Annotated in this window: 57 protein-coding genes and 2 pseudogenes (2 of these 59 only partly in view); 31 read left to right on the top strand and 28 right to left on the bottom strand. The window is 67.7% G+C overall.

All coding sequences use genetic code 11. The features are described from left to right. A protein-coding gene (locus AB0L70_RS29530; RefSeq protein WP_363689844.1) for an MAPEG family protein crosses the window boundary here: on the top strand, positions 1-92 show its final stretch. The gene continues 301 nt to the left of window position 1, outside the view; 92 of the gene's 393 nt are visible here — the last part of the coding sequence; its start codon lies off the left edge, out of view; the stop codon is at positions 90-92. A gap of 6 nt (positions 93-98) precedes the next feature. On the opposite strand, the gene AB0L70_RS29525 is transcribed toward AB0L70_RS29530, so the two are convergent. The 3 genes from AB0L70_RS29525 to AB0L70_RS29515 are packed head-to-tail and all read right to left on the bottom strand — an operon-like array spanning position 99 to position 2,525. Next, the gene (locus AB0L70_RS29525) at positions 99-1,313 is read right to left on the bottom strand and encodes a GNAT family N-acetyltransferase (RefSeq protein ID WP_363689842.1); all 1,215 of its coding nucleotides are present in this window, start codon (positions 1,311-1,313) and stop codon (positions 99-101) included. A 56-nt stretch (positions 1,314-1,369) separates the two neighbouring features. Next, positions 1,370-1,933, bottom strand: coding sequence for a hypothetical protein (locus AB0L70_RS29520; protein WP_363689840.1), 564 nt, complete (start codon positions 1,931-1,933; stop codon positions 1,370-1,372). 13 nt (positions 1,934-1,946) lie between these two features. Further along, the gene (locus AB0L70_RS29515) at positions 1,947-2,525 is read right to left on the bottom strand and encodes a GtrA family protein (RefSeq protein ID WP_363689838.1); all 579 of its coding nucleotides are present in this window, start codon (positions 2,523-2,525) and stop codon (positions 1,947-1,949) included. 198 nt (positions 2,526-2,723) lie between these two features. Between AB0L70_RS29515 and AB0L70_RS29510 the strand changes: the two genes are divergently transcribed. From AB0L70_RS29510 to AB0L70_RS29500, 3 genes are all read left to right on the top strand, one after another. Continuing rightward, on the top strand, positions 2,724-3,896 hold the full coding sequence (locus AB0L70_RS29510; protein WP_363689836.1) for a 5-(carboxyamino)imidazole ribonucleotide synthase: 1,173 nt from the start codon (positions 2,724-2,726) through the stop codon (positions 3,894-3,896). A 23-nt stretch (positions 3,897-3,919) separates the two neighbouring features. Continuing rightward, positions 3,920-4,405, top strand: coding sequence for a 5-(carboxyamino)imidazole ribonucleotide mutase (gene purE, locus AB0L70_RS29505; protein ID WP_363689875.1), 486 nt, complete (start codon positions 3,920-3,922; stop codon positions 4,403-4,405). A 75-nt stretch (positions 4,406-4,480) separates the two neighbouring features. Then, positions 4,481-5,701 carry an MFS transporter gene (locus AB0L70_RS29500; protein ID WP_363689834.1) on the top strand — a complete coding sequence of 407 codons (1,221 nt, stop codon included), beginning with the start codon at positions 4,481-4,483 and terminating at the stop codon, positions 5,699-5,701. Between the two features lie 14 nt (positions 5,702-5,715). Here AB0L70_RS29500 and AB0L70_RS29495 read toward each other — a convergent pair whose 3' ends face one another. Then, positions 5,716-7,053 carry a UDP-glucose/GDP-mannose dehydrogenase family protein gene (locus AB0L70_RS29495; RefSeq protein ID WP_363689832.1) on the bottom strand — a complete coding sequence of 446 codons (1,338 nt, stop codon included), beginning with the start codon at positions 7,051-7,053 and terminating at the stop codon, positions 5,716-5,718. A gap of 135 nt (positions 7,054-7,188) precedes the next feature. On the opposite strand from AB0L70_RS29495, the gene AB0L70_RS29490 reads away from it, so the two are divergent. Next, positions 7,189-8,352, top strand: a complete 1,164-nt coding sequence (locus tag AB0L70_RS29490; RefSeq protein WP_363689830.1) for an acyl-CoA dehydrogenase family protein — start codon at positions 7,189-7,191, stop codon at positions 8,350-8,352. A gap of 147 nt (positions 8,353-8,499) precedes the next feature. Here AB0L70_RS29490 and AB0L70_RS29485 read toward each other — a convergent pair whose 3' ends face one another. Further along, positions 8,500-9,168, bottom strand: a complete 669-nt coding sequence (locus AB0L70_RS29485; RefSeq protein WP_363689828.1) for a helix-turn-helix domain-containing protein — start codon at positions 9,166-9,168, stop codon at positions 8,500-8,502. A 79-nt stretch (positions 9,169-9,247) separates the two neighbouring features. Between AB0L70_RS29485 and AB0L70_RS29480 the strand changes: the two genes are divergently transcribed. After that, positions 9,248-10,003 carry a DUF899 family protein gene (locus tag AB0L70_RS29480; protein WP_363689826.1) on the top strand — a complete coding sequence of 252 codons (756 nt, stop codon included), beginning with the start codon at positions 9,248-9,250 and terminating at the stop codon, positions 10,001-10,003. 12 nt (positions 10,004-10,015) lie between these two features. On the opposite strand, the gene AB0L70_RS29475 is transcribed toward AB0L70_RS29480, so the two are convergent. Continuing rightward, on the bottom strand, positions 10,016-10,906 hold the full coding sequence (locus AB0L70_RS29475; protein WP_363689824.1) for a hypothetical protein: 891 nt from the start codon (positions 10,904-10,906) through the stop codon (positions 10,016-10,018). A gap of 84 nt (positions 10,907-10,990) precedes the next feature. Here AB0L70_RS29475 and AB0L70_RS29470 point away from each other — a divergent pair, with 84 nt between their 5' ends. Then, entirely contained in the window at positions 10,991-11,620 is a 630-nt protein-coding gene (locus tag AB0L70_RS29470) for a Type 1 glutamine amidotransferase-like domain-containing protein (protein WP_363689822.1), read from the top strand. A 13-nt stretch (positions 11,621-11,633) separates the two neighbouring features. Here the strand turns inward: AB0L70_RS29470 and AB0L70_RS29465 are convergent, their stop codons facing one another. From AB0L70_RS29465 to AB0L70_RS29455, 3 genes are all read right to left on the bottom strand, one after another. Next, entirely contained in the window at positions 11,634-12,101 is a 468-nt protein-coding gene (locus tag AB0L70_RS29465) for a hypothetical protein (RefSeq protein WP_363689820.1), read from the bottom strand. Continuing rightward, positions 12,101-12,664, bottom strand: coding sequence for a TetR family transcriptional regulator (locus tag AB0L70_RS29460; protein ID WP_363689818.1), 564 nt, complete (start codon positions 12,662-12,664; stop codon positions 12,101-12,103). The genes AB0L70_RS29465 and AB0L70_RS29460 overlap by 1 nt, the downstream gene beginning before the upstream one ends. A 94-nt stretch (positions 12,665-12,758) precedes the next feature. Continuing rightward, on the bottom strand, positions 12,759-13,598 hold the full coding sequence (locus AB0L70_RS29455) for a deoxyribonuclease IV (protein ID WP_363689816.1): 840 nt from the start codon (positions 13,596-13,598) through the stop codon (positions 12,759-12,761). 63 nt (positions 13,599-13,661) lie between these two features. Between AB0L70_RS29455 and AB0L70_RS29450 the strand changes: the two genes are divergently transcribed. Both AB0L70_RS29450 and AB0L70_RS29445 read left to right on the top strand, forming a co-directional pair. Continuing rightward, entirely contained in the window at positions 13,662-14,237 is a 576-nt protein-coding gene (locus AB0L70_RS29450) for a TetR/AcrR family transcriptional regulator (RefSeq protein ID WP_363689814.1), read from the top strand. A 48-nt stretch (positions 14,238-14,285) separates the two neighbouring features. Next, entirely contained in the window at positions 14,286-17,768 is a 3,483-nt protein-coding gene (locus tag AB0L70_RS29445; RefSeq protein ID WP_363689812.1) for a multifunctional oxoglutarate decarboxylase/oxoglutarate dehydrogenase thiamine pyrophosphate-binding subunit/dihydrolipoyllysine-residue succinyltransferase subunit, read from the top strand. Between the two features lie 133 nt (positions 17,769-17,901). On the opposite strand, the gene AB0L70_RS29440 is transcribed toward AB0L70_RS29445, so the two are convergent. Then, positions 17,902-19,110 carry an MFS transporter gene (locus AB0L70_RS29440; RefSeq protein ID WP_363689810.1) on the bottom strand — a complete coding sequence of 403 codons (1,209 nt, stop codon included), beginning with the start codon at positions 19,108-19,110 and terminating at the stop codon, positions 17,902-17,904. 148 nt (positions 19,111-19,258) lie between these two features. Here AB0L70_RS29440 and AB0L70_RS29435 point away from each other — a divergent pair, with 148 nt between their 5' ends. Then, complete coding sequence (locus AB0L70_RS29435; protein ID WP_363689808.1) at positions 19,259-19,831, top strand: TetR/AcrR family transcriptional regulator; 573 nt, start codon at positions 19,259-19,261, stop codon at positions 19,829-19,831. On the opposite strand, the gene AB0L70_RS29430 is transcribed toward AB0L70_RS29435, so the two are convergent. Genes AB0L70_RS29430 through AB0L70_RS29420 form a run of 3 tightly spaced genes read right to left on the bottom strand, consistent with a single transcriptional unit; the run spans position 19,803 to position 21,892 of the window. Continuing rightward, positions 19,803-20,729, bottom strand: a complete 927-nt coding sequence (locus tag AB0L70_RS29430) for an aldo/keto reductase (RefSeq protein ID WP_363689806.1) — start codon at positions 20,727-20,729, stop codon at positions 19,803-19,805. The genes AB0L70_RS29435 and AB0L70_RS29430 overlap by 29 nt on opposite strands. Positions 20,730-20,765: 36 nt before the next feature. After that, on the bottom strand, positions 20,766-21,398 hold the full coding sequence (locus tag AB0L70_RS29425) for a hypothetical protein (RefSeq protein ID WP_363689804.1): 633 nt from the start codon (positions 21,396-21,398) through the stop codon (positions 20,766-20,768). Beyond that, entirely contained in the window at positions 21,395-21,892 is a 498-nt protein-coding gene (locus AB0L70_RS29420) for a SigE family RNA polymerase sigma factor (protein WP_363689802.1), read from the bottom strand. The genes AB0L70_RS29425 and AB0L70_RS29420 overlap by 4 nt, the downstream gene beginning before the upstream one ends. Before the next feature lie 147 nt (positions 21,893-22,039). On the opposite strand from AB0L70_RS29420, the gene AB0L70_RS29415 reads away from it, so the two are divergent. Continuing rightward, on the top strand, positions 22,040-22,948 hold the full coding sequence (locus AB0L70_RS29415) for a hypothetical protein (RefSeq protein ID WP_363689877.1): 909 nt from the start codon (positions 22,040-22,042) through the stop codon (positions 22,946-22,948). Between the two features lie 96 nt (positions 22,949-23,044). Here AB0L70_RS29415 and AB0L70_RS29410 read toward each other — a convergent pair. The 5 genes and pseudogenes from AB0L70_RS29410 to AB0L70_RS29390 form a co-directional block, all read right to left on the bottom strand. Continuing rightward, positions 23,045-23,638, bottom strand: a pseudogene (locus AB0L70_RS29410) (MBL fold metallo-hydrolase); the annotation flags it as partial. A 22-nt stretch (positions 23,639-23,660) separates the two neighbouring features. Further along, complete coding sequence (locus tag AB0L70_RS29405; protein ID WP_363689800.1) at positions 23,661-24,326, bottom strand: DsbA family protein; 666 nt, start codon at positions 24,324-24,326, stop codon at positions 23,661-23,663. Beyond that, positions 24,323-24,802 (bottom strand): pyridoxamine 5'-phosphate oxidase, encoded by a 480-nt coding sequence (locus AB0L70_RS29400; protein WP_363689797.1) that lies wholly within the window; start codon positions 24,800-24,802, stop codon positions 24,323-24,325. The genes AB0L70_RS29405 and AB0L70_RS29400 overlap by 4 nt, the downstream gene beginning before the upstream one ends. A 42-nt stretch (positions 24,803-24,844) precedes the next feature. Further along, entirely contained in the window at positions 24,845-26,701 is a 1,857-nt protein-coding gene (locus AB0L70_RS29395; RefSeq protein WP_363689795.1) for a hypothetical protein, read from the bottom strand. A 39-nt stretch (positions 26,702-26,740) separates the two neighbouring features. Beyond that, complete coding sequence (locus AB0L70_RS29390) at positions 26,741-27,529, bottom strand: phytanoyl-CoA dioxygenase family protein (RefSeq protein ID WP_363689793.1); 789 nt, start codon at positions 27,527-27,529, stop codon at positions 26,741-26,743. Positions 27,530-27,599: 70 nt separating this feature from the next. Between AB0L70_RS29390 and AB0L70_RS29385 the strand changes: the two genes are divergently transcribed. Continuing rightward, complete coding sequence (locus AB0L70_RS29385) at positions 27,600-28,463, top strand: AraC family transcriptional regulator (protein ID WP_363689791.1); 864 nt, start codon at positions 27,600-27,602, stop codon at positions 28,461-28,463. 153 nt (positions 28,464-28,616) lie between these two features. Here AB0L70_RS29385 and AB0L70_RS29380 read toward each other — a convergent pair whose 3' ends face one another. Beyond that, positions 28,617-29,201, bottom strand: coding sequence for a helix-turn-helix domain-containing protein (locus AB0L70_RS29380; RefSeq protein ID WP_363689789.1), 585 nt, complete (start codon positions 29,199-29,201; stop codon positions 28,617-28,619). A 58-nt stretch (positions 29,202-29,259) separates the two neighbouring features. Here AB0L70_RS29380 and AB0L70_RS29375 point away from each other — a divergent pair, with 58 nt between their 5' ends. Next, positions 29,260-29,835 carry a dienelactone hydrolase family protein gene (locus AB0L70_RS29375; protein ID WP_363689787.1) on the top strand — a complete coding sequence of 192 codons (576 nt, stop codon included), beginning with the start codon at positions 29,260-29,262 and terminating at the stop codon, positions 29,833-29,835. A gap of 41 nt (positions 29,836-29,876) precedes the next feature. Here AB0L70_RS29375 and AB0L70_RS29370 read toward each other — a convergent pair whose 3' ends face one another. Beyond that, positions 29,877-30,104, bottom strand: a complete 228-nt coding sequence (locus AB0L70_RS29370; protein WP_363689785.1) for a hypothetical protein — start codon at positions 30,102-30,104, stop codon at positions 29,877-29,879. Between the two features lie 108 nt (positions 30,105-30,212). Here AB0L70_RS29370 and AB0L70_RS29365 point away from each other — a divergent pair, with 108 nt between their 5' ends. Beyond that, the gene (locus AB0L70_RS29365; RefSeq protein ID WP_363689783.1) at positions 30,213-31,022 is read left to right on the top strand and encodes a glycoside hydrolase family 16 protein; all 810 of its coding nucleotides are present in this window, start codon (positions 30,213-30,215) and stop codon (positions 31,020-31,022) included. On the opposite strand, the gene AB0L70_RS29360 is transcribed toward AB0L70_RS29365, so the two are convergent. Further along, on the bottom strand, positions 31,019-32,464 hold the full coding sequence (locus AB0L70_RS29360; protein ID WP_363689780.1) for an MFS transporter: 1,446 nt from the start codon (positions 32,462-32,464) through the stop codon (positions 31,019-31,021). The genes AB0L70_RS29365 and AB0L70_RS29360 overlap by 4 nt on opposite strands. A 96-nt stretch (positions 32,465-32,560) precedes the next feature. Here AB0L70_RS29360 and AB0L70_RS29355 point away from each other — a divergent pair, with 96 nt between their 5' ends. Further along, entirely contained in the window at positions 32,561-33,205 is a 645-nt protein-coding gene (locus AB0L70_RS29355) for a helix-turn-helix domain-containing protein (protein ID WP_363689778.1), read from the top strand. Position 33,206: 1 nt separating this feature from the next. Here the strand turns inward: AB0L70_RS29355 and AB0L70_RS29350 are convergent, their stop codons facing one another. After that, entirely contained in the window at positions 33,207-33,989 is a 783-nt protein-coding gene (locus AB0L70_RS29350) for an NAD(P)H-binding protein (protein WP_363689776.1), read from the bottom strand. A gap of 89 nt (positions 33,990-34,078) precedes the next feature. Here AB0L70_RS29350 and AB0L70_RS29345 point away from each other — a divergent pair, with 89 nt between their 5' ends. Continuing rightward, on the top strand, positions 34,079-34,426 hold the full coding sequence (locus tag AB0L70_RS29345) for a VOC family protein (protein ID WP_363689774.1): 348 nt from the start codon (positions 34,079-34,081) through the stop codon (positions 34,424-34,426). Next, positions 34,416-35,537 carry an epoxide hydrolase family protein gene (locus tag AB0L70_RS29340; protein WP_363689772.1) on the top strand — a complete coding sequence of 374 codons (1,122 nt, stop codon included), beginning with the start codon at positions 34,416-34,418 and terminating at the stop codon, positions 35,535-35,537. The genes AB0L70_RS29345 and AB0L70_RS29340 overlap by 11 nt, the downstream gene beginning before the upstream one ends. Positions 35,538-35,618: 81 nt before the next feature. Here the strand turns inward: AB0L70_RS29340 and AB0L70_RS29335 are convergent. Beyond that, positions 35,619-35,939, bottom strand: a pseudogene (locus AB0L70_RS29335) (GNAT family N-acetyltransferase); the annotation flags it as partial. A gap of 127 nt (positions 35,940-36,066) precedes the next feature. Here AB0L70_RS29335 and AB0L70_RS29330 point away from each other — a divergent pair. Next, positions 36,067-36,558 (top strand): helix-turn-helix domain-containing protein, encoded by a 492-nt coding sequence (locus AB0L70_RS29330; RefSeq protein ID WP_363689769.1) that lies wholly within the window; start codon positions 36,067-36,069, stop codon positions 36,556-36,558. A 17-nt stretch (positions 36,559-36,575) separates the two neighbouring features. On the opposite strand, the gene AB0L70_RS29325 is transcribed toward AB0L70_RS29330, so the two are convergent. Beyond that, positions 36,576-37,472 (bottom strand): helix-turn-helix transcriptional regulator, encoded by an 897-nt coding sequence (locus AB0L70_RS29325; protein ID WP_363689767.1) that lies wholly within the window; start codon positions 37,470-37,472, stop codon positions 36,576-36,578. A gap of 161 nt (positions 37,473-37,633) precedes the next feature. Here AB0L70_RS29325 and AB0L70_RS29320 point away from each other — a divergent pair, with 161 nt between their 5' ends. Beyond that, complete coding sequence (locus AB0L70_RS29320) at positions 37,634-38,464, top strand: SAM-dependent methyltransferase (RefSeq protein WP_363689765.1); 831 nt, start codon at positions 37,634-37,636, stop codon at positions 38,462-38,464. A gap of 54 nt (positions 38,465-38,518) precedes the next feature. Here the strand turns inward: AB0L70_RS29320 and AB0L70_RS29315 are convergent, their stop codons facing one another. Beyond that, a complete protein-coding gene (locus tag AB0L70_RS29315) occupies positions 38,519-39,073 on the bottom strand; it encodes a helix-turn-helix domain-containing protein (RefSeq protein WP_363689762.1) in 555 nt (184 codons plus the stop codon). Between the two features lie 69 nt (positions 39,074-39,142). On the opposite strand from AB0L70_RS29315, the gene AB0L70_RS29310 reads away from it, so the two are divergent. From AB0L70_RS29310 to AB0L70_RS29285, 6 genes are read left to right on the top strand one after another with little or no spacing between them, the layout of a single operon-like run. After that, positions 39,143-39,829: an AzlC family ABC transporter permease gene (locus tag AB0L70_RS29310; RefSeq protein WP_363689760.1), complete on the top strand. Its 687-nt coding sequence runs from the start codon at positions 39,143-39,145 to the stop codon at positions 39,827-39,829. Next, positions 39,826-40,146, top strand: a complete 321-nt coding sequence (locus tag AB0L70_RS29305; RefSeq protein WP_363689758.1) for an AzlD domain-containing protein — start codon at positions 39,826-39,828, stop codon at positions 40,144-40,146. Before AB0L70_RS29310 ends, AB0L70_RS29305 begins: the two co-directional genes overlap by 4 nt. A gap of 22 nt (positions 40,147-40,168) precedes the next feature. Then, a complete protein-coding gene (locus tag AB0L70_RS29300) occupies positions 40,169-40,828 on the top strand; it encodes a hypothetical protein (RefSeq protein WP_363689756.1) in 660 nt (219 codons plus the stop codon). A gap of 24 nt (positions 40,829-40,852) precedes the next feature. Continuing rightward, positions 40,853-41,554: a tyrosine-protein phosphatase gene (locus tag AB0L70_RS29295; RefSeq protein ID WP_363689753.1), complete on the top strand. Its 702-nt coding sequence runs from the start codon at positions 40,853-40,855 to the stop codon at positions 41,552-41,554. Positions 41,555-41,607: 53 nt separating this feature from the next. After that, entirely contained in the window at positions 41,608-42,507 is a 900-nt protein-coding gene (locus AB0L70_RS29290) for an ABC transporter permease (protein WP_363689751.1), read from the top strand. After that, positions 42,494-43,252 carry an ABC transporter ATP-binding protein gene (locus AB0L70_RS29285; protein ID WP_363689749.1) on the top strand — a complete coding sequence of 253 codons (759 nt, stop codon included), beginning with the start codon at positions 42,494-42,496 and terminating at the stop codon, positions 43,250-43,252. Before AB0L70_RS29290 ends, AB0L70_RS29285 begins: the two co-directional genes overlap by 14 nt. Here the strand turns inward: AB0L70_RS29285 and AB0L70_RS29280 are convergent. Both AB0L70_RS29280 and AB0L70_RS29275 read right to left on the bottom strand, forming a co-directional pair. Then, positions 43,249-44,247, bottom strand: coding sequence for a glycosyltransferase family 2 protein (locus AB0L70_RS29280; protein WP_363689873.1), 999 nt, complete (start codon positions 44,245-44,247; stop codon positions 43,249-43,251). The two genes, AB0L70_RS29285 and AB0L70_RS29280, sit on opposite strands and share 4 nt — an antisense overlap. A 12-nt stretch (positions 44,248-44,259) precedes the next feature. Then, positions 44,260-45,738 (bottom strand): LCP family protein, encoded by a 1,479-nt coding sequence (locus AB0L70_RS29275; protein ID WP_363689747.1) that lies wholly within the window; start codon positions 45,736-45,738, stop codon positions 44,260-44,262. Positions 45,739-46,002: 264 nt separating this feature from the next. Here AB0L70_RS29275 and AB0L70_RS29270 point away from each other — a divergent pair, with 264 nt between their 5' ends. From AB0L70_RS29270 to AB0L70_RS29245, 6 genes are all read left to right on the top strand, one after another. Continuing rightward, the gene (locus AB0L70_RS29270; RefSeq protein ID WP_363689745.1) at positions 46,003-46,854 is read left to right on the top strand and encodes a serine protease; all 852 of its coding nucleotides are present in this window, start codon (positions 46,003-46,005) and stop codon (positions 46,852-46,854) included. A gap of 63 nt (positions 46,855-46,917) precedes the next feature. Beyond that, positions 46,918-49,008, top strand: a complete 2,091-nt coding sequence (locus AB0L70_RS29265) for a spermidine synthase (RefSeq protein WP_363689742.1) — start codon at positions 46,918-46,920, stop codon at positions 49,006-49,008. Between the two features lie 61 nt (positions 49,009-49,069). Next, positions 49,070-50,023 (top strand): UDP-glucose 4-epimerase GalE, encoded by a 954-nt coding sequence (gene galE, locus AB0L70_RS29260; RefSeq protein ID WP_363689740.1) that lies wholly within the window; start codon positions 49,070-49,072, stop codon positions 50,021-50,023. A gap of 90 nt (positions 50,024-50,113) precedes the next feature. Next, positions 50,114-50,533, top strand: a complete 420-nt coding sequence (locus tag AB0L70_RS29255) for a cyclic nucleotide-binding domain-containing protein (RefSeq protein ID WP_363689738.1) — start codon at positions 50,114-50,116, stop codon at positions 50,531-50,533. 30 nt (positions 50,534-50,563) lie between these two features. Next, a complete protein-coding gene (locus AB0L70_RS29250) occupies positions 50,564-53,761 on the top strand; it encodes an AAA family ATPase (RefSeq protein ID WP_363689736.1) in 3,198 nt (1,065 codons plus the stop codon). Between the two features lie 2 nt (positions 53,762-53,763). Beyond that, positions 53,764-54,060, top strand: a complete 297-nt coding sequence (locus AB0L70_RS29245) for a hypothetical protein (RefSeq protein WP_363689734.1) — start codon at positions 53,764-53,766, stop codon at positions 54,058-54,060. On the opposite strand, the gene AB0L70_RS29240 is transcribed toward AB0L70_RS29245, so the two are convergent. After that, positions 54,057-54,418, bottom strand: the 3' end of a protein-coding gene (locus tag AB0L70_RS29240) for an SDR family NAD(P)-dependent oxidoreductase (RefSeq protein ID WP_363689732.1). 424 nt of this gene lie beyond the right edge of the window; the window shows 362 of its 786 coding nt (coding positions 425-786); the start codon falls outside the window, past its right edge; it ends in the stop codon at positions 54,057-54,059. The genes AB0L70_RS29245 and AB0L70_RS29240 overlap by 4 nt on opposite strands.

The raw sequence follows: 54,418 nt of genomic DNA, 5'->3' as shown, positions 1-54,418 counted from the left end.
TTGCGGCACACGGGCCACTCCGCGATGTCGGTGCCCTCGGCACCTATCTCACCGGCATAGCCCTGGGTATCACTGCGATCGTGACGATCTGAGCAGCGTCAGAACACCTCGAGGCTGACGGGGGCGATCGGCCAGGCGAACGCCGAGGAGGCTGCGTTGAGGGCGCCCTCGGTGTGTTCGGTGACGCGGCCCGCGGCGGCGAACTCGGCGAAGGTCCGGCCGCCGAGGTAGGCGGCGCCGAGCTCGCGGATGGAGAGGGTCAGGTCGGCCGGGTCGTCGGTGGGTTCGCAGCTGACCGAGGCGCCGTCGGTGGTCAGCCGGAACCGCCCGGCGTTGGACGGAATGATGTCGTCGGCAACCTCGAAGACGAGATCCACGGCGACGGCGTACTGGCGTTGTCCGAGGGCCCGCGCGACATCCGTGATCCGGACCCAGAGCGACTCGCTCACCCGGCGGTTCAGCGCGGTCGGCGTGGTGACGAGTTGCTGCAGCGGCTCGTCCAGTGCGGCGTACCCGTACCCAAGAGTCGCGGCGAGGTCCAGGGTCAGGACGTACTGCCACAACGCCGTGTACGCCGCCGGGCTGAGCGCGACCAGCTCCTCGACCAGCACCTCGTTGGCCGGGCCGGTCGCCTCCCAGTTCATCTTGCCGCGCCACAACGCGTACCCGTCGAGGGTGCCGGCCTCGTCGCGGTGCACGAGGATCTGGCGCTCGATCCGGCCGTCGCGATGGTCCTTCTTGTCCTCCAGATGCTTCTGCCAGCCGAGGTCCGACCGACCGGACACACCCGGCCGTCGTTCCTGCAGGGCCCGCAGCAGCGGCGGCAGCTCCTTGAGGGCCTCATCCGCGGTCAGTACGCCGAGCTCGCCCGGCCGGAGCTCCACCCGCGGCGGCCCGACCCGGCGGAGGTCGATCTCGTAGGACGTCCCCCATGCGGCGGCGCCGTACCCGAAGCGGCCGTAGATCCCGGGCTCGCTGGCCCACAGCACCGCGATCGCCTCCGGGACCTCGCGCAGTTGGCGTGAGATCAACTCCGACATCACGCCGCGCCTTCGATGCGTCGCCCGTACGCCGACTCCGGTCACGTGGGCGGCCGCGACCACCGCGCCCGGCACGGACAGATCCCGCGTCAACGCCCTGGTCGTGCCGACGACCTCCGCGCCGTCGGTCGCCAGCAACGCCCGCTCAGGCTCGAACTGCTGCTTGCCCAACTCGTCGTCATCCGACGGATCGAACATCATCGCCCCGGCAAACACCGCCGACACGGCCTCATAGTCCTCAGCCACACCCGCCCGCACCACGATCTCGTTCACCGTCGCATCTTCACACGCCCCACCGACACCCGGTCAACAACACACTTCCGCGGGGGTCAGACCGCCTCTACGCCGTCGACGAGCCATTGGCCGTTGACGGATTGGAGGGTTAGTTGGACTCGGGTGCGTTGGACGCTGGGGGTTTTGAGGGTCTTGGTTGTTGTCGAGGTGTCGACGAACAGGAGGACGTGGGCGGTGGAAGCGGTCACGTCCTTGACGGCGGCGTCGATGACCTTGGCCTGGGCGACGGCCTCTTGGCTCAGTTGTTGTGGGCGGATCGCGGTCACGGTCTGCCCGAACTCGGCGCCGAACTGGTCGGTCGTGACCTTCTTGGTCGCCGCCGCGTAGTCGTCCAGCTTGCGGTAGTCGTAGCTGAACAGAACCGGCACATCAGCCTGCGCAGCCGCCAGCACGTCCTTCTGCACCTGCGCGCCCGGCCCGGCCGCGTCGAGCTTGGACTGGAGGTCGTCGGCGCGCTTGGCCTGCGAACTCGCATCGGCCCGCACGATGGCGACCGCGGCGACGCCGGAGACGATGCTCACCAGCAGCAGTACGGCGAGCACGATGCTGACAATGACGCCTGGGTGCAGACGGCGTGACGGCGCAGACGGGTACGTCATCGACCAGCCAGGGTCAGCGAACGACGGGTAAGTCGCCGGTGTTCTCGTCGTCGAACGCGGTGCCGTCGGAGAGTGCGGCCGGGGTGTCCGGCGCCGGGTGGTGCTCGGCCTCGTCCAGCTCGATCTCTTCGCGGAACACGAACTTGCGGTACGACCAGAACCGGAACAGCGTGCCGAGCCCCAGGCCGACGAAGTTCGCGGCGATGTTGTCCGACAGCCAGCTGTGCATGTCGAGCACGTACCGGGAGAAGCCGAGGCAGCCGGCCGCGATCAGCAGGCCGATGCCGTTCAGCACGAAGAACAGCACGTACTCGCGGTGCAGTCCGCTGCGCTCGCGGTGCCGCCAGGTCCAGTACCGGTTCCCGAAGTACGTCGCGACCGTGGCCACCGTGGTCGAGATCAGCTTGGCGGTCAGCGGCTTGTGGTGCAGCATGCCCTCGCCGGAGTCAGCCAGCACCAGCGGGTTGTTGAACACCAGCCAGTTGTAGATCGGCAGGTCCACGACGAGACCGAGCAGACCGACCAGACCGAACTTGGCCACTTCGTGCACCAGGTGCTCGACCTGGCGATACAGCGTGGTGACGAGTTTCAACGGTCTCGGGCACTTTCTGTGATCACACCGCAACGGGAGGGCAGCTCCCCACGGTACCCGCCGACCGGGCCGACCCTGAAATCCCGCGTGCGTCCTGACGCGATGAGCTGTCCGGTCCAATACCGACGCGATGAGCTGTCTGATCCAATACTGTGGCCGCCGTACGTCCGGTGATGTATGGACATTAGGCTCACGTCCGTGAAGTTCGCTCGTAACGATCTCCCCGTCGGGACACCGGTCGTCGGCATGGTCGGCGGTGGTCAGCTGGCCCGGATGACGCAGGAAACCGCGATCGCGCTCGGCATCCAGCTCCGCGTCCTGGCCGAAGGCCCGACCGTGTCCGCGGCCCAGGCGGTCGCCGACGCCCCGGTGGGCGACTACAAGGACCCCGAGACGGTACGCCGGTTCGCCGCCGAGTGTGACGTGGTCACCTTCGACCACGAGCACGTCCCGACCGATCTCCTGCACGCGCTCGAAGCCGACGGGATCAAGGTCTTCCCGGGTCCCGACGCGCTGGTCCACGCTCAGGACAAGGCGGTCATGCGCCAGCGCCTCGACACGTTCGACGCGCCCGCACCGGCCCATCAGGTGGTCGAGACCGCCGCCGACGTCGCCGACTTCGCCAAGCGGGTCGGCGGGTTCCCGATCATCCTCAAGACCACCCGCGGTGGGTACGACGGCAAGGGTGTCTGGTTCGTGGACGGGCCGGACGACGCGCAGATCGCCACCGCGTTCGGTTCCGGCGTACCGATCCTGGCTGAGGAGAAGGTCGACTTCGTCCGCGAGCTGTCCGCGATCGTGGCCCGGTCGCCGCACGGCCAGGCGGTCGCGTACCCGATTGTCGAGTCGGTCCAGGAGAACGGGATCTGTGTCGAGGTCACCGCACCCGCTCCCGGCCTGGACCCGGACAAAGCGTCCCTGGCCCAGCAGACCGCCCTGCGGATCGCCGGCGAGCTCGGCGTGGTCGGCATCCTCGCGGTCGAGATGTTCGAGGCCCGGGACGGGCGACTGCTCGTCAACGAGCTCGCGATGCGCCCGCACAACACCGGTCACTGGTCGATCGACGGCGCGGTCACCTCGCAGTTCGAGAACCACCTCCGCGCTGTCCTCGATCTGCCGCTCGGATCGCCGGCCGCGCGAGCGCCGTACACGGTGATGGTGAACGTGCTTGGCGGCGACGTCGACGATATGCACCGCGGGCTGCTGCACTGCATGGCCCGCGATCCCGGGCTGAAGGTCCACTTCTACGGGAAGTCGGTCAAGCCGGGTCGCAAGGTCGGCCACGTCACGGCGTACGGCGACGACCTCGAGAAGACCCGTGAACGAGCGCGGCACGCGGCCGCCTATCTGACCGGCACCATCGACGAATAGGAAGCACAGTGATTGGCATCGTGATGGGGTCGGACAGCGACTGGCCGACGATGAAGGCCGCGGCCGAGGTGTGTGACGAATTCGACGTGCCCTTTGAGGCAGACGTCATCTCCGCGCACCGGATGCCGGTCGAGATGATCGATTACGGACGGTCAGCACACGAGCGGGGCCTGAAGGTGCTGATCGCCGGCGCCGGTGGGGCCGCGCACCTGCCGGGCATGCTCGCGGCGGTGACTCCGCTGCCGGTGATCGGCGTACCGGTGCCGTTGAAGTATCTGGACGGAATGGACTCGCTGCTGTCGATCGTGCAGATGCCGGCCGGGGTTCCGGTGGCGACGGTGTCGATCGGCAACGCCCGGAACGCGGGCCTGCTCGCGGTCCGGATCCTGGCCGCTTCCGACGAGAAGCTGCGGGACCGGATGATCGCTTTCCAGGAGGGTCTGGCCGACCTCGCCCGGGCCAAAGGCGCCACTGTGCGTGATGGGGCTGAAGATATCCGTAAAGGCTGAGCCGACGGCAGTTTTCCACAGGCTGGCAGAGGGTATTCGTCAGGTCCCATCACTTGTCGTCTAAGGTCGTCGATCGTGACTCCGCCCACTGATTCGGATACACAGCGCATCCCGGTCCGGTATTGGATCTGGCTGTTCGGTGCTGCCGTTTCGCTGCTGGGTGACCTGACCATGACGTTCGCGATCGGATGGTCGGCCAGCCGGCACGGTGGTGGTGTCGCCGGACTGGTCCTGCTGCTGGCCGCGGCTCCGCGTGCCGCCCTGCTGCTGGTCGGCGGAGCGGTCGGCGATCGGTTCGGTGCACCCCGCGTTCTGCTCGCCAGTTGTATGGCGATGTTCGTCGTGACCGCGGCCCTCGTGCCGGCCTCGCTGCACGTGGGCGAGCCGGTGTGGCTGCTCGTCGTACTGGCGCTCGTCGTCGGTGTGATCGACGCGTTCTTCCTGCCGTCGTCGCGGTCCATGCCACGCCTGCTCGTCCCGGCGAACCAGGTACCGCGGGCCCTGGCCAGCTTCCAGGTCACCGGCGTCGTGTTCGCCGTCACCGGTACGGCGGTCGGCGGCGTGCTGGTGAACTGGGCCGGGCTCAAGGCCGCGGCCGGCTTCGACGCGCTGACGTTCGGCGTGATGATCGTCGTACTGATTCTGCTGCGGAACACGATCGCACCGCCCGGGCGGATGCCGACCGGGATGATCCGGTCGATCGTGGCCGGGATCAAGGTCGCGTTCGGCCGTCCGCTCACGCGGGCGTTGCTGATCACGATGACTGTCGCCGCCGGTCTGCTGATGCCGCTGGACGCGTTGCTGTTCCCGCTGCTCGCTCGGTCGCACGGATGGGACGCCGCGACCGCGGGTCTGCTCGTCGCGAGCCGGAGTCTGGGCGTGGGGGTGATCGCGCTGCGCATCCTGATGCGTGGCGCCTTTCCACGGCCGGGCATCTTCGCCGCCGTCGGCCTCCTGGTCGCGGCGGTCGGTCTGTTCGGGCTCTCTGTCCTGGATCCGCTGCCGCTGGCCTTTGCGGCCGGCATGCTGAGCGGGATCGGCGTGGGGACGTTCACCGGTCACGTGCTGCCGCTGCTGATGAACTCGGTCGAGCGCGAGTACCAGTCCCGCCTGCAGTCCGTCGTCGTGCTGTGTCAGAGCCTGGCGCTCGTGGTGATGAACCCGGTGCTCGGCGGTCTCGCGGATGTGAACGGGGTCGGCATCACCGGTGTCTGCCTCGGCATCTCGGTCGCCGCGGCAGCCACCGGTCTCGTCGTACTGACCCGCCCGGTGTTGCGGGCGGCGACCGTCTCCTAGGGCTCTTAAGGCTCTTAGGGTTTGCCGGGGGCCCGGTAGGTCCAGCCCGCGGCGCGCCACGCGTCGGCGTCGAGCCGGAGGCGGGCGTCGATGATCACCGGATCGACGACGGCGCCCCGGAGCGCGACCGGGTCGAGCTCGCGGAACTCCGGCCACTCGGTCAGGTGCAGTACGGCGTGTGCACCCTCGCAGGCCTCGACCGCCGAGGCGGCGTAGCGCAGCGTCGGGCGGACCCGGCGGGCGTTCTCCATCGCCTCCGGGTCGTAGACCGAGACGTTCGCGCCGTGCAGCTGGATCCGGCCGGCCACGTCGAGGGCGGGCGAGTCGCGGACATCGTCCGTACCGGCCTTGAACGCGGCACCGAGGACGGTGACGTTCTTGCCGACCCACTCGCCGCCGAGCATCTTGTGGGTGATGTCGACGATCCCGGCACGACGGCGCTGGTTGATGTCGTCGACCTCGCGCAGGAACGTGATGACCTCTTCGACGCCGAGCTCACCGGCCCGGTGCATGAATGCGCGCAGGTCCTTCGGCAGGCAACCGCCGCCGTAGCCCGGGCCGGCGTTCAGCATGCCGCGACCGATCCGCTTGTCGTACCCGAGCGCGTCGGCCAGCTGGGTGACGTCGGCACCGGTCGCGTCGGCCATCTCCGCGAGTGCGTTGATGAACGAGATCTTCGTGGCCAGGAAGGCGTTCGCGCCGCCCTTCACCAGCTCCGCGGTCGGCAGGTTGCAGACGACTACCGGCGTACCCTCGCTGATCGGGGTGGCGAAGACCTCCCGCAGCCGGGTCTCGGCGGCGTCGGACTGGACGCCGAACACGAGCCGGTCCGGGTGCAGCGTGTCGTCCACGCCGTGCGCCTCGCGGAGGAACTCCGGCTGCCAGGCGATCTCGACGCCGGCGCCCGCCGGGGCCTCGGTGTGGAAGCGGCTCTCGACCTTCTTAGACGTACCGACCGGGACGGTGGAGCGGCCCACCACGAGGGTCGGCCGGGTCAGCAGCGGGGCGAGCATGTCGACGACCGAATTCACCTGGGACAGGTCGGCCGCTTCGCTGCTCTCGTGCTGCGGGGTGCCCACGCAGATGAAGTGCACGTCGGCCCAGTCGGCGATCTGGTGGTAGTCCTTGGTGAACCGCAGCCGGCCGGAGTCCACGTGCTTCTTCAGCAACGGGTCCAGCCCAGGTTCGTACAGCGGGGCCTTGCCGTCGTTCAGCAGCTTCAGCCGGTGCTCGTCGATCTCGACGCCGATCACGTCGAAACCGAATTCGGCCATCCCCGCAGCGGTGTTCGCACCCAGGTAGTTGGTGCCGATCACGGCGATCCGCAGCGGGCGGGAGGTCGCTTCACTCATGTCGTGGACTCTACCCATCGTGGTTATCAGCCGGTGACCGGCGTGTGGCCACCGGTATTCCAGGCCGTGCGGAGTTGGTCACTTTCGGCGTACGACGTCCTCCGTTCGCGGATTGTTCGTCGTACTGTGTGACTCGTGAGTAACTCATTCGACCTGTACGCGCTGTCCGAGGAGCACCAGGCGATCCGGGAAGCGGTTCGCGCCGTCTGTGACGCCAAGGTCGCCCCGCACGCCGGTGACGTGGACGAGCTGGCCGAGTTCCCGAAGGCGTCGTACGACGCGCTGAAGGCGTCGGACTTCCACGCGCCGCACATCCCGGAGGAGTACGGCGGCGCCGGGGCGGACGCGCTCGCGACCGTCATCGTGATCGAGGAGGTCGCCCGGGCCTGCGCCTCGACCTCGCTGATTCCGGCCGTGAACAAGCTCGGCTCGCTGCCGCTGCTGCTGTCCGCATCGGACGAGGTCAAGCAGCGCTACCTGCCGCCGGTCGCGTCGGGTGACGCGATGTTCTCGTACTGCCTGTCCGAGCCCGAGGCCGGTTCGGACGCCGTCTCGATGAAGACGCGGGCGGTGCTCGACGGTTCGGATTACGTGCTGAACGGCGTGAAGCGCTGGATCACCAACGCCGGGGTCTCGGACTACTACACGGTGTTCGCGGTGACCGATCCGGACGCGCGGTCCCGCGGGATCTCGGCGTTCGTGGTGGAGAAGTCGGACGACGGGGTTTCCTTCGGCGCACCGGAGAAGAAGCTCGGCATCAAGGGTTCGCCGACGCGCGAGGTGTACTTCGACAACGTCCGGATCCCCGCCGACCGGATGATCGGTGCCGCGGGCACCGGCTTCGCTACGGCGATGGCGACGCTCGACCACACCCGGGTCACGATCGCGGCGCAGGCGCTGGGGATCGCTCAGGGCGCGCTGGACTACGCGCTCGGATACGTGCAGGAGCGCAAGCAGTTCGGCAAGGCGATCGCGGAGTTCCAGGGCCTGCAGTTCATGCTCGCCGACATGGGCATGAAGATCGAAGCCGCCCGGCAACTCACGTACGCCGCCGCCGCGCGATCCGAACGCGGCGACAAGGACCTCACCTACTTCGGCGCCGCCGCCAAGTGCTTCGCCTCCGACGTAGCCATGGCCGTCACCACCGACGCCGTCCAACTCCTAGGCGGCTACGGCTACACCCACGACTACCCCGTAGAACGCATGATGCGAGACGCCAAAATCACCCAAATCTACGAAGGCACCAACCAGGTCCAACGCATAGTCATGGCCCGCCAACTGTTGAAGGGCCTGAGCTAAAGCTCCATCCACGGGTGCTCGCCATTTGTCACGCGGTCTCGCCTACGTCGAGCGGCGCTTGTGGGGACGATTTTGTACCCGAATCGGGGCAAGATCCTCCCCGCAGTCGAGCGGCGGAGGACCTCGCGGCGGTTCGGTGGGTGGATCTCACCGTGGATCTGTGGCGGGTGGGACGTGGACGCTCGACAGGAGGCGGCGTACGACGTCGGCATCGCCGGTGATGACGGCGTCGGCCGCGACGAGACCGGGCACGTCGTCGTCGCCGAATGCGGCGAGGAGAGCTTCGGTCGTGGTGACCAGGACGGCGTCCGGCTGCTCCGGCGGCTCGTGTGCGACTGCGGCACCGGACGATGTGAGGTGGGCGGTGAAGGTTCCGGCGGGGCCGTGGTCGCGTAGGTCTATTTGGAGGGTTTGGGCGGGCTGGTCGGGCGTTGGGACGTAGTACGTGCGGATGGTGAGCATGGCGCTGTCTGCGCTTACGAAGATCTGCTCCGGGGTTGGGGGAGCGGCCAGCGCCCAGGTGCCGAGTGCGACGACGATGGGCTCTAGGTCGTGCCCCCACGTGGTGAGCTCGTAGACCCGTGTATTGCCTGGCGGAGGCAGCTGGCGACGACGCAGTACGCCGGCGTCGGCCAGCTCGCGTAGCCGGTCGGACAGTGCGTTCGGGCTGGCGCCCGGGAGGGCTTGCTGGAGGTCGGTGAATCGCTTCGGCCCGAGCAACAGTTCGCGCACCACGAGCAGGGACCACCGCTCACCGACGATGTCGAGGCCGCGCGCCACGCCGCAGGCCTGCCGATAGCCCCGCTGGACCGGCATGGAACCACCTCCGTGTAGTACTTGCTCGATCATAGCAGTCACTATTAGCCTCATAGTTACCTGACCCGAGGAGGAACCTGTGCCCACGCCGGCGGTACCCCAGCTCACCGACCGCGAGACCTGGCAGCAGCAGCTCGACGAGCTGCTGCTCCGCGAGAAGGCGCACACCCGGGAGGGTGACGCCATCGCCGCGGCCCGTCGGCGGTTGCCGATGGTCGAGGTCGACCCGGCCACCCATCTGATCGGTGCCGACGGCCCAGTGCCGCTGCTCGACGTCTTCGAGGGGAGGACCCAGCTGTTCGCGTCGTACCACATGTGGCACACGGGCAGCCCGGCCGCCGAGCAGTGCGAGGGCTGCACGTTCTTCACCGGGCAGGTGCTCGAGCAGTCCTATCTGCACTCGCGCGACGTCACGTTCGCGGTCTTCTGTCAGGGGCCGTTCGAGGAGTCGTCGCGCTACCGCGACTTCATGGGCTGGCAAGCGCCCTGGTACTCCGTGCCCGCGGAGTCGCTCGATCCCCTCGTCGCCGGTCGCGCGTTCGGGATGAAGGCGTGCTACCTGCGCGAGGGCGACCGGGTGTTCGAGACCTACTGGACCACCGGACGGGGCGTTGAGGCGATGGCGCCGTCGTACGGCGTGCTCGACATGACCATCTACGGTCGCCAGGAGGGCTGGGAGGACTCACCGGAAGGGTGGCCCCAGCGCTTCCGGACCGACGGAGACCAGTTCCGGCTCGACGGGCGGCCCACCTCGCAGTGGTCACGCCTCGCCGCCGGCAGGGACGACAACCTGGGCTCCATCGCACCCGGCAGCGCCGAGCACCACTGCCACTGAGACTCGCCAGCTTTACTCGCCGTTGAGAGGCGTGGTGGGGACTCGCCAGCGGAAGTACACGTTTTCCTTGAGCGGGGCTGGGACCTTGCCGAGGCCCTGGATAACCGTGGTCGCGCCGGTGGCGTGGCCTACGGCGTACAAGTAGCCGCTGTCGGTGTCCTTGTCGATGCCTAGCAGGACCGTGCCGTACTGCCCGCACTCCTGGGCGATCATGGTCTCGAAGCCCTGCCACGTAGTACTACGAACCTTCTTGACGACGGGCTTCATCGCGGCGGTGGTCGGGATGTGGATCGTGTACAGCGCACCGCCGCGCGTGTTGGCGAGGAACGTGTCGTAGGTCTTGGTCTGGCTGATCAGCACCATCGACTTGACCGCGGAGAATCCGGGCGCGGAAGCCTTGCTGCCCCAGACGTTCTTGGCGACGGTCCAGCGGAACAGGGTGCCGTCGCTGCGAAGCCCGTAGGTGTTCCATCGCGTGATCCCGGCGTCCTTCGGGCCCTGGTACTGAGATGACTCCACCGCGACGAACGCTCCCCAACCGCCGCCGACCAGTCTCCCGGGCTTGCCGTCGTGGGTGGTGTTCCCGTCGTACGACGTCTGGTACAGCGAGTCGCCGACGAGCACGAAGCCGCCCTCGACGATCACTCCGACGAACTCGTCCGCCTGCCAGGTGAACGTGCTGCTGGTCCGCACCTGCCCGGGTGCGTAGACGCCGGCCGCCACCAGGTTGTTCGGGCCGGCAGTCGGCGGAACCGTCGTGGTGACCGACTGGGACCAATGATCACCACCGGCGGTGACCGATCCCAGCGACATCCCGCAGGCCGCACTCTCCGCCGCAACCGCCGTACCAGGAACCAGGCTTCCCGCCACGAGCACAGCCGCCGTACCGATGATCTTCAACATCGCGGACCTCCCCTTTACCCGCAGAGATGCCGCGCGGAGGCCTTAAGTTACAACCTCTTCGAGGTCGTGGTATTTCTGACCCACATGGAGAACCGTCAGCGCTTGTTCCTGGGGTCCGCGCGGCTCGGAGCTTTGCCGGAATGGATGGCGTCGGGGCCCGATCCGGTGCGGCGGGCGGTGTTGATTCCGACGGCGGCAAATCCGTTGCCGGAGGCGCCTTGGGTCGATGCGACCGAGCGGCTGCTGACCGGTGAAGGCATCCAGGTCGACCGTCTCGATCTGGAGCAGGCCGAAGCGGACGACGTACGCCGGGCACTCGAGCCGGCCGATCTCGTCTTCGTGGCCGGAGGATATCCGTTGTTCCTGCTCGACCACGTCAACCGCACTGGCTTCGATCGCCATGTCCCGCCCGCGGTCCGCAGCGGCCGACTCGCGTACGTCGGCATCTCCGCCGGCGCGGCACTCGCCGCGCCGGACCTCTCGTACTTCCGTCTGCCCGATGCCGCCATCGATCCGGGCGACCCAGGCGTCACCGAGTCGACCGTCGGCCTCGCGCTGGCGCCCTTCCTGGTCATGGCCCACCGCAACAACGGCCGAGCCGAACGCCAGGACCGCCAGATCGCCGAGTACGGCGCCGACAACTACGTCTCGATCAACGACGACCAGGCCGTCGTCTTCACGGGCGACAACTGGCAGATCATCCACTCGCACTGAGGTTGGCAGCTGCCTACCCGGCAGCAGCGATGAAGCCGGTGACGGCGGCGGCCAGGAACAGGGAGTGCAGGATCATGTGCTCGAGATTCGGGCGGGGACGGTCACCGATTCGCGGGAGCACGATGATGGTGTGCGCATAGGTCCGCGCGTGCAGCTCGGCCCAGCTGGTCCCGGCGCCGGCCGTTGCCCAAGGCACCGTCACGCCGACGAGATACGGCAACCACCACAGCGCCAGACCGCCGAGTGCGGCAACCGCCTCCGCACCGGCGCCGGCGTAGACCGGCCAGACCTGGTCCAGCAACCCACCGAGAACGAGCAACACCGCCGGGACCAGGAGCAGCGGGACGTTGACGAGGACTTCGGTACGACGTTCGCGGGGACTGGCCGCGGTCACGTTGTTCAATGGTCGCAGGTCGACCAGGGTGGTGGTGACGAAGTAGGCGAGCGCGACAAGAACCAGCGCGATCGAGACGATGAGCATCATTCCTCCTCGGTGAAGCGAGCGGCGATACCGTCGAGGAAGGTCTCGACGGCGAGGTCGAACCAGTGGTCGTAGTACTCGCGCGGAGCGACCGGCGGGTTCGGAGCGTCGCCGAACTCGGCCAGGGCCAGGCCGATCACCAGCACGCCGAGCGACGACGTGATCAGCAGGGCGTCCTGCTCGTCGAGCCGCAGCGGGGCGAAGGCCTGGGTGATCAGCGGGATCGTCGGTTCGTACGTCGAAGCCGACAGGTTGGTAGTGGCAACGATGGCTGCCGCGCCCGGGTGCTCGCGAAGCGTGGCTCGGATCCGCCGGGCCAGCTCCCCGAGCAGCTCGCGCCAGCCGTCGCCGGTCAATGCCTCGACAGTGCGGAGCCAGAGGGTGTCGGCGATGAGCTGGTGCAGCTGCTCCTTGCCGCTGATGTGGTTGTAGAGCGAGGCCGGCTTGACCTGGAGCCGGTCCGCGACCGCACGCATCGACAGTCCACCGGCGCCCTGCTCGTCGAGCAGTTCCAGGCCGGCGCCCAGCAATTGCTCCCGATCGATCCTCGGCGGTCGTGACACGGTGAACTCCTCAGAGACGGATTAACTACGACTGTTAGTTAACCTAAACTAACGCCGTTAGTTAATCAACCTCTGGAGGGATCTCGTTCTTCGGTCAGGCGATGCAGAAGGTCGTACGGAGGTCCTTGAGGAGGGTGACGTCGCGGGCGTGGGTCGGGGTCTCTACGAGTAGAGGGACTCCTTGTAGGCCTGGCGTTGATAACAGTGCCTTGGGGGCGGCTAGGCCGATCGTGCCGAGGCCGATTGATTCGTGGCGGTCGCGATGGGAGCCGATCGGATCGCGGCTGTCGTTGACGTGGATCAGGCCGATCCGGTCCGGGCCGAGAGCGGCGGTGATCTTGTCGACCGCGCGGGCGATCGCCGCTGGATCGGTCATGTCCTCGCCGGCGGCATGCAGGTGGCACGTGTCCAGGCACAGCCCGATCCGCTCGTCGTCCAGCGCGAGCATGTACTGGATGCTGCTGTCGATCGTGGATGCGATTGCCTCGCCGGCACCGGAGGTGGGCTCGATCAGCAGTCGCACACCCGGCGCGGCCCGGTCGACGATCGGTGCGACCAGATCGTGCAGTCCCGCGAGCACCGCCGTACGACGTCCTCTGGCGACCAGTGATCCGGCGTGAACCACGACCGCCTCCGCGCCGATCGCGGCCGCCCGCTGGAAGGTGGAATCGAGCGCGGCCAACGATCGAGTCAGGACCAGCTCCGAGGGTGAGCCGAGATTGATCAAATGGGCCGCGTGGACCACCACGGGAAGCTCCAGCTCGGCGCAGGCCGCCCTGAACGCCTCATCGCCCGCCGGGTCGGGCGCCCGCTGCGCCCAGCTGCGCGGATTGCCCGCGAACAGCTGAATGATCTCGGCGCCCGCCTCGACCGCCTCACCCAAACCGCTCTTCACCAGACCGCCGGCAACCGCGACATGTGAACCGATCAGCATCCCACCACGGCCTCCCAGGGCTATTTATTGACTCCAGGGTACACAAGTGCCTACCGTGGAGGTATGGCGATGGGCAGGCCGATGAAGTTCGAGGCCGAGGAGGTTGTCGACAAGGCGCTGGAGGTGTTCTGGCGGCAGGGTTTCGCCGCGACCACCCCGCAGAACCTGGTCGACGAGCTCGGCATCGGTAAAGGCAGCCTCTACAACACCTTCAAGAGCAAGCACCACCTGTTCGAGCTGGCGCTGCGCCGGTACAGCGCGAAGCGTGTCGCCGCGTTGGCCGAAGGGCTCGAGGGACCGGAGCCGGTCTTGCCCAGGCTGCGCGAGGCGATGCGGACGTTGGCGGGTATCGGCGACCATCGGTTCGGCTGTCTGATTGTCAACTCCGTGGCCGAGCTCGGCAGTGCCGATGAGAGCGTCGCTGCCGTCGCCAAGGACTTGTTCGACCAGATCGAGGCAGCCTTCCGATCCGCGATCGAACGCGGGCAGGCGAGCGGAGAGATCACTTCCGTCCGCCCGGCCGGCGACTCGGCCGGCGCGCTGCTGGCTGCCGTGATCGGCGCCAGCGTGCTGGCCAAGAGCGGCAGTGACCCGGCCGACCTCAACCGGACCCTCGACGCAGCCCTCCAGGCCAGCTGAGCCGGGTCCTTTCACTCACCACAGTTCAACGAAAGCAGGAGATCGACAGTGTCGATCAGCGTCACAGGGTCAGTAGCCAACAGCAACGAATCGCCAGAAGACCCCGAACAGGTACGGTCGCAGCCCGTCGCGCGCACGACCTCGGTCCCACCGAAACCCGCGCCAGTTCCGGCCGACACCCCGCCCGCGCCACCACCAGGTGCCCAGGGCAACGAATCCCACGACACCGTCGTACCCCTGCGTGGGGTGGCGAAGTCGCTGGTCGCGAACATGGAAAGCAGCCTCGGCGTGCCGACGGCGACCAGCGTTCGCACGATCGCGGCGAAGCTGATGATCGACAATCGGATCGTCATCAACAACCACCTGCGGAAGGCCCGTGGCGGCAAGGTCAGCTACACCCACCTGATCGGCTGGGCCATGGTCCAGGCCCTCAAGGACCTGCCGGGCCTCAACACCTACTACCGCGAGGTCGACGACCGGCCCGTCGCGGTGACACCGGCGCACGTGAACCTCGGTATCGCCGTCGACCTGGTCAAGCCCGACGGGACCCGGACCCTCGTCGTACCGAACCTCAAACGCGCCGACACGTTGGGATTCTGGGAGTACCTGCAGGCCTACGAAGAGGTGGTCGCCAAGGCTCGGACGAATCGGCTGACCGTCGACGACTTCGCCGGTACGACGATCTCGCTCACCAATCCTGGGGCGATCGGAACCGTGCACTCGATGCCGCGGCTGATGACCGGCCAGGGGTGTGTCGTCGGGGCGGGCGCGCTGGAGGTGCCCGCGGAGTACCAGGGCATGAGTGACGCCGCCCGCGCCGAACTGGCGATCGGTGCGACGGTCACGCTGACCAGCACCTATGACCATCGCGTCATCCAGGGCGCCGCCTCCGGTGAGTTCCTGCGCCGGATCGGCCACCTGCTGACCGGCGGTGACGGCTTCTACGAGGACATCTTCGCCGCCTTGAGGATTCCGTACGCGCCGATCCAGTGGGCCCGCGACATCCACGTCGACGAAGCGAGCGCGGTCGACAAGACCGCTCGGGTCCAGGCGCTGATCAACGCCTTCCGGGTCCGCGGCCACCTGATGGCCGACACCGATCCGCTGGAGTACGTACAGCGATCCCACCCCGACCTCGAACTGGCCAGCCACGGACTGACCTTCTGGGATCTCGACCGTGAGTTCGTCACCGGCGACTTCGGCGGAACCCAACGCAGGATGCTGCTCCGCGACATCCTCGGTGTACTGCGCGACGCCTACTGCCGCACTGTCGGCGTCGAGTACATGCACATCCAGGATCCCGAGCAACGGCGTTGGTTCCAAGAGCGACTCGAACGCCCGTACGCGAAGCCGAGTCACGATCAGCAGCTGCGGATCCTGGGAAAGCTCAACGAGGCCGAGGCATTCGAGACCTTCCTGCAGACCAAGTACATCGGCCAGACCCGGTTCAGCCTCGAGGGCGGCGAGTCCGCGATCGCGCTGCTCGACGCACTCCTGGCCGGCGCAGCCGACGCGGGGCTGGACGGTGCCGCGATCGCGATGGCTCACCGCGGCAGGCTGAACGTACTGACCAACATCGCCGGGAAGACCTACGCCCAGGTCTTCCGCGAGTTCCAAGGCACCGACGACACCGACGGCTCCGGTGACGTCAAGTACCACCTCGGTACCGAGGGCAGCTACCGCGGCGCCAATGGCGAACAGCTACCGGTTTATCTCGCGGCGAACCCGTCCCACCTGGATGCGGTCGACGGCGTACTGCTGGGCATCGTTCGTGGCAAGCAGGACCGCCGCGGACCCGGGACGTTCGACACGTTGCCGATCATCATCCACGGCGACGCCGCGATGGCCGGACAAGGAGTCGTTGCCGAGACGGTGCAGATGTCGCGGCTACGCGGCTACTCGACCGGCGGCACGGTTCGGATCAACCTCAACAACCAGGTCGGTTTCACGACTTTGCCGACCGAGGCGCGCAGCTCGGTCTACTCCACCGACGTGACCAAGTCGATCCAGTCGCCGGTGTTCCACGTCAACGGCGACGACCCCGAGGCGGTCGTCCGCGTCGCCGAACTCGCGTTCGCCTATCGCCGGCAGTTCGGCCGCGACGTCGTCATCGACCTGGTCTGCTACCGGCGCCGCGGGCACAACGAGGCCGACGACCCATCGATGACGCAACCCCAGATGTACAACCTGATCGAGGCCAAGCGCAGTGTCCGTACGCTCTACCTCGAAGCGCTCGTCGGACGCGGGGACATCAGCCGTGCGGAGTACGAGCAGGCCGACCGGGACTTCCACGACCGACTCGAACGCGCCTTCACCGAGACCCGCGATCCAGCCGATGCGACCAGTCTTCGGGCGCCTCAAGCCGACGTACCGCAAGTAATGGTTCCAAACGTTGCGGTGGAGACGATCCACGTCATCGGCGACGCGTTCGTCAACCCGCCCGCCGGCTTCACGGTTCACCCCAAGCTCGAGCAGCTCCTCACCAAGCGCCTCGAGATGAGCCGGTCCGGCGGCATCGATTGGGCCTTCGCCGAACTGCTTGCCTTCGGCTCCCTCCTGCTCGTCGGCACACCGGTACGCCTGGCCGGGCAGGACTCACGTCGCGGAACGTTCGTCCAGCGTCACGCCGTACTGCACGACCGGACCAACGGCCAGGAATGGCTGCCGCTGACCAACCTCGGCGACGGTCAGGCCAGATTCTCCAGCTACGACTCGCTGCTCAGCGAGTACGCCGCAATGGGCTTCGAGTACGGGTACTCCGTCGAACGCCCCGACGCGCTGGTGTTGTGGGAGGCGCAGTTCGGCGACTTCGTCAACGGCGCGCAGATCGTCGTCGACGAGTTCCTCTCCTCGGCCGAGCAGAAGTGGAACCAGCGATCCTCGCTCGTCCTGCTGCTCCCGCACGGGTACGAAGGCCGCGGTCCCGACCACTCTTCCGCGCGGATCGAACGGTTCCTGCAATTGTGTGCCGAGGGCAACCTGACGGTCGCACAGCCCTCGACCCCAGCGTCCTACTTCCATCTGCTCCGTCGGCAGGCTCAGGCCGGATCGTCCACACCGCTGATCGTCTTCACGCCGAAGTCGATGCTGCGCACCCGTGGTGCGACCAGCTCGCTCGAGGCCCTCACCAGCGGCGGATTCGAACCCGTCATCGATGACACCCGGGTCCCCGACAAGTCCGCTGTACAACGGGTTCTGGTGGTTTCCGGGAAGCTGTACTACGAACTCCGGCACGAACTGGAGAAGAGCAAGGACGCCGCTGTGGCGCTCGTACGGCTCGAGCAGTACTACCCACTGCCGGATCGCGAACTGCGTGCCGTACTGGACTCCTACCCCAACGCCGACTGCTTCTGGGTCCAGGACGAACCTCGCAACCAAGGCGCCTGGAACTTCCTGCTGGCCGAGCTCAACCCGCTGCTCACCAGGCCCTTGCAGGTGATCTCCCGCCCGCGCTCAGCGGCACCGGCCACCGGCTCCGGCAAGAGGCACGCGCAGGAGCAGGCCGCGCTGATCGCGCAGGCGCTGCGCTAACCCAAGCAGCCTCGGCCGCAACAGGCGGTCGAGGCCGCCCGGACTGTGTCGGTCCGGGCAGACGGGCCCCTCCTCGAGCCCGTCACCCGGTCTCCTCGCCGCGCGGACTCGCGGCGAGGAGACCACCCTTAACTCAGGCCTTTCGGCGCAGCAACTGCGACGCGGCCCAGATGCCGAGGCCGATCAGTGCGAAGACCACGCCGAGGATCGCGACGCCGCTCCAGCCGGCGTGTTCGTACAGCGTTCCTGACAGAGCCGACCCGATCGCGCCGCCGAAGAAGACGCTGCCGATGAAGACGGTGTTGAGCCGCGAGCGTGCGTCCGGCCGGAGCGCATAGATCTCCTGCTGGCTGAGTACCAGGTTCCCCTGAACCGCAAGATCGAGAAGCACTCCCGCGAGGGCCAGCACGATCAGGTTGTGTACGCCGAAGCCGGCGATGCCCATGGCAACAGCTCCCAACGCGAAGACGATCCCGGTCGCCGGTCCGCCGAGGCCACGATCCCCGATCCGGCCCGCGATCGGTGCCGCGCCGGCCCCGGCCGCGCCGACGAGCGCGAAGATCGCGATCTGGGTCTGCGAGAGGTGGTGGTCCTTGATCAGCTCGTACGTCACCGAGGTCCAGAACGCGGAGAACGTCCCGAACATGAGCGCCTGCATGATCGCGCGCCGCCGCAGCGCCGGCTCCTCGCGGATGAGGTGCCAGATGGAGATCATCAGACTGCTGTAGCTGCCCGTGTGGTCAGGCCTCCGCCTGGGAAGCGTGAGCGCCAGCACCACGGACATGATCACCATCAGTACGGCGGACGCGAGGTAGACCGAGCGCCAGCCCCACAGATCGGCGAGGAAGCTCGAGACGCTGCGCGCGAGCATGATGCCGAGCAGCAGTCCGCTCATCACCTGTCCGACGTACCGGCCGCCTTGTCCCGCGGGTGCGAGATGGGCCGCGAGCGGTACGACGATCTGGGCGACCACCGAGGTGAAGCCGAGGATCGCCGAGAACACCAGGAAGAGTGGCAGGTTCGTGGCAAATCCGGCGACGGCTGACGCGACGGCCGTCACGATCAGCACCCTCGAGGCGAGGGCGCGGTTCTCGATCAGGTCGCCGAGCGGCATCAGCACGATGATCCCGGCGGCGTAGCCGAGCTGGGTCACGGTCACCACGATCGAGGCGGTGCTGTCGGTGACGGCGAAGGTCTGTGCGATCAGATCCAGCAGTGGCTGTGAATAGAAGATGTTGGCGATCGACACACCGGAGGCCGCGGCGAGGATGAAAGTCAGCGTGCGGAGCCTCCGCGTACTGATCCCCGGATCCACTGTGGTCGATTGGCTCTGAGAGCTCATGGCGATGTCCCTGTTCCCTACCGTTCGAGCGGCTGCTCGCGTACGGCGTGCACGCGAGCCTGAGAGCGGGTGTCGACTGAGAATGGTCATTCTCACCGCGGCAACTACTATAGAGAAGGCTCATTCTCATCGCGAACGGAGGGGCGACATGTCGACGGCGGAGTCCATGCGTGGACAGTTGCTCGATGCCGTGGAGCAGGTGTTCTACGCGCGTGGGATCCAGGCGGCGAACATGAGTGAGCTCAGAGCGGCCGCCGGCCTTCCGCTGCGGCGGATCTACCAACTGTTCCCGAGCAAGGACGAGCTGATCGTCGCCTTCCTCCGGCGGCGGCACGATCGCATGATGCTCGCGATCGAGGAGCGGGTCGACGCGGCCGGCTCACCCGAGGAGCGGGTGCTGGCGATCTTCACCCATCTCGACGGGTGGTTCCACGAGCCGTCGTTCCGCGGCTGCCCGTGGACGAACGCCTACAGCGAGCTGGGTCCCACGAACGCCGCCGTCGCGGCCGAGGTCGATCATCACGAGCTCGAGCTCCGGGCTCTGGTCACCCGGATCGTTCTCGACGCGGGATACAGCCCGGAGATCGCAGACGTGATCTATCTCTTGGTGGCCGGATCGGTGACCACCGCCGGCGTCCAGCACTCGCTTGATGCGGCGCAGGAGGCCCGGGTCGGCGTACGGATGCTGCTCGCTACGGGAGGGTGTGGCCTGCCGCGGTGAACAGGCGGTACCACTCCTCGCGGGTGAGGGTGATGGTGGCGCCGGCGGCGGATTCGCGGACCCGGTCCGGGTTGGTGGTGCCGATGACGACCTGCATCTGGGCCGGGTGGCGCGCGATCCAGGCGATCGCGATCGCGGTCGGGGTGGTGTTGTGGGCCTGGGCGATTTCGTCCAGTGCGGTGTTGAGGTCGGGGTAGTTCTCGCGGTCGCCGAGGAAGACGCCGCCCGGTGGGGGCTTCTGGAGCGAACCCCAGGTCTGGATGGTGATGTCGTTCAGGCGGCTGTAGTCGAGTACGCCGAGGTCGCGGTCGGCGGACTGGTCGAGGCCGGTGATGTTGGCGGCAAGTCCTTGGCCGACGAGAGCGGCGTTCGCGATGCTGAACTGCATCTGGTTGACGACGAGCGGCTGCCGGACCGACCTGGCCAGGAGCTCGATCTGGCCGGGGGTGTGGTTGGAGACGCCGAAGGCCGCGACCTTGCCGTTGGTGTGGAGCTCGTCGAACGCGGCGGCCACCTCGTCCGGCTCGACCAGGGTGTCCGGCCGGTGGATCAGCAGCAGATCGAGGTAGTCGGTCCGCAGCGCGGCGAGCGACTGATCCACGCTGGCCAGGATGTGCTCGCGGGAGGAGTCGAAGAACCCGGCCCGGATGCCGACCTTGGACTGGATCGTGACCTGGTCCCGCTCGGCCGCGGGAACCGGCTGCGCATCGCCGTACCGCTGCTCGCAACCGTGCGATCCGCCGTAGATGTCGGCGTGGTCGAACATCGTTACGCCCGCATCCCGCGCCGCACCGACCAGCGCCCGGATCTCCCCGTCGGTGAGCTGCTTGATCCGCATCAGCCCCAGCACAACCCGCGAAACAACCATCCCGACCCGGCCCAGCTCAACGGTCTCCATGACACCGGTTCTATCAGCCGCGGGGACTGCCGCTGATCACCGCAGGTCGACTTGAAAGAACGTGATCGGGTGCTGACCGGGGAACAGCTTGCCGATCAGCAGGATCGGCCCCGGCCGCAGTCGGTCGTCGCAGCTGGTGACGTCGAGGGTGGCCTCGACGGTCTTCGGGGTCTTCGCGGTCACGGTCAACTCGGCCCGGCCCGCGATCTTTCGCCCCTGCGTCACCTCGAACTGAGTTGTCGGGGCGACCCAGTCTCGACCGCGCGGGTCCGGGGCCGCGAACCGCAGGGTTCCGGTCCAGCCAGTGGCGGTCTTGTGGAAGGTCTGACGCGACAGCGCCAAGCCGTCCAGTCCCGACGGCACGCTCGGCGGGAAGCCCGGCGGGACAACCTGCCCGCACGGGGACAGCGGGAGGCCGGTGGTGCTCGCCGATGGCTGTACGGCGCTTTCTGGACGTGCCGATGGCTCTACGCCGTTTTCTGGAAGTACGGCGTACGCGCCGGCAGCGATCACGGCCGTGGCGGCCAGTCCGGCCAGTCCGGTGCCGGCGAGGCGGCGTCGGCGTTTGCGGCGGATGCGGGGTACCAGGGCGTGCTCGTCGACCTTGACGGTCTCGGTGCCCTCGGCGGCCATGGTCCGGAACAGGTGGCGCAGGTCGTCCGACGTCATCTCATCGTCTCCTCGGGCACGGTGAGCTGGTTCGCGAGCTTGGTCCGGGCGTCGGCCAGATGGCGCTTCACCGTGCCTTCGGCGCACCCGAGCTGCTCCGCGATCTCCAGTACCGAAAGGTCTTCGTAGTACCGCAGCACCACACACGCACGCTGCCTCGGCGACAGCGTGGCCAGCGCCTGCCGCACCTCGTCGGCAACCGTGTGATCCTCGTCGTGGTGTACGCCGGAATCCACCAGCAGATGCCGCTTCGCCCGCCACAACTGCGCCCGCCGCCGCCCGTCGATGAACTGGTTCAGCATCGCGCGCCGTACATATCCCTCGAGCTGCGGCACGTCGGTGGTCACCCGCAGCCGGCTGAACACCCGCAACAACGCCTCCTGCACCAGATCGGCCGCAGCAGCCGATTCCCCCGTCAGCAGGTACGCATAAGCCCGCAACGCCGCCCCGCGCCCAGCCAGCAGCTCCGCAAACCCCTGCTCCCACTCACCCATCGACACCTCCGTCTCACCTACCTAGACGAGCAAGAGCCACTCCACGTTGGGTGTCCGTTCGAACTATCGATGCCTGCGATACTTGGCTGGTCGGAGGCTTGCCTGCTGGAGCGGGGTGGCCAGAGTTTGACGTTCCCTGGGGGTCCGATGCTGGCCAGCCTCTTGCCTGGATTGCGTGACGTACGGACGCCGCTCGCGGTGGGCAGCCTGTGGTTCTTCTCGGCCTGGATGTTCTTCGCCGATCGGTTGACGGATCACCTCCCGTCGGACTCGTCCCTGGTCGCGAATCTTCTCGAGCTGTCTGACTTCTTCGGGACCGGCGCGACCCTCGCGGCCATCTCGTTTGCCGCGTTCCTGCTCGGCTCCGTGGTGACCTTCGATCCCGACAGCCGCCCGGTCCGTGTCGTCGGAACCTGGATAGCGCTCCGGAAGCGTCTTGACGTCTCGATCGAGCTGATGGACTTCCTCGACAAGGAGCTGACCAAGTACGGCCAGCTCCGGAACCATCCGGAGGCCACGTTCGATCAGCTGCTGCCGGCCGACGATCTGCGGGCCCGGCTCCTGGCCGCCAGTCATGAGATGTACAGCGAGTACGACAGACTCGACGCGGAAGCGAGCTTCCGGGTGAACGTACCGCTGCCGATGGTTGCCTTCGCAATCGCCCTCTATGTGACCGGGCCCGACTCCATCTGGCCGAACCGGCTGGCAGCCCTCGCGCTCGCCACCATGGCGGTCGTGATGCTGGCCCAAGGTGTGCACAAGCATCGGCTGTCTCGGGGTGTGCTGATGCGGGCCGTTCTCGCCGGGATCATTGAACATCCCGCCGTCGCCAGGGCACGCCTGTCCTCGGACGAGAGCACGGCTGCGGACCAGCGCGACGATGGCGACGGCGAGGTGCTGCGCAACTATGTACAGCGAACTCTGGCGGAGCTGTCGAGCGCCCACAGCATGAAAGCCGACGCCGACGAGAAGGACGACGCCGCCGTCGCCCGGGAGTGGCGGATCGAGATCAAGACCCTCGAGGACCGACTGCTCGCCGTCTTCGACGCCGACTGAGTCTGCGCCGAGAAGGCTCCACCAGCCGCGGGTGCGCCAGGTGGGTAGGTGGGGGCGTTCGGTGGTGATTGTGGTGTTGGGGCCGTGGCCGGGGTGGATGGTTGTTTCGGGTGGGAGGTCCAGTAGGGCGCTGACCGAGGTGATGATCTTGGTGAAGTCCGACAGCGGCCATTGGGGGCCGGTGAGGCCGGGGCCGCCGGGGAAGAGGGTGTCGCCGGTGAGTAGGTGACCGGGGAGGTGGAGGCTGAGGCTGCCGGGCGTGTGACCGGGGGTGTGGAGTACGTCGACCATGAGCGAGCCGACCGTGATCCGATCAGGGGCCGGATCGTCGAAATGCCCGTCCCACAAGGCGAGGTCGGGTGACGGCCGGGGCGGCGTACCGCGGGCGAGAAGGTCAGCTGTCGCCGTACCCGCGTCCAGGTGTCCGTGCTCGGCGAGGTAGTCGAGTTCGGCGGCCCACACCTCCGTCTCAGCCGGGTGGCCGATGATCGGGGCATCCAGGTCCATTGCCAGCTGGGCGAGCCCGAGCACGTGGTCGGCATGCGCATGGGTGATCACGATGCCGACCACGTCGAGACCGGCAACGGCCGCGGCGATCCGATCCGGTTCGTCGCCGGGATCGACGATCAGGGCCTGCTGCTCGCCGGACGGCTTGACCACCCAGCAGTTCGTGTCCAGGAAGCCGACCACGATCTGCCGGAGCTCGACCGGATCAGACACGCTTCAGCAACCGCTCGGCCCAGCCGGGATCGTTGTCCTGGGCAACGGGATAGCCGGACGCCCACGGCCCTTCCCAGTGCACGGTGATGCCCGGGTTGTGTACGCCGGTCCCGTCCGGCAGGAACAGGTGTGGACTTCCTTGTACGGCGCCCGTCGTGGCGATTGCGTGGTCCGCCATGATCTCCGACCGAGCCCGGCCGTCGTCGAGCGCCTCGGTCAGCGCCTCAGCGTCGACCGACTCGACCGCAGCCGCAACCTCGAGGATGACGTGACGATGTCCGATCGACTTCGACTCCAACCAGAACGCCCGCCGCAGCGCGTAATCCAGATCCTCCGACGCCCGCAAACCCTGCGCTTTAGCCGCATGCACGGCCTCGGCCGCGAGCAGCACCGTCGACGGATAGGTCCAGTCCGGCGCCGTCCACAGCCGGAATCCGGCCTCCGGTTCCAACTGACCGAGCCCAACCGCCTCGCTGTCGGTGCCCGGCCGCGAATGCGGTCCGTTGAACAGTTCCAGCCCGAACGTGCGATGGTCGAGCCGCACCTCGTCGTCCAATCCGAGCTCTGCCCGCGCCCGCCGCAATCGATGAATCGCGACGTACGCGAACGGGCAGAGCAGATCCGACCACACCTGAATCGTCCCGGCCGCGCTCCTCACGACTCCTCCACATGCTCAGCGCCGACAGGGTTTCCGGTGAAATGCTCCGGCTTCACGAAGATCGCCGTACGACGATCTGCGACCATCTCGCGGTCGTACTCCTCGAGGTCCGAATGGTTGCCGCCGGCCGCGTGGTAGATGTCGCGAAGGAGCACCCGCAACTGTTCCGCGTCGATGCCCGGTAGCGCGTCGTCCGGTCCGGCCAACTCGACCGGGCCACTGACACCGATCCACTGCCAGCCGGCCCGGAACACCAGCGTGGCTTGCGGATCCCGCCGGAGGTTGGCGAGCTTCGCCGTGTTGCCCCGGGACACCAGGGCGACGACCGGCTCGCCGGTGAGTGGATGGTCCAGTACGCCGGCATTCACGACCGAGGCGGCCGGTTCGCCGGACCGGCGCCGGGTGATGAGCACGGCCAGCCAGTTGTCCTGCCGGCCGAGCTCGGAGATGCGATCAAGTCCTGCCCGAAGTGCCATACCTCAGGACATTAACGGACCATGGTCCGTTTATCAACGCCGTTAGGGGACTAGGTGCCGAAGCGTCTGCCCGACCCGCGATCGCACCAGCCGGCGCACGGTGGGGTTTCGCCGTACGCGTTGCGTCAGGCGGCTCGTCCGGATCACCGGCGCGGGCGCGGAAGGACGGTGGGAGATGTGCTGGTTGACCTCGGCGAGGTGGTCGTCGAAGACGGCCCGCCACAACAGTTGGCGCAGGGCCACCTCGTCGGCGGCAGTACTGCGGCCGGCCACCGACGACGACCACAGTGAACGGATCGCCTGGTCGTGGAAGTCCGCCGAGGCACTCAGCAGGCTCTTCACGACCTCCCGGTCCGGCACCGCGCCCAACCGCTTCACCTGTGCAGGCAGGGCAGGGGACGAAGACTGCACCGGTTGATAGAACGGGACGTCAACCCACTGCGGCACCAGCTCCCGGATCACCCCCAGGTGCAACGCGTTCTGCAGCCGCTGCGGTGTGGTCAACGCGAACGCACCCCGGACGAACGTCGGCACCAGCAGCGGTGACACGACTCCACTCCGCTCACCCGCCGTACCCCACCGGCGTAAGCGCTCGACCACATAGAAGTGGTCGAGCATCCGGGCGTCCTCGAGCCCACCCTGGATCGCCTCCCGGAAGACGTTCCGGATCTGTTCGGACACCGCCTCCCGGACCACCGGAGCCGGACCGGCCGCCGGCACCAGCCGGGACTGCAGCCGCGCCGTGAACGCCTCGACCTTCACCTCCAGCGGGTTCCGATCCAGCGCCAGCACATCCCGCGGATAGAAGTGCCCGTGCGCGACCTCGCCACCGGCCCCACCGATCGCCAGGTGATCCACTCCGGTCAGATCGCCCGGCGGCCCATGGAACAAGTACGACGACGGCCGCAGCCCCTCGCCGTACCGATGCCACCGCCGGACGCGATCGACCACGGCAGGCAATGCCGGCGGCGGACCGCCTGGTGCCACAGCCCGCGGCCGCGAGACCACATGCTCAACCGCAGAAGGCAATGCGGCCACCAACTCCTCGGCGATAGCAGCCTCCGCGCCGTAGCTGTTCAGTCGTACGTCGACACCCGCAGAGAGGAACGCAGCTGCGACAACCCGCGAGTCCCGCCCCCCACTGAGGTCCACAGTCGGAGTGCCCGGCCACAACCGACCCACCGACCGCGCAACACCACGCAGCGCATCAGCTGTCTCCTCGACATGCCCCAGCGCATCGTGCCCGGACCAGCTCTCGATCCGGGTCACCGTCCGCTGCCCACGCCGCCCATCCATCACGATCCGCGTCGCACCGGGAACTGCCAAGACTCGCTCGTACGGCGTGGTGTCGCCCATGAACCACCCGCACCCAGCCGCATACCGCCACCCTCGAACCCCAGCAATTGCAGGCACATCAGCGAACAGGCACGCAGCGACCGGTCGGTTGCTCCAGACCCAACCGTCCGTGGTCCGCAGCTGGAACAACCGGCCGAGGCCGATCGAATCCGTGAAGAGCTCGAGTCGTTGCGCAGCCGGATCCAGCACGGTCAGTCCGAACGGCGGCGCCAGGTCGAGCAACCGCGCCGGAACGGCGAGGACTGTGCGCGCCAGCGGCCCCACGGCCCGTTCGGGCGCAAGGTCGCCGACAACCCGCTCATAGCCCAGTGGTGCATGCAGACTGGCCACGCAGAGGTCCTGATCGACCTGCCAAGCAGGCCAGTTGCATGCCGGGTGCCGACGGCTCCAGCTGTACAGGCCGACCGTGTTCGCGTCCCGGCCGTTCCGAACGACCTCATCACCCCAGAGGTCGCCGTAGTACGCCTCGACGCGCCTCACACCGGCAGTCGCACGCTCCTCATCGACTCCTCGGTCGAACGCGTACGCGACGATCGTTTCCATGCCCACCTATACGAACCGCAGGCAGAAAACGTTGGGTCCTCACCGCGGCCAGAGTATCGGCTGGATCGCCGGGTCCGCGTAGTCAGGGTCGGGGTTGTGGCGGACCAGGCTGTCGTTCGGATGCGATCCGCCCGGGCGCCAGCGGTTGTCCGCGGGCTGGAGGTGAATGGCCAGCGATCGTCGTGGCGCCGTACCCCGGTTGGCCCCGCTGCCGTGGACTGTGCGGCAGTGGTGGAAGCTGACCTGCCCACGCTTCATCCGCGGTACGACGGGAGTCGGATCGAACCCCTGTGCTGCGATCGAGGCCGACAGCGACTCGTTGTCCGGCGAGAAGAAGTCCAGCCCGGTCACATTCCACCGATGACTACCGGGCAGGAATCCCACTGCCCCGTTGACCTCGTCGACATCGTGGAACCCGACCCACGCGGTCAGCATGTTGTCCGACGTACACGACTGCCAGTACTGCCGATCCGTATGCCAACCCACCTGGGCCGAGCCACCGACCGGCTTCCGCAACAACTGGTCGTGCCACAACCGGATCCCGTCCGCGCCGGACAGCGCCGCCGCGGTCGACCCGATCGCCGGGTGCCGGACCAACTCCGCCAGTTCGTCCACGCGGAGCGACGAGTAATCGTTCTTCCGCAGTACGTCGCCATCCGCTGGCTGCCACCCATGAGTCGCCGGCCCGTCCGGGAGCACGTGATCGTGATCGCCGGCGTAGAACCGCTCCATCCCACGCTCGGCCGCATCAAGTACGTCGTCCGGCAGGATCACCGGCGAGATCCAGTAGCCGTTCTCACGAAAGAACGCGATGTCATCAGGAGTCATGCCTCCACGGTAGGAACCGGAGGCGCCCAGAGGCGTTGCCGTTGTTCAGGCGACTGGACACAATCTTCAGGTGTCCGTCTACAGACCCAATGGTGTCCGCGCCGGCTTCCATGCCGAGGTGCACGACCCGGTCAGCGGTCTGATCCACGCGGGCGAGCAGTGGGTCCCCGAGCAGTTCCTGATCGAGCCGCATCACCACCCGGTCTGGGAGATCTACCTGCAGTTGCACGGCAGCACCCACTGGGTGGCTGGTGCGGACAGCTACGTCCTCCGGCCCGGCCACGTCTTCGCCGTACCGCCCAATCTCACCCATCACCTGGCCGGGCGCTCCGGCAACCACCACTTCTACTTCGCCGCGATCGACCTCGAACCCGTCGTACGACGCCAACCGGCGCTGACCGTGGACTGGCCGCGCACGGTGATGCACCGAGAGGCCGGCGAGCTCGCGCATGCGTTCGCGCAACTGGTCCGCGAGCTCACCACGCACTACGAGTACGCCGGAACGGGCCTGGCGCTCGCGGTTGACCACGTGGTGCTGTCGGTCGCGCGGTCGATGACGCCGACCGCCGTACCGCAGCTCGCCATGCACCCCGCCGTACGGACTGTGCAACGGCTACTGGACCGGGAGTTCCACCAGCGCTGGTCGCTGCGGGACTTGGCCGATCGCGTTGGACTCGCACCGTCGTACCTGGCTGAACTGTTCGCGGACCAGCTCGGCCAGCCGCCGCATCGCTATCTGAACGAGCGCCGGATCGACCGCGCCCGGCAGCTCCTCGACACCAGTGATGTGACCATCACCGCGCTCGCGCTCAGCCTGGGGTTCAGTTCCAGTCAGCACTTCGCCAGGGTGTTCCGTCAGCTCGCCGGCACCACGCCGACCGGCTACCGCTCGGCGTCGTCGTCCTCGAGGGCTCGGACCGGCTCCTCGTCCTGAGGGGGTCCGGAGGGCGCCAGCCAGGAGCGGCTCAGCTCTATGGCTGCCTCGACGAACGATGGCCATCTCATCCGGTCCCCCTGACCTCTCTTGTTCATGAGAGTGCAGGGGAGGGGTCAAAGGTTGGCTCTGACCGGAGTATTCAGCCTGGGCTCAACGGTCGGTCTCGTCCTCGGCCGGTGGCAGCGTCGGGTAGTCGAGGATCGGGTAGAGACCGACCGTGAAACCGTAGGTGGTGTCGCCGGAGCGGGCCAGTTTGTCGAACTCGTGCACGATCGGCATCACCCGCTGCCAGAACTCGAAGGCCCGCTCCTCCGGGATGCGGGCACGCCGGATGAACGAGCGGATCTGGCCGGCGTCGTACGCCCCCTTGGACTCGCCCGCCGCGACCTCGAAGTCGTTGAAGTCCGCCGGCAGCCGGCCGTCGCCGCCTCCGCCGAGGCCGTAGTAGAACATCCGGGCCGAGCGGCCGTAGAACCGCTCCTCGATCGCCCGCACCTTCCGGGTCCGGACCACCCGCAGGATGCCGGCATCGGTCAGCACCTTCACGTGGTGCGCGACCGTGCTCTTCGGACGTTTGACCGCCGCGGCCAGCTCGGTCACGGTCGCCGCCCGCTCGTGCAGCAAGCCGATGATCGTCGTTCGCAAGGGGTCGCTGATCGCCCGCACCTGCTCGACGGTCGTCAGCTCGATGGTGTCCTCGAGGTCGTAGTCGGGGACCGAACTGTTGATCGACATGATCCGAATAGACTAACATCGCCGATTGTTCGAGAAATTTGGATCATTGGAGCTGATGATGGCCGAGATAGTGATGTTTCACCATGCGCAGGGACTCACCGACGGGGTGAAGGCCTTCGCCGAGGAGTTGCGCGGGGCGGGTCACACCGTCCACCTGCCCGACGTCTACGAGGGCCGGACGTACGCCACCCTCGAGGAAGGGCTCGACTACGCGCGGGAGACCGGATTCGGCACGCTCCTCGAGCGCGGCGTGAAGGCCGGCGAGGAGCTCGGGGAAGGATTGGTCTACATCGGCCACTCGCTCGGCGTGATGCCGGCGCAGCAGCTGACCCAGACGCGGCCCGGCGCGAAGGCGGGCGTTTTCCTGTACTCGTGCCTGCCGGCGTCCGAGTTCGGCACGTGGCCGACCGGCGTACCGGTGCAGATCCACGCGATGGACGGCGACCCGTTCTTCACCGAGGAGGGCGGCGACCTGGACGCGGCCCGGGAGCTGGTCGCGAGCACGGACGAGGCTGAGCTGTTCCTCTACCCGGGCACGGACCACCTCTTCGCCGACGCCTCACTCGGGGCGTACGACGAAGCGGCAGCCTCACTGCTGAGGAAGCGGGTACTTGCCTTCCTCGAAACGGTTTAGAGCCGCTCGAAACGGTCTAGAACCGCTCGAAACGGGTCCGATTACAGGGCGTGGAGTTTGGCGAAGGGGGCCTGGATGCGCATGAGCTTCCCGGCGCCGAAGTCGACGACCACCGCATAATCGCCGTCGACCGAGCTGATTCGGCCTAGTCCTTCTTTGTCGTGCGACACCCGCTGCCCGACCTCGAAAACTTTGATCGGGTCCGGCACGCGGGGTTTGAAGGGGCTCGTGGACAGATGACGACGCGTCGTCCCGCGGAAGGAATCCATCAGGGTTCCAGTATGCGCCACGCCCGCCGTGCCAGGGAACCGGTTGGTGGTTGGCCGCTTCCGGCCACCCGGGCGCGGGCGGCGTGAGCCCTTCCTAGCCTCGGGCTCATGAAGATCGTTCCGCCCCTCGTCGCCGCCCTGCTCGTCTCCGCCGCGCTGATGGCGCCCGCCGCCGGCGCCACCACCCGCGATCCGGGCGATACCGCCGCCGAACGCCTCGGTTGGGGTACGCCGCTCGCCGGGTCGGACGAGTTCGAGTACGGCTCCGAGCAGCAACCCGCCGTACCGGATCAGTCCAAATGGGACCTGGCCGGTGGTGGTGTGGATCAGTGCTGGCCTGGTCACGCCGGGAACGGCCGCCGGTGTGACGCGAACACGCGGGTGGTGGGCGGGGTGCTCAGGATGGTTGGCGAGGCCAACGGTGACAGTGGGTGGTTGGCAAGTAAAACCGGCCGGCAGTACGGGCGTTGGGAGGCACGTGTTCGCTCCGTGAACACCGGCAGGGCGAACGGCCGCGAATATCACCCCCTGTTGATCATCTGGCCGGACTCGGACCGCTGGCCGCAGGACGGCGAGTACGACTACCTCGAGAACAGCACGCCGGGCGAGGACTGCGCGGGAGCCTTCCTGCACTACCCACACAATCCTGGCCCGGTGCAACAAGAGCACGCCGAGGAGACCAACTGCGGTACGCCGTTGTCCGACTGGCACAACATCGCCTTCGAATGGACCGCGGATCACGTGGCCGGTTTCGTCGACGGCCGCGAGTGGTTCCGCTTCTCCGGTGGGGCATCGGGCTCACGGCAGTGCATCCAGTGCATGCCGTCCGGTCACCAGGCCATCCAGCTCGACAACTTCTTCGGCGACAACCTGACGCCGGCGACGTACGAGGTCGACTGGTACCGCGAGTACGCCTAGACGGCTGCCTCCAGGATCGGCGCCTCCGCCGTCTTGCGGGCCGGGATGAACGACGCGATCGCGAGCGCGCTCAAGGCCGCGCCGGCGCCGATCAGCAGAACGACCCGGAATCCGTTCTGGGACGGGAGTGTGGACCCACCGAGGGTGATCGTCAGCTGGGCCAGGATCACCCCGGCGACCGCGCTCGACACCGAGGTGCCGATCGACCGCATCAGGGTGTTGAAGCTGTTCGCCGCCGCGGTCTCCGAGACCGGTACGGCGGACATGATCAGCGCGGGCATTGCGCCGTACGCGAGACCGATGCCGGCGCCGATCAGCAGCGAGACCAGGACGAGCTCCCAGACCGAGCTCATCAGCACACTGCCGACGCCGTAGCCGGCGGCAACCACCAGCGCACCGAGCATCAGCGTGACCTTCGGGCCGCGGGTCTTCGAGATCTTCGCCGAGAACGGTGCGGTCAGCAACATCACCAGGCCGGACGGCCCCATCACCAGGCCGGATGCGAGCATCGACTGGCCGAGACCGAAGCCGGTTGCCTTCGGCATCTGCAGTAGCTGCGGCAGAACCAGCGACATCGCGAACATCGCGAACCCGAACACCATCGACGCCAGGTTGGTCAGCAGCACCTGCGGACGGGCTGTCGTACGCAGGTCCACCAACGGCTCGTCGGTACGGCGTTCCCACCAGCCCCACACGATCAGCGCGACGACCGCGAGCGCGAACAGGCCGAGCGTACGACCGCCGGTCCAGCCCCAGGTCGCACCCTGAGAAATTGCCAACAGCAACGAAATCAGGCCGACCGACAAACCGACACCACCTGGTACGTCGAACCTGCCGCCGGAACGCACTGCGGATTCGGGCACGAAGCTCACGACCAGGACGAAGACGATCACGCCGAGCGCGGCCGACACCCAAAAAAGCGTGTGCCAGCTGAAGTTCTCGGCCAGCAAGGCGGCTGCGGGCAGGCCGAGGGCACCGCCGACTCCGAGTGAAGCGCTCATCTGCGCGGTCGCCGTACCAAGCCTCTCCGATGGCAGCTCGTCGCGCATGATGCTGATGCCCAGCGGGATCACACCGGACGCCAGGCCTTGCATTGCGCGGCCGACGATCATCGGCGTCAGCGAGTCGCTGAGGGCGGCGACGATCGAGCCGGTGACCAGCATGCCGACGCTGATCAGCAGCATCCGGCGCTTGCCGTACATGTCACCGAGGCGGCCCATGATCGGCGTCGCGACCGCGGCCGCGAGCAGGGTGGCGGTGATCGCCCAGGCGGTCTCGGCGGCTGTGGCGTGCAGCAGCTTCGGCAGCTCGGGGACGAGCGGGATCACCAGGGTCTGCATCAGCGCGACCGTGATGCCGGCCGAGGCGAGCACCGGTACGACGGCACCGGTGCGGACCGGCGCTGGTGGCGCCTCGCCCGGGTCGGTGGGAGCAGGGGACATCGGAAGCCTCCGGGACGAACTGGATAGTTGGTTTGTGCAACCATACGTTAAGTCAGGCAGTTGACTTAAACAAGTCGGCGAGGCAGGCTGGAGGTGATGAATGCGAAGGAAGTCCGGACCGACCGGGTGAACGCGACCCGGGAGCTGATCCTGACCACGGCCGAGCGGATGTTCGCCGAGCGGGGCGTGCACGAGGTCTCCAACCGGCAGATCAGCGAAGCGGCCGGCCAGGGCAACAACACCGCGGTCGGGTACCACTTCGGCACCAAGACCGATCTGGTCCGGGCGATCGTGCGCAAGCACTCCGAGCCGATCGAGGCGCGGCGTCGCGAGTTACTGGCCGGGCTCGGGCCCGACCCCGATGTACGGGACTGGGTGACCTGCCTGGTCCGCTCGGCGACCGACCACATGGGCAGCCTGGGGACGCCGAGCTGGCTGGCCCGGTTCAGCGCGCAGTTGATGAACGATCCGTCGCTGCGTCAGATCCAGCTCGAGGACTCACTCACCTCGGCGACGTTGGTGCAGATCCTGGACGGGCTGAACGTGTGCTTGGCCGATCTGCCGTTGCAGGTCCGGCTGGAACGCAACGACATGGCCCGGCACCTGATCATTCAGATGACGGCCGAGTTCGAGCGCGCCCTCGCGGAGGGTACGCCGACCACTCGGGCCACCTGGCGAGAGATGGCCGACGGCCTCATCGACGGCATCGTCGGCCTGTGGACCGCCCCCGTGACGACCTGAATCACTTGTAGGCGTCGACGTTCCCGTCGGCCCACTCGCGGAAGCTCCGCGCGGGCGACCCGGTCAGCTCCTGCACCGTGCTGGTGACCAGATCCGATCGCGGCCGCCTCTCCGCGCTCCCGATAAGCGCCTCGACGAGCGCAGCCGGCCGGCCATCCGCGAGCAACTGCGCCCGAGCCTGATCGAACGGCGTGGCCTCGAAGGTCAGCTCCCGCTCGAGCGCGGCACCCAGGATCGCCACTTGATCGGCCCGACTCAGCACCTCCGGCCCCGTGACCGTGAGCGTCGTCCCCGGCCGCGGCTCGAGCAGCACGCGTACGGCGGTTGCCGCGATGTCGGCGGGATCGATCACGGCCGTCGGAGCACTCTCCGGACCGCGCACGACATCCCCGGCCCGGAGCTGCCCGGCCCACCCCAGTGCGTTGGACGCGAACGTGTCGGCCCGCAGGATCGTCCACTCGAGCCCGGATTCCTGCACGGCCGTTTCCAGGTCGGCGTGCAGCCGGGTGATCGGATCCGTGTCAGGCCCGAAGTGCACTGCGGACGAGGACAGGTAGACGATCCGGCGGGCGTGCTGAGCGATCGCATCGAGCGTCGCGTCCGCGCCGTCGGCCGTGAGGAACGGCCACACCAGGAAGACGGTGTCGACGCCATCGAGTGAACCGGCCAACGTCTCCGGCTTGGCCAGGTCCGCGCCCGAACGCCGATCGAGCGGACGAGCGTCCGGCAGCTGCGTCATCACTTCCCGGCCGACATTCCCGGTGGCACCCGTCACGAGGATCATGCCGTCGGCAACCCGCACCTGGCTGCCGGTATTCCCGAGTGCTGCCGGTATTCCCCGTGCTGTCGGTCTTGCCGAGTAGAGTGCGGGAGATGATCAACGGTGCGCATGTGATCATCTACAGCCGGGACGCCGAGGCCGACCGGGACTTCTTCCGGGACGTGCTCGGTTATCCGCACGTCGATGCGGGGCACGGGTGGTTGATCTTCAAGTTGCCGCCTGCCGAGGTGGCGGTTCATCCGGCCGAGGCCGAGTCGCACGAGCTGTTCTTGATGTGCGACGACCTCGAGCAGACCGTTGCGGAGTTGACCGCCAGCGGAGTGGAGATCGTCAAGCCGGTGCAGGAAGAGCGGTGGGGCATCCTGACCTCGATCCGCCTGCCCGGCGGTGGTGAGGTCGGGCTCTACCAGCCGCTGCATGAGACGGCGTATGACCTCTGAAGTGAAGCCGTTCAGGATCGAGGTGCCGGATGCGGATCTCGAGGATCTGAGAGAACGGTTGCGGCGGGTTCGTTGGCCGCGGCAACTGCCCGGTTACGGGTGGGATCGGGGTGTGCCGGTCGCCTACCTGCGCGGAGTCGTGGAGCGATGGCAGCGGTATGACTGGCGTGCGTGGGAGACGCGGCTGAACGCGCATCCGCAGTTCACGACGCGGATCGACGGGCAGACGATTCACTACCTGCATGCGCGCTCGCCGCACCCCGACGCGTTGCCGCTGATCCTCACGCACGGCTGGCCTGGTTCGGTGGCGGAGTTCCTGGAGATCATCGGACCGCTGACCGATCCGGCTGATCCGCGCGACGCCTTCAATGTGGTGGCGCCATCCGTGCCGGGACATGGGTTTTCGGTTCCGCTCGAGGAGGGATGGGACCACGATCGGATCGCCCGCGCGTGGGCTGTGCTGATGCGTGAGCTCGGTTACGAGCAGTACGGCGCGCAGGGCGGGGACACCGGTTCCGTCGTGTCACCGCTGCTCGGGCAGGTGGATCCGTCGCACGTGGTCGGCGTACACATCAATGGGGGACTGGCTTATCCGCCGATCGAACCGGGTGATGTCGAGCACCTGACCGACGTGGAGCGCGAGCGACTCGCAGCGGCGGACCGGCTGCGGGCGGTAGGGACCGGGTACGCCGAACTGCAAGGAACGCGGCCGCAGACGGTGTCGTTCGGGTTGAGCGATTCGCCGGTCGGACAGCTCGCCTGGATCCTGGAGAAGTTCTGGGAGTGGACGGATCCAGCCCGTGAACTGCCCGAGGATGCGGTCGAGCTCGACCACCTGCTGACCGACGTGTCCATCTACTGGTTCACCAACACCAGTGCGTCATCCGCCAACCTGTACTACGAAAACCGCCACGCGACCGACGATCTCGAGCCGGGCGTCCCGACCGGCGTCGCCGTCTTCCCCACCGATCCCGCGATCCGCCGGGTGCTAGAACGCCGGCACCGCATCGTCCATTGGTCGGAGTTCACCCGCGGCGGCCACTTCGCCGCACTCGAGGCGCCCGACCTGCTCGTCGACGACATCCGCACGTTCTTCCGCCAGTTCCGGTAGCCGAGCCGGTACGACGAAGTTCAGCAGCGACCCGTCCCGCTCGACCGTTGCCTCCGGCCACCGACTCCGGACCATCCGGAGCGCGCGGTCGTTGGCTGCGCTGACCACGAAGAGAAAACGCTTCGCGCCCGCCGCGATCGCATCCGCCGCGGCGACCGCGAGCATCCGGATCCCGAGGCCACGATGCTGGTCGGTCTCGCTGATGAGCGCCGCGAGTTCGGCGGTGGAATCACCCGGAGCCCAGGCCCACATCGCGTGCCCGACGAACGCGTCGTCGCGGGTCGCGACCCACGACCCTCCGCTCGGGCACAGCAGTCGCAGTACCAGCCCCGGTTGCGGTGGCCGGCCGATGGCGGTCTGGAATCGTGCGTACAGGCTGAAGTCGGTCAGTCCGGTCAGCATCCGCACCAGGTCGTCCGCGTCAGGTTCGCCGGCGCGGCGGATGAGCGGCGTACCCATCTGAGTCTGGTTCACGGATTCAGCCTGCTCCCACTTGGCTGAGTCTGTCAAGCGGACTTATCCTGGTGGTATGAGCGACGACGAGCCGGAAGCGATGCGATGGTCGACCGAGAACTGCACGATCTCGCGGACGATGGAGATCCTCGGCGACAAGTGGACCTTTCACGTACTGCGTGAACTGTTCGTCGGTGTGCGCCGGTTCGAGGACATCCGGGCCCGTGCGGGCATCCCGCGACAGGTGCTGACCGAGCGACTCGCGGGCCTGATCGAGCGTGGTCTCATCCGCCGCCAGCCGTACCGTCTGCCGGGTCAGCGAGAGCGCTACGAGTACCGGCTGACCCAGGCCGGTCTGGACCTCTACCCGGTTCTCGTCGCGATGGTCCAGTGGGGCGACCAGTACCTGCCGCTGGACGACGGCCCACCACTCGAGGCCCGCCACCGCGGCACGTGCAACGAACACGTCTCCGTCGTGCTGCGCTGCGAAGCCGGCCACGAGCCGACGCCGCGAGAAGTTGCCTTCCGCCCCGGACCGGGCGCCCAGCCACGCGCCCTGGCCGGCTAACCGTCTAGCGGTGGGGGTTAGCCTCGCGCGCTGGACGGCTTCTCGAGGAGCTCGATCGCGTTGCGCAGAATGCGTTCCGTCTCGCGCGGCTGAGCGGCCGTGATCGACAACGCGTCCATGGTCACGACGTACCCGTCGAGTTCTTCGCGCTTGTCCAGGTAGACCGCACTGGTCAGGTGCTCGATGTAGACGATGTCGGGCAGGTCCGAGTCGTTGAACCGCAGCAGCGTGAACGCGCCACCGGTCGCGGTGTAGCCGCCCTTGTCGAACGGGATGATCTGCAGCGTCACGTTGTGCCGCTTCGACGCCTCGATCAAGAACTCGAGTTGCCCCTTGAGGACCTTCCGGCCACCGATCGGCCGGCGCAGCACAGCCTCGTCGACGACGGCCCAGAGCCGGGCCGGTCGCTGTCGGGTGAGCACCTGCTGGCGGCCCATCCGCAACGCGACCAGTCGATCCTGCTCGGTCTTCGAGAGCGCCTTGTCCTGCTGGCCGAGATTCACCACGGCCCGTGCGTAGTCAGCGGTCTGCAGTAGTCCGGGAACGAACTGCAACTCGAACGTACGCACGAGATCCGCGGCCATCTCCAGGCCGAGGTAGGAGTGGAACCAGTTCGGCGTCAGGTCGTCGTACCGTTGCCACCAGCCCGGGTTGTTCGCCTCGCGGGCCAGGTTGAGCAGGCGGTCGCGCTCCTCGCCGTCGTCGAGTTTGTACAGCGTCAGCAGGTCGTCGACATCGCGGACCTTGAAGCCGACCCGGCCGAGCTCGAGCCGGCTGATCTTCGACTCCGAACCACGGATCGCCCAGCCGGCGTCGGTGCGGGTGATGCCGGCCGCCTCACGCAACCGGCGGAGGTGGACACCGAGCATGATGCGCAGCGCGGTAGGGCCGCCGTACGTGCCCGACTCGGTCACGCCTCGCCTCCCACAGCAGTCGCTCGATCCGGCAATCAATCATTTCACAACGCAATGTGATCTCGTCCAACTCGACGCGCTTACACGACGTGTTCAGGAGAGCCTACTGTCAGTAGAGTCTGGGGACACAGACATACCGACCAAATCTGCGAGGTCCACTGATGCCCGATGCCTCCAAGGCACCCAGTTCGACTCCGGTGGGCGTGGACACCACGAGGGCGAGTATCGCCCGGGTGTACGACGCCGCGCTGAACGGCAAGGACAACTTCGAGATCGACCGCGAAGTGCTCCGCCAGGTTGCGACAGTTGCGCCCCAGGTGAACGATCTGGCCTGGTCCAACCGGAACTTCCTGATCCGTGCCTGCCGGTTCCTGGCCAGCCAGACAGGCATCACCCAGTACCTGGACTGCGGTTCCGGTCTACCGACCGCGGAGAACACCCACCAGGTCGTCCAACGGCTGCTGCCGGAGGCGAAAGTCGTCTACATCGACAACGACCCGGTGGTGCTCGCGCACGGCCGCGCATTGCTGGAGGAGAACGAGAACACGCTGTTCATCAGCGCCGACATCTTCGACCCCGACACGGTGATTGCCCAGGTCAAGGAGGAGGGCTTCCTCGACTTCGACCAGCCGATCGCCGTGATCCAGAACGGCACCCTGCACCACTACATCGGCGACGACGGCCCGCAGATCATGCAGAAGTACGTCGACGCCGTCGTGCCGGGGTCGTACACGGTGATCGCGCACTTCTTCGACCCCGAGACCCCGGAGCACTCCGAGGTCGCGCGGAAGATGGAGGAGAAGTTCGTCCACAGCCCGATGGGCAGTGGCGTCTTCCGCACCCGCAAGCAACTGCTCGAGCTGTTCCCGGACCAGGAGCTCGTCACGCCGGGTCTGGTCCTGTGCGACGACTGGTGGCCGGACGGCCCCCGGGTCAAGCCGCTGAACCAGGTCGAGGAGTGCATCGCCGGCGGGGTCGGCCGCAAGCTCTGACCATCGAACTTTTCAGTTGCCCGGGGCATTCATTGCCCTGGGCAACTTTCGTTTCTAGATGTGCTCGGACACGAGCGTCGCGGCCGTGCCTTCGACCAGTGCCTGGAAGAGGTGCGGCAGGTCGCCCGGGTAGGCGATGTAGTCACCGGGGTTGAGCTCGACCGGGTCGTCGGCCGGTCCGACCAGAGCCCGGCCGGAGCCGAGGACGACGTGTTCGACAACACCCGGCATATGCGGCTCGGACTTCCGGCCGGGGCCGGGGGAGGCGACGATGCGGTAGATGTCGCGGCGTGCGTGCGGTGGGCTGGACGCCACCAGGGTCGCGCTGTACTCGGCCTGGTCGGAGTAGATCGCCGGTCCCTCGCCGGCCCGGATGATCTGGACCTTGGGCCGCGGCGGGTCGAGCAGTGCGGCGAACGGGGTGTCCAGGGCAACGGCGAGAGCCCACAGGGTCTCCACACTGGGGTTACCGGTCGCCGATTCCAGTTGAGACAGCGTCGACTTGGCGACGCCGGCTCGTTTGGCCACTTCGCTGAGTGACAGCCCGGTGCGGGCCCGATGCCGCCGTAGTGAGGCCGCAATCACGTCGAGTGGTGCCTTCGTGTCCATCGGTGTTCGCTCCATCGGTCTGGTCGTTCGGCTTGACGAACGGGCGGTGCGCTGTTCATCATAATGCCCATGCGTTCGATCTGGCGAACACTCGACAGGAGCCTGGCCCGCGACATCGGGCTCGTCTGCTTGGCCGACGGCGTCGTCGGTCTGTCGTACGGCGCGATCAGCGTCGGCGGCGGGCTGCCGCTCTGGATGCCGATCCTGCTGTCGATCGTGGTGTTCGCGGGTGCGTCGCAGTTCCTCTTCGTCGGGATCGTGGCGGCCGGTGGCAGTCCGATCGCCGCCATGATCGGCGGCCTGCTGATCAACACCCGGCACGTCGCGTTCGGGCTGGCGGTCAGTGATGTGATCGGCCGGGGTTGGCGGCGGCTGCCCGGCAGTCACCTGATGACGGACGAGAACGTTGCCTTCGCGTTGAGCCAGGAGGAGCTCGAGCAGAAGCGGGCGGCGTACTGGGCCGGTGGCATCGGCATCTTCGTCTGCTGGAACATCGGCGTCGTGATCGGTGGCTTGGCCGGGTCAGTCATCACCGACACCGATGTGTTCGGCCTCGACGCCGCGTTCCCCGCGGTCCTGCTGGCGTTGGTGCTGCCGTCCCTACGCGATCGTTCGACGCGTACGGCGGCCTTGATCGGAGCCGTTGTTGCGCTGGCGGTCACGCCGTTCCTGCCGGCCGGTCTACCGGTGCTACTCGCGCTGGCCGGCCTGCTGTTCTATCGCGCGGAGAAACCCGCGGCGGAGGTGGCCCGATGAATACCCCACTGGCGCTGGTCGGCATCGGAGTCCTTGCTGTAGGCACCATTTCGTTCCGGCTCGCGGGGCCGATCCTGCGCAGCCGGTTCGAGATTCCGGAGCGGGCGCAGCAACTCCTGGCCGCAGCCGCGATCGTCCTGCTCACCGCGCTTGTCGCGACCTCCGCACTGACCGACGGCCATGGGCCGGCGGGGATCGCGCGCCCGGCCGGGGTGCTGGTCGGTGGTGTCCTGGCGTGGCGCAAGGCGCCCTTCGTGCTGGTCGTGGTCGCGGCCGCCGTGGTCGCGGCCGGCCTGCGATTGCTCGGCGTACCGTAGCCGGAACCGATAGCGTGCCGGTATGAGCACCTATCCCGGCCAGCCGGCCTACTCGGGCCCGCCCGCGCCGGCGAAGAAGAAGACCCTGACCTGGATCGCGATCGCCTGCTTCGTGATCGGTGCCGGTCTGGCCGGGTTCTTCGTCTACCGGATCGTCGCGACCGCGCCACGGACGCCGCTGTCGATCGAGAGCGGTGTGGTCCATCTGAACAAGGAAGGGCTGACGATCTACGCGTCGATCCCGGTGCCCACGCCGCCGTGTGAGGCGAAGGACTCCTCGGGTGCCGACGTAGCGCTGAAGGAGCCGACCGGGTCGGAGCAGATCACGATCAACGACGAGACCTGGTACGTCGTCGCCCGGTCGGTGGACGTCGTACCGGCGGGGGACTACAGCATCTCGTGCACCGATGACCAGACGGCCGCGACGTACGCCGCCGGTCCACGGTCCTCGGTGGTCGGGTTCGTGGTGTCGATCTTCGGTGCCATCGGCTCCCTCCTGGTCTTCGGCATCCTCGGCGCGGTCCTGCTCACCATCGGCATCGTCCGCAACCGCCGCCGGGGCGGCCCACCGAACCCGTTCCCGTACCAACCAGGTGCCCCAGGCAACTATCCGAACCAGACCTTCCCCCCACCCCCGCCCTACAACCCGGGACCCAACCCGAACCGTCCGCAGGATCGCTGACGCGACATCTGTTTGGATGGGGGCATGGATCTTGACTGGCCGGGGTGCCCGAACGCTCGTGACGTGGGCGGTCTGAAGACCGCCGACGGTCGCACCATCCGCGAAGGCGTACTGATCCGCTCCGAGAGTCTGCAGTACCTGACTCCCGAGGGCGTCGAGGCGGTACGGCGGTCGCCGGTCAGCCGGATCCTGGATCTGCGGGGAGATCGCGAGGTTGCCGAGGCGCCGACGCCGTTCACCGGGACGCCTCTCGCGGTCCGGCAGGCGTTGCAGGATCCGGCTGACCCCGAGCACGGGCAGCCGACGATCATCGAGGCCTGTACCTGGATGCTCGACCGCCGGCCGGAGTTGTTCGCCGCCGCCGTGAAGGCGATCGCGGACGAACCCGAGGGCGCGGTCGTCGTGCACTGTCACGGCGGCAAGGACCGGACCGGCATGGTGGTCGCGCTGGCGTTGAGTATCGCCGGCGTACCCGAGGACGCGATCGTCGCCGATTACTTCCTCACCCAGGCACGACTCGCGCCCTGGCTGGAGAGACAACTCGCGGCCGAGCCGGACGTCTCGCTGCATCCGGAGATGATCGAGTTCCGCGATACCCGGGCCGAGTCGCTGGTCGCGATTCTGCGTCATCTCGACGAAAAGTACGGCGGCGCCGAGGCCTACCTGCGGCACGGTGGCCTGACGACGGAGGATCTCGACCGGCTGCGGAGCCGTCTGATCGCCTGACCCAGGATCGACCTCAGTCACGGCGGCGTCACACAGCGCAGTAGATTGGCGCAATGCCAACCGCCGCTGTGCCGACCGGGCCGACCGGGGCGACCGGCCCCGCGGCGCTGGCCGAACGCTACGGACTCTCCAAGAGCTCGATCCGCCCGTCACTCGGCTCGTACCTGCGCGAGCTGTGGAGCCGTCGCCAGTTCGTCCTCAGCTACGCCGCCGCCCGGACCTACGCCATGTACGCCGGAGCCCGCCTGGGCTCGATCTGGCAGGTGCTGACCCCGCTGCTCAACGCCGCGGTCTACTACCTCGCCTTCGGCGTCCTGCTCGGCACGAAGAACGGGATCGACAACTACGTCGCGTTCCTGCTCAGCGGGATCTTCGTCTTCACCTTCACCCAGCGCTGTATGACCGAGGGCTCGCGCTCACTCGCGCTGAACCTGTCGCTGATCCGCACCCTGCACTTCCCGCGGGCGACGTTGCCGCTGGCGTACGTACTGAACGAGCTGAACCAGATGCTCGTCTCGCTGGGGATCCTGTTCGTGATCGTCGGCTTCACCGACGGACTCGCCTGGCGCTGGCTGCTCGTCGTACCGGCGTTGCTGCTGCAGGTCATGTTCAATGTCGGGATCACGTTGGTGTTCGCGCGGATCGGGACGTTCGTGTCGGACATCAGCCAGTTGCTGCCGTTCGTCACCCGGACCTGGCTGTACGCGTCCGGGATCTTCTTCTCGTTGCCGGCCAAGCTGAACCAGGTCGATGCGCCGGGCTGGGTGATCCAGGTACTCGCGTTCAACCCGATCTCGGCGTACATCGACATCGTCCGGCGTTCGCTGCTCGAGGAGCACGAGCGCAATCAGTTGCCGCACGCGTGGACGATCGCGATCGTCTGGTCGGTCGTGATGCTGGCCGCGGGTTTCGTCTACTTCTGGCGTGCGGAGGATCGCTATGGGAGAGGCTGAGCCCACGGTCATCGCCGACCACGTCGACATCATCTACAAGGTGATCGCCGGACAGGGCGGCAAGGGGACGGCGGCGACCGCGTTCCGGCGGATCCTGAAGCGGCAGGACCGGCCGACGATCCGCGAGGTGCACGCGGTCAAGGACGTCAGTTTCACTGCCTACAAGGGCGATGCGATCGGTGTGATCGGCCGCAACGGCTCCGGCAAGTCGACGCTGTTGCGCGCGATCGCCGGATTGTTGCCGCCCGCATCGGGAGTCGTCTACACCGGCGGCCGGCCGTCGCTGCTCGGTGTCAACGCGGCGATGATGAACGACCTCACCGGCGATCGCAACGTCGTCCTCGGCTGTCTCGCGATGGGTATGTCCTCGGCCGAGGTCCAGCAGCGGTACGACGAGATCGTCGAGTTCTCCGGCATCGGCGATTTCATCGACCTGCCGATGTCGACGTACTCGTCCGGGATGGCGGCGCGGCTGAAGTTCGCGATCGCGTCCGCGAAGACGCACGACATCCTGCTCGTCGACGAGGCGCTGGCGACCGGCGACGCGGAGTTCCGGGTCCGGTCCGAACGCAAGATCAAGGAACTGCGCGACCAGGCCGGCACGGTGTTCCTGGTCAGCCACAGCCTCGACGTCGTCCAGGAGACCTGCAACCGCGCCCTCTGGCTGGACGCCGGCGTGCTCCGCCTCGACGGTCCCGTCGAGGAAGTCGTCGCCGCCTACATCAAGTCGACCAGAAGCGGCTAGACCGCCTTTGGCTGTTCGCGGAGGCCGAGGAGGAAGCCGAGGCCCCAGGACACGTGCATGGTGGCGCAGACCAGCGGCATCCAGGCCAGCGCCTTCCAGGGCAGGTAGCGGCCCTCGAAGGCCGAGCCGGCCAGCAGGAGAACCGCGTAGCCGAGCGGGGCCAGGAAGCCGAGGTCGAGCCAGCTGCTGCCGGTGATCAGGCCGATGATGCCGACTATCGTGCCGAGTGCCAGCAGGATCACCGCAACCGGCGGCGCGAGGTAGCGCTTGTTCGCGGTCTCGGGGTGCCGGCGGATCACCTCACGGCGCCACTGGCCGGTGTGGAAGAACTGCTTGGCCACCGCCGACAGCGACGAGCGCGGCCGGTAGGTGACGGACAGGTCGGGCGTGAACCAGATCAGGCCACCGGTCTTGCGGATCCGGTAGTTCAGCTCCCAGTCCTGGGCCCGGTGCATGGTCTCGTCGAAGCCACCGACACGCTCCAGTGCGGCCCGCCGGAACACGCCCAGGTAGACGGTGTCGGCCGGTCCGGCCTTGCCACCTTGGTGGAACGTCGAGGCGCCCAAACCCAACCGGGACCGGTACGCGCAGGCGACCGCCATCTCGGTCGGCGTCCGGCCCTCGGCGGCCATCACGCCGCCGACGTTGTCCGCGCCGCTCTCGTCCAGCACCTCGACCGCACGGGTGATGTACCCGTCGGTGAGGGCGCCGTGGCCGTCGACCCGGACCAGGATGTCGTGCTTGGCGTGCGCGATGCCGACGTTCAGCGCGGCCGGCGTCTTGCCGGTCGGGTTCGGCACGATGCTGATCCGCGGGTCGCGGTCGGCCAGCTTGTCCGCGATCTCCTGGGTCCGGTCCTTGCTCGGGCCGATCGCGAGGACGACCTCGAGTTCGCCGGGATAGTCCTGGTCGAGAACGCGGCCGACAGCTTCCTCGAGGTGGCGTTCCTCGTTCAGGACGGGTATCACGACGGACACGGGTGGCCAGTGGGACAGCGGCATATCAGGTCAGGCCTTACAGATCGAAGCGACGTCGTCGACGCCGTTGGCGGGTGGTGTGGATGAGCTCGTCGGAGACTTGCTCGGCTTCTTGGTGGTACCGGTGGTCGGCTTGCTGGTGGTACTACGCGGAGTACTCGAAGTCTTACCGTCTCCTCCTGAGCCGCCCTTGTCCAGCGCTTCCGACCTCGCGATCGCCTCGCCGACCTTGGTTCGGATCAGCGCGAAGTCGGGATCGCCGGTGTGAATCAACGGCGGGACCGCGGAGAAGCTTGACACCGGCAGCTTCTTCGCGTCCAGCGCGAGGTCGGTGAAGGTACCGAGCTCACCGGCCGGAATGTTGGTCTTGACCACCTGTTTGCTGGCCGAGGCGATGCCCTGGAACTTGGTCAGCACGGTCTGCGGCGACAGCTGGTTCAGCATCGCCGACATCACGCACTTCTGCCGGGTCATCCGCTCGTAGTCCGACGATTCGGCCCGGGACCGGGCGAACCAGAGCGCGTGGTAGCCGTCCAGGTGCTGGTTCTTCCCGGCCTCGATGTAGCCCTTGATCGGTGAGGTGCCGCCGCCGATCGGGACCCGCTTGCCGATGTCCAGGGTGACGCCGCCGACCGCGTTGAGGAGGTCGCGGAAGCCGGCCAGGTCGATCAGCACGTAGTAGTTGATCTTCAGCCCGGTGACCGCCTGGATGGCTTGGGTGGTCGCGGTCTCGCCAGGGTTCGGGTCGCCGGGGAACAGGCTCTTGTGGTTGGCGGCGTACGTGTAGACGGCGTTGAGCAGGCACTCGGCGCCGCAGTTCTTCCACTTGAAGCCGTCGGGGAACTGCTTGGCCATCCCCGTACCGGCCGGGAAGGGCACCTTGGCCAGGTTCCGCGGCAGGCCGATCAGGACGGTCCGGCCGGTGTCCGCGTCGATGCTGGCCACCGTCATGCTGTCCGGCCGGGTGCCGATCCGGTCCGCGCCGGAGTCGCCGCCCATCAGCAGCACGTTGTAGCGGCCCTTCTCGGCCTTGGACTTCTGCCCGTTGCCGAACACGCTGGCGACGAAGTCGCGCTGGGTGTTCACGATCACGCTGGCGTAGATCAGTGCGCCGACGACCGAGAGGACCAGGATGCCGTCGAGGATGCTGGTGATGAGCCGGTGGTTCCGCTCCAGCGTCAGCGGCCGGCCGAGCCGGTACGCGTCGACGAAGAGCGCGCCCCATCCGATCGCGAGCAGGATCAGCAGCACCTGGACGGTCCGCAACGTACCCGGCCGGGCCATCAGGTTGATCGTGCCGGACCGCCAGACCAGTCCGAGCAGCACCAGGAACACGACAATCGCGATCAGGCCCGCGAGCACGCGCCAGGCCCACCGTCCGGCTCGCTTGCTGCCGGCCACAATCTGCGCGGATCCCGGCAGCACCAGCGTCATCAGGACCAGCGTCAAGGCCCGCTTGAACCGCACCGGCTCGCCGAGAGTGCGCAGGTCAGGCTTCTCCTGCGGCATGACGTCCTTCCGTTCTCCGTACGGCAAGCTCTGCCAACCGTACTTTGTCGTCCCCACCCTCATCGGTACGACGTGCCGGATGAGGCGATGGTTCGAGCGGAGGCGGACCCGGAGACGAAGAGTAGCAGCCTGCTCACTCAGTGCAGGAAAACCCGTGAAGACACCCTGTGTTCGGGTGGTTTCACACAGTTGTGATGGTGGTCGGCGGACGGATCGGATACCAAGTGCCCAACCACATCCAGTTGTGAGGACAGGAAACCGCCCATGAAACTGTTCCGAACCCTTCTGGCCGCCACCGCGGCCGTCAGTACGACGCTGATCGGCGTCGGTTCCGCCCAGGCCTCCGAACCTGCCGTGCGCGCACCGGGTGCCGACTTCGCCGGGATCGCTGCGTTGAGCAACTGTTCCGGTTCGCTCGTCCGGTACGCCGCATCGCAGTCGACCGACCCGGCCTTGATCCTGACCAACGGCCACTGCTTCGAGGGCGGCATGCCCAGTCCGGGCCAGGTGATCGTCAACCGCGCCTCCAGCCGCTCGTTCACGTTGCTCAGGCCGGACTCCAGCAACGCGGGCACGGTCCGGGCCAACCAGGTCCTGTACTCGACCATGACGAAGACCGACATCACGCTGTACCGGCTGACCGAGACGTACGCCGCGATCGCCTCCCGGCTGAATGTCACGCCGCTCACGCTGGCCACGTCCCCGCCGGCCAGCGGCGCCGGGATGGCGGTCGTCTCCGGTTACTGGAAGCGCATCTACACCTGCTCGGTGCAGGCCACGATTCCCGAGCTGCGCGAGGCCGGCTGGGTGATGAAGAGCTCGATCAAGTACCAGCAGCCGGGGTGCGAGACCATCGGCGGTACGTCGGGTTCACCGATCGTCAGCACCTCCACCGGTGAGGTCATCGGCGTCAACAACACCGGTAACGAGGACGGCGAGCAGTGCACGCTGAACAACCCGTGCGAGGTCGATGAGAACGGCAACATCACCGTCGACCAGGGTGCGGCGTACGGCCAGCAGACCTGGTGGCTCTACACCTGCCTGACCGCGACCCGGACGATCGACCTGAACAAGTCCGGCTGTGAGCTGGCCAAACCTGCTGCGCGGCGGCACTGACGCTCTGTCACGTTTCCTGCGGGGTGACGCAGACCACTTGGTTATCCGGTAACGTCGCCCCGCATGGCAGTCGACTCCTCCACTGACCAAGTCAGTACGACGAGATGGCCGAGCCCCTTCGGGGTCCGGACCAGGCTGGTCGCGTCCAGTGCGCTGATGCTCTTCACCGAGCTCGCGTTGATCCGTTGGACCGGCTCGAACGTGGTCCACCTCAGCTACTTCTCGAACTTCGTCCTGCTCGGCTCGTTCCTCGGTATCGGGATCGGCATCCTCCGGTCCAGCCGGGCCCGTTGGCTGCCGTACTACTCACCGATCATGCTCGGCCTGCTGGTCCTGGTGATCGCGTGGAAGCCGGTCACGGTCAACCGCGGCAGCTCGTCCAGCGTCATCTACTTCACCAGCCTGAACACCACCGGTCCGCCGGTCTGGGTGATCCTGCCGGTCATCTTCATCGCGGCCGCCGTCGTCCTGGCCGGACCGGCCGAACTGGTCGGGCGGTGTTTCGCGGAGTTGCCGCGACTGACGGCGTACCGCTACGACCTGGTCGGAAGCCTGGTCGGGATCGTGAGCTTCACCGGGTTGTCGTTCCTGGGCGCGCCGCCGATCTGGTGGGGCGCGATCGTGACGGTGACGTTCGCCGCGTTGATGATTCCGCGGACCGCGCTCGGTTCCGGTCGCCGGGTCGTCGCGACCGGGGTGAGTGCGGCGCTCGTGCTGTCACCGTTGATCGTGATGCTCGGGGTGCTCTTCCATGAGTCGACCCGGCCGGACAACAGCTGGTCGCCGTACTACAAGGTGCAGACGAAGCAGTACACGTTCGAAGGTGTGCCGCTGCTGACGATCACGGTGAACGGCGTACCGCACCAGCAGGCGATCCCCGCCGACGCACGGTTGCAGTGGGAGCCGCAGTACGGGCTGCCGTACGAGCGGGCGAACGTCGGGAAGACGCCGAAGAACGTCCTGATCATCGGCGCCGGTTCCGGGTCGGACGTGGCGATCGCGCTGAAGAAGGGCGCGACACATGTGGACGCGGTCGAGATCGACCCGCGGATCCGCGATCTCGGTAAGGCCCTGCACCCGGACCACCCGTACCAGGACCCGCGGGTGACCTCGCACATCGACGACGGCCGGGCGTTCCTGTCCCGGACCGACAAGAAGTACGACCTGATCCTGCTGGCGCTGCCGGACTCGCTGACGCTGGTGAACGGCGCGAGCTCGCTGCGGCTGGAGAGCTACCTGTTCACCCAGCAGGCGTTCGAGTCGGCGAAGGACCACCTGAACCCCGGTGGTGCCTTTGCCATGTACAACTACTACCGCGAGACCTGGCTGATCGACCGGCTGGCCTCGACGGCGGAGGAAGCGTTCGGTCACAAGCCGTGTGTGGACAAGATCGGTGACGGTCTGCAGCAGGCGGTCGTCACGGTCGGGCTGACCGAGCAGGACCAGACGTGTGCCGCGACGTGGCCCGGTCCGTCGGCGATCACGCCGCCGCCGGCGACCGACAACCGCCCGTTCCTCTATCTGTTCACCGATCGGATCCCGTCGCTCTATCTGGTCACGATGGGCCTGATCCTGGTCGCCGGTCTGATCGGAGTCGGGATCGCCGGCGGCGGATCGTCGTACCGGCGGATGCGCCCGTACGCCGACCTGTTCCTGCTCGGCGCCGGCTTCATGTTGCTGGAGACGAAGAGCATCACCGGCTTCGCGCTGTTGTTCGGTACGACGTGGGTCGTGAACGCGATCGTGTTCGCCGGCGTACTGGTGGCGGTGTTGGCCGCGGTCGAAGTGACCAGACGGTTCAAGACTCCACCGATCAAGGTGATGTTCGCGATCCTGTTCGGCGGACTGCTGCTGTCGTGGCTCTTCCCCGACGAGTGGTTGCTGTCGATGCCGGTCGGATTGCGTGCGCTGGTGGCGGTCCTGATCGCGTTCCTGCCGATCTTCGCCGCGAACGTGATCTTCGCCAAGCGCTTCACCGACACCGAGGACGGCACCGCGTCGTTCGGCGCCAACCTCCTGGGTGCGATGCTCGGCGGCTGTCTCGAGTACGCGGCGTTGATCATCGGCTTCGACGGCCTCCTGATCATCGCGGCCCTCTTGTACGCCGGTGCCTTCCTGCTCACCCCGAAGATCCGCCAGGTGATGAGGACCTGACTGGTACGGGTTCGGCCCGTTTGCGGGTGCCGGGCCGGGCCGAGGTGGCACCATCAGGGACATGACGTGGCTTGTGACTGGTGGTGCCGGGTATATCGGAGCGCACGTGGTGCGCGCTTTTCTTGCTGACGGCATCGATGTGGTGGTGATCGACGACCTGTCGAGCGGGAAGGCCGAGTTCGTGCCGGACGGCGTGCCGTTCGTGCAGGCCAACCTGCTCGACGGTACGGCGGTGCGCGGTGCGCTGGACGGGGTCAGTGGCGTCGTCCACCTGGCCGGGTTCAAGTACGCCGGCGTCTCGGTCGACCGGCCGTTGCACACCTACACGCAGAACGTGACCGCGATGGTGTCACTGCTGGATGCGATGGCGGAGAAGGAGATCCGCAATCTCGTCTTCTCGTCCAGCGCGGGTGTCTACGGCACCCCGAAGGACGAGGTGGTGACCGAGCAGACGCCGCCGGACCCACAGAGCCCGTACGGCGAATCCAAGCTGGTCGGGGAGTGGTTGCTCCGGGACCAGGCCGCCGCGACCGAGCTGCACCACACCTCGCTGCGCTACTTCAACGTGGTCGGCTCCGGGGACCCGTCGGTGTACGACGCCAGCCCGTACAACCTGTTCCCGATCGTGTGTGACCTGCTGGCCCAGGGGAAGGTGCCGCAGATCTACGGCACCGACCACCCGACGCCGGACGGTACGTCGGTCAAGGACTACGTCCACGTCGCCGACCTGGCCCGCGCTCACGTCGCGGCCGCCCGGGCGCTGGACTCGGGGAAGACGCTCGAGCGTGTCTACAACCTGGGCAGCGGCACCGGCACGTCGGTCCGCCAGATCATGGACGCCGCCCGCCGCGTCACGGGGATCGACTTCACCCCCGGCGAGGCCCCACGCCGCCCCGGCGACCCGTCCCGGGTCGTCGCCGACGGCCAGCTGGCGGCCCGGGATCTCGACTGGAAGAACACCTACACGGTCGACGACATGTTCGCCACCGCCTGGGAGGCCTGGCCTCAGGGCTGAAATCGTGGTCGGCGCTCCTCCCCGGTTGTAGCCTGTGGCGCAGTTCACTGAGCTGCCCGCGGGTGCGGGCACGATCGAGGGGTGCGATCCATGAGTTACGAGAGCCTGCCGCAGTTCCTGGCGAAGATCGATCTCTTCGAGGGGCTGTCCAAGGACACGCTGTCGGACCTGATCGAGCGTGGCACCACGCTCAAGGTCCAGGGCGGCAACCACGTGGTCGAGCAGGGGGCGAGCGACGCCGGCCTGCAGATCGTGCTGGCGGGTTCGGCCGACGTGGAGGTCAACGGGGTCTCCCGCGAGCCGCTGAAGGTGGGCGACTACTTCGGTGAGATCTCGCTGATCGACGGCCTGCCGCGGTCCGCGACCGTGGTGGCCGGGCCGGACGGGCTGAGCACGTTCGCCCTGTCGGCGCTCGCGTTCGAGCCGGTCGTGAAGGAGAACCCGGAGGTCGCCCAGGCGCTGCTGAAGGCCCTGACCGCCCGGATCCGCCGGCTCGAGACCGAGAGCTGAGCCGATCGGCTCGAACGACCCGGGGGCGTGATGACCGAGGAGCGGAAGATCGTCTCGGTGCTGTTCTGCGACCTCGTCGGCTTCACCACGGCGTCGGAGTCCGCCGACCCCGAGGACGTTCGCCGCTGGTTGGCGCCGTACCACTCGACCCTGCGGCAGACGGTCGAGCGGTACGGCGGGACCGTCGAGAAGTTCGCCGGGGACGCGATCCTGGCCGTCTTCGGCGCACCGCGATCCCGGGAGGACGACGCCGAACGCGCGGTCCGGGCCGGCCTCGCGATCTTGGACGCGGTCCACGCCCTGCCGGACGGGCCGCTGGAGGTCCGGATCGGTATCGAGACCGGCGAGGCGCTGGTTCAGCTGAACGCACGCCCCGAGCTCGGCGAACCGTTCGTCACCGGCATGGTCGTCAACACGGCCGCCCGGTTGCAGGCCTCGGCACCGATCGGTGCGGTCGTGGCCGGGCCAGGCACCCACGACGCGACGAGCCGGGTCTTCGACTACGAAGAGCTGGAACCCGTTGTGGCCAAGGGAATCAGCCACCCGGTCGAACGCTGGCAGGCCGGCCCGCCGAGGGCCCGCTTCGGCTCGGACGTCATCCGCGACCTCAGTTCGCCGATGGTCGGCCGGCAGCGCGATCTGACCTTGCTGTGCACGGCGTTCGAGAAGGCCATCGCGGAACGAGTACCGCAGTTCGTCACGCTGCTCGGCGAACCAGGCATCGGCAAGTCGCGCCTGGTCGCCGAGCTCGGTGCCTGGCTGGATCGGCACGACGAACTCGTCATCTGGCGTGAGGGCCGGTCCCTGCCGTACGGCGAGACGCCGTTCGGGCCGATCGCGGAGATCTTCAAGGTCCAGGCCGGCGTCCTGGACACCGATCCGCCGGCACAGGTCGCCGCCAAGCTCGACACGATCCTTCTCGAAGGCGCCGACCGGGCCTGGCTGCGCGCCCGGGTCGGACCACTGGTCGGCGTCGAACGGTCCGGCTCGTCGGAGTCGGTGACGCAGGACGAGTCGTTCGCGGCCTGGCGTGAGCTGCTGGAGTCGTTCGCCGAGCGCTCACCGCTGGTCCTGGTGTTCGAGGACCTGCACTGGGCAACGGACGCGATGCTCGCGTTCGTCGACCACCTGGCCGAATGGCTGACCGACCTGCCGCTGCTCGTCGTCGTCACCGCCCGGCCCGAGCTGCTCGAGCGCGGGCCGCAATGGACCCGCGGCGTACAGAACTCGCTGACCGTCGGCCTCTCGCCGCTGTCGGCCGACGAGACCGACCAGCTCCTGATGGAGATGTTCGCCGGCCAGGACATCCCCGACGAGACCCGCCGGCGACTCGTACGACGGGCCGACGGCAACCCCTTGTACGCCGAAGAACTCGCCCGGGTCGTCGCCGACTGCGGCCCGGACCGAGCTGCCTCCGCCGAGCTGCCCGTTGGTATTGCCGCACTCATCGCGGCCCGGCTGGACACGCTGGCTCCCGATCGCAAGGCGCTACTCGCCGATGCTGCTGTGATCGGCCGGGTGTTCTGGGCCGAGGCTGTCGCGGCCGTGTCCGGCCGGGAGCCGGCTGAGGTCGTCCACGAACTGCAGGAACTGGCGCGCAAGGAGCTGGTGCGTCCGGTCCGTCGCTCGTCGATGCTGGGCCAGCACGAGTACACCTTCTGGCACGCGCTGACCCGGGACGTCGCCTACAGCCAGGTGCCGCGAGCATCCCGTTCGTCCCGGCACCTCGCCGCCGCCGACTGGCTCGAGCTGCGCTGTCCTGCCTGTCAGGCCGAGACTCCGAGCCTGATCGCGTATCACCTGTCCACCGCGATCGATCTCGCCGCCGCCGTCGGGGACACAGACGCTGTCGCGGAGATCGCGCCGCGGGCCCGCCAGTTCCAGCTGATCGCGGCCGAGCAGGCGATGAACCTCGATGCGGGCGAGGCGATGGGACTGCTCGATCGTGCGCTGGCGCTCACCCCGCCAGGGGATCCGGAGCGGCCGGCGATCATGGCCCGCTGGGGCTGGGGAGCGTTCCTGGAAGGCCGTCTCGATGACGCGCGCACCGCGTTCCGTGAGGCGATCGCCGGGTTCGAGGCGTCGGGTGACGTCCGCGGATTGGCCCGCGCGTTGCGGGCTTCGACGTACTCGCTGAACAGCATGGAGGAGAGCCTGGCGACGGTGGACCGGGCGGTCGCGATGCTCGAGGAGCTCGGGCCGAGTGAGGACCTCGTGCAGTTGCTGGCCGGGCGGGCGAGCATCCAGATGGTCGCGAGCCGCCGGCAGGAAGCGGTCATCTCGGCGAACCGGGCCCTGGATATGGCCACCGAGTACGGGTACGCCGTACCGCAGCGGGCGCTGGAGTCACGAGGGCTTGCCCGGATCGGTCAGGGCGACGCCGGTGGACTCGTCGATGTGAAGGAGGCCCTGGCGGCGCTGCTCGAGCTCGGCCAGGGACGCGACACGGCGGTGACCTGGCTGAACTACGGCTGGGTGCTGTGGCTGATCGAAGGACCCGTCGTTGCCTTGGGCGAGCTGGACGCCGCGCGCGAGTTCGCCGCCCGGCGCCGGCTGGCCGAGATGGAGCAGCAGATCGGTTGTGCCGTCCTGCAGTTGCTGATCGAGACGGCCCGGCCGGCCGAGGCCGTCGCGGCGTGCCGAGCCCAGCTCGAGCACCCTGGACCGGCGTTCAACACGCTGCGGCGGATCGAGGTCCTCGCGGCGCTGGCGGTGGCGCAGGTCGAGTCCGCCCTGCCGGGCCGGGAGGCAGCCGAGGAGGCCTATCGGCTGGCGGTGGACGCAGGCTGGCCGGATCTGATCGCCATCGCGGCCTCGCCCGCGGCGATGACCCGGTCGCTCGACGGCGACCGGGACGGCGTACTCGAGGTGCTCACGCTGCTCCTTTCGTTGCCCGACCTGCGCGGCAGCCTCGAATTCGATGCCCGGCTGCCATCGCTGGTGCGGGCGGCGCTGGCAGTGAGTCACGTCGAGGCGGCGGCCGCACTCGCGGACTTCGTGGAGCCGGTGCTGCAGATGCGGGAGTACGCGACGACGACGGTCCAGGCGCTGCTCGCCGAGTACCGTGGCGACACCGAGACCGCCGCGAGCGGGTTCGCGCGGGCAGCCGCCGACTGGGGTGCCTTCGGCAACCAACTCGAACAGGCCCACGCGCTGCTCGGGGTCCATCGCACAACCGGCGACCCCGCTGCCCTCGCGCAGGCCAAAGCCCTGCAACCAGAGGACTAGCTGTGTGTGGGTGCGGGCGACCCGTCGAGCAACCGTGGCGGTCGCGGGACGCGTTGTGGAGTCCCGCGTCGTTCATCGGTGGCGTGCTGTGGCTGGCGCTCGGCGTGGGGTCGGTGATCGGCGGTTGGACGGTGTTCGGGTGGAGCCTGCTCGGGGTGCTCGCGGCCATTGCCGTGGGCGCGCTCGTTCAGCAGGTTGTGCGCGGACATCGCGGGACCTGCGTGGTGCGTCGGGCACTCTGGTTCGGCCTCGCCGTACCCGGACTGCCGTTGCGCGTGGCCTACTGGTTCAACTTCTAGTAGTCCTTCTTGAAAGGACCCGACGGAGTCAGGTCCATCACCTCGCTGCGCGGCCCGGTGAGTACGCCGCCTTCGACCGGCAACGTGTGACCGGTGATCCACGCGGCGTCGTCGGATGCCAGGAACGCGACCGCGGCTGCGATGTCCTCTGGCTCACCGACCCGGCCCAGCGGATACAGCTTCTCGAACCGCTCCAGGGTGTCCGGCTGGTTGTCCCAGTTCGGCGTACGAATGGTGCCGGGGGCAACCACATTGAAGCGGACGCCGAGCCCGCCGTACCGGGCGGCATAGTTGACCGTCATAGCGATCTGGCCGGCTTTCGCGGCGGCGTACTCGATGTTGCCGAAGGCAGCGAGTC

Origin of the sequence: Kribbella sp. NPDC051952, from assembly GCF_040680855.1 — a bacterium.
Taxonomy (GTDB): domain Bacteria; phylum Actinomycetota; class Actinomycetes; order Propionibacteriales; family Kribbellaceae; genus Kribbella.
Note: the sequence above shows the minus strand (reverse complement) of the source record. Positions and strands in the feature narration are given on the sequence as shown.

Excerpts from the sequence above, each read along its gene's own strand:
- AB0L70_RS29450 (WP_363689814.1), top strand. The coding sequence starts at position 13,662 with ATGGCGATGGGCAGGCCGATGAAGTTCGAGGCCGAGGAGGTTGTCGAC.
- AB0L70_RS29345 (WP_363689774.1), top strand. The coding sequence starts at position 34,079 with ATGATCAACGGTGCGCATGTGATCATCTACAGCCGGGACGCCGAGGCC.
- AB0L70_RS29440 (WP_363689810.1), bottom strand. The coding sequence starts at position 19,110 with ATGAGCTCTCAGAGCCAATCGACCACAGTGGATCCGGGGATCAGTACG.
- AB0L70_RS29360 (WP_363689780.1), bottom strand. The coding sequence starts at position 32,464 with ATGTCCCCTGCTCCCACCGACCCGGGCGAGGCGCCACCAGCGCCGGTC.
- AB0L70_RS29475 (WP_363689824.1), bottom strand. The coding sequence starts at position 10,906 with ATGTTGAAGATCATCGGTACGGCGGCTGTGCTCGTGGCGGGAAGCCTG.
- AB0L70_RS29365 (WP_363689783.1), top strand. The coding sequence starts at position 30,213 with ATGAAGATCGTTCCGCCCCTCGTCGCCGCCCTGCTCGTCTCCGCCGCG.
- AB0L70_RS29425 (WP_363689804.1), bottom strand. The coding sequence starts at position 21,398 with ATGACGTCGGACGACCTGCGCCACCTGTTCCGGACCATGGCCGCCGAG.
- AB0L70_RS29400 (WP_363689797.1), bottom strand. The coding sequence starts at position 24,802 with ATGGCACTTCGGGCAGGACTTGATCGCATCTCCGAGCTCGGCCGGCAG.
- purE (WP_363689875.1), top strand. The coding sequence starts at position 3,920 with ATGGGGTCGGACAGCGACTGGCCGACGATGAAGGCCGCGGCCGAGGTG.
- AB0L70_RS29380 (WP_363689789.1), bottom strand. The coding sequence starts at position 29,201 with ATGTCGATCAACAGTTCGGTCCCCGACTACGACCTCGAGGACACCATC.
- AB0L70_RS29285 (WP_363689749.1), top strand. The coding sequence starts at position 42,494 with ATGGGAGAGGCTGAGCCCACGGTCATCGCCGACCACGTCGACATCATC.
- AB0L70_RS29375 (WP_363689787.1), top strand. The coding sequence starts at position 29,260 with ATGGCCGAGATAGTGATGTTTCACCATGCGCAGGGACTCACCGACGGG.
- AB0L70_RS29430 (WP_363689806.1), bottom strand. The coding sequence starts at position 20,729 with ATGGAGACCGTTGAGCTGGGCCGGGTCGGGATGGTTGTTTCGCGGGTT.
- AB0L70_RS29330 (WP_363689769.1), top strand. The coding sequence starts at position 36,067 with ATGAGCGACGACGAGCCGGAAGCGATGCGATGGTCGACCGAGAACTGC.
- AB0L70_RS29415 (WP_363689877.1), top strand. The coding sequence starts at position 22,040 with ATGCTGGCCAGCCTCTTGCCTGGATTGCGTGACGTACGGACGCCGCTC.
- AB0L70_RS29390 (WP_363689793.1), bottom strand. The coding sequence starts at position 27,529 with ATGACTCCTGATGACATCGCGTTCTTTCGTGAGAACGGCTACTGGATC.
- AB0L70_RS29255 (WP_363689738.1), top strand. The coding sequence starts at position 50,114 with ATGAGTTACGAGAGCCTGCCGCAGTTCCTGGCGAAGATCGATCTCTTC.
- AB0L70_RS29310 (WP_363689760.1), top strand. The coding sequence starts at position 39,143 with ATGCGTTCGATCTGGCGAACACTCGACAGGAGCCTGGCCCGCGACATC.
- AB0L70_RS29520 (WP_363689840.1), bottom strand. The coding sequence starts at position 1,933 with ATGACGTACCCGTCTGCGCCGTCACGCCGTCTGCACCCAGGCGTCATT.
- AB0L70_RS29300 (WP_363689756.1), top strand. The coding sequence starts at position 40,169 with ATGAGCACCTATCCCGGCCAGCCGGCCTACTCGGGCCCGCCCGCGCCG.
- AB0L70_RS29470 (WP_363689822.1), top strand. The coding sequence starts at position 10,991 with ATGGAGAACCGTCAGCGCTTGTTCCTGGGGTCCGCGCGGCTCGGAGCT.
- AB0L70_RS29350 (WP_363689776.1), bottom strand. The coding sequence starts at position 33,989 with ATGATCCTCGTGACGGGTGCCACCGGGAATGTCGGCCGGGAAGTGATG.
- AB0L70_RS29455 (WP_363689816.1), bottom strand. The coding sequence starts at position 13,598 with ATGCTGATCGGTTCACATGTCGCGGTTGCCGGCGGTCTGGTGAAGAGC.
- AB0L70_RS29465 (WP_363689820.1), bottom strand. The coding sequence starts at position 12,101 with ATGCTCATCGTCTCGATCGCGCTGGTTCTTGTCGCGCTCGCCTACTTC.
- AB0L70_RS29420 (WP_363689802.1), bottom strand. The coding sequence starts at position 21,892 with ATGGGTGAGTGGGAGCAGGGGTTTGCGGAGCTGCTGGCTGGGCGCGGG.
- AB0L70_RS29485 (WP_363689828.1), bottom strand. The coding sequence starts at position 9,168 with ATGCCGGTCCAGCGGGGCTATCGGCAGGCCTGCGGCGTGGCGCGCGGC.
- AB0L70_RS29315 (WP_363689762.1), bottom strand. The coding sequence starts at position 39,073 with ATGGACACGAAGGCACCACTCGACGTGATTGCGGCCTCACTACGGCGG.
- AB0L70_RS29275 (WP_363689747.1), bottom strand. The coding sequence starts at position 45,738 with ATGCCGCAGGAGAAGCCTGACCTGCGCACTCTCGGCGAGCCGGTGCGG.
- AB0L70_RS29250 (WP_363689736.1), top strand. The coding sequence starts at position 50,564 with ATGACCGAGGAGCGGAAGATCGTCTCGGTGCTGTTCTGCGACCTCGTC.
- AB0L70_RS29370 (WP_363689785.1), bottom strand. The coding sequence starts at position 30,104 with ATGGATTCCTTCCGCGGGACGACGCGTCGTCATCTGTCCACGAGCCCC.
- AB0L70_RS29320 (WP_363689765.1), top strand. The coding sequence starts at position 37,634 with ATGCCCGATGCCTCCAAGGCACCCAGTTCGACTCCGGTGGGCGTGGAC.
- AB0L70_RS29340 (WP_363689772.1), top strand. The coding sequence starts at position 34,416 with ATGACCTCTGAAGTGAAGCCGTTCAGGATCGAGGTGCCGGATGCGGAT.
- AB0L70_RS29395 (WP_363689795.1), bottom strand. The coding sequence starts at position 26,701 with ATGGAAACGATCGTCGCGTACGCGTTCGACCGAGGAGTCGATGAGGAG.
- galE (WP_363689740.1), top strand. The coding sequence starts at position 49,070 with ATGACGTGGCTTGTGACTGGTGGTGCCGGGTATATCGGAGCGCACGTG.
- AB0L70_RS29295 (WP_363689753.1), top strand. The coding sequence starts at position 40,853 with ATGGATCTTGACTGGCCGGGGTGCCCGAACGCTCGTGACGTGGGCGGT.
- AB0L70_RS29270 (WP_363689745.1), top strand. The coding sequence starts at position 46,003 with ATGAAACTGTTCCGAACCCTTCTGGCCGCCACCGCGGCCGTCAGTACG.
- AB0L70_RS29290 (WP_363689751.1), top strand. The coding sequence starts at position 41,608 with ATGCCAACCGCCGCTGTGCCGACCGGGCCGACCGGGGCGACCGGCCCC.
- AB0L70_RS29435 (WP_363689808.1), top strand. The coding sequence starts at position 19,259 with ATGTCGACGGCGGAGTCCATGCGTGGACAGTTGCTCGATGCCGTGGAG.
- AB0L70_RS29495 (WP_363689832.1), bottom strand. The coding sequence starts at position 7,053 with ATGAGTGAAGCGACCTCCCGCCCGCTGCGGATCGCCGTGATCGGCACC.
- AB0L70_RS29305 (WP_363689758.1), top strand. The coding sequence starts at position 39,826 with ATGAATACCCCACTGGCGCTGGTCGGCATCGGAGTCCTTGCTGTAGGC.
- AB0L70_RS29265 (WP_363689742.1), top strand. The coding sequence starts at position 46,918 with ATGGCAGTCGACTCCTCCACTGACCAAGTCAGTACGACGAGATGGCCG.
- AB0L70_RS29355 (WP_363689778.1), top strand. The coding sequence starts at position 32,561 with ATGAATGCGAAGGAAGTCCGGACCGACCGGGTGAACGCGACCCGGGAG.